We start from the raw sequence: 57671 nt of genomic DNA, 5'->3' as shown, positions 1-57671 counted from the left end.
TTCACCACAGCTCCATATGGTTTTTGTCACCATCACCATCTTGCGGCGACTTCTGTAATATAGCACGATTCTATCTCCAGATGCAATAGTTTTTAAAAAAATAATGAAAGATTAATTTTTTCATAGATTTACCAACGAAAATCCGATAGAATTTTAGCTAGATATGCAGATTTTAGTAGATTGGTGGAGACGATGACATGAAAAAGACTTCGAGGCTACTCACCTTCCTCGCCCTCTTCACTCTGCTGCCTACTGCTGCCCATGCTTCCTCATCGGCATATGTGGTATCAGCAGGTGATACGCTGAGCAAGATCGCTCGTGAACATCAAGTAACGGTGGATCAACTCATTCAATGGAACCAACTGAATGACGATAGATTGTCAATTGGACAAACTCTATCTATTCACGGTGAAAACACTTCTGGCTCCATTGCGACTGACACTCCTTCCGATGTAGCTGTCAATCAGAATGATAACGCTACCACTGAGTCTAAAGAACTAACTGCTGGTGAAAAAGCCCGTGTCACTGGTGACGTGCTGAATGTGCGTAAAAAGCCTTCGACTGACGCAAAAGTGTTAGGCAAGCTAAGTTTCGGTTCCATTGTAGAAGTCGTAGAAACGGGTAATGAATGGACGAAAATCGAATTCGAAGATCGTGAAGCATACGTTGCTACAGAGTTCCTTAGTCCAAACCTCACTTCTACCGTTTCGCTGCCTGCCGAGGTAAATGCAGAAGATCTGGGTCGAATGAAGGAAATTTTTGAGCCATTGCTCAATACACCATACGTCTTAGGCGGAACTACTCCGAATGGCTTTGATTGTAGTGGCTTTACTTCATACGTTTTTGAACAGCTTGGGGTTACACTTCCGCGCACTTCTGAAGATCAATTCCGTGGCGGTCAAGAAGTATCACTAGATCAAGCACAGCCTGGTGACCTCTTGTTCTACGATTCGCTTGGAAAAGGACGCGTGTCCCACGTAGCGATCTATTTGGGTAATGGAGCAATCGTGCATGCGAATGGCGAAGATGTTCGCTATGGCAAAGTCGAATACATGCATAAGCTCTACCCGTTTTATGGAGTGAAGCGATACGCTAACTTCCAGTAAGCTTTCTACACATAAAAGCAAACAAACAGCCCTATCTGCCTTTGCAGCAGTTCGAGGGCTGTTTGTCTTTCTGTGCTTAATGTATTTCGGTATTATGGGCCTGCTGATGTTGTTGCTGCTGCCCTCCGATTTCGATTTTGCCCAATGCTTGTTTCATTTTGTCGAGCTGAAGTTGATAATCACGAACGACTACGGTAAGAACACTGACAGACTCCTTGAAATCCGGCTCGCTGCTTACTCTGTCGATGGCTCTATGTAAATGCAGCATCTTGTTCTCCGTTTCCCGCAATAGGTCGAGTAACTGCAATCCGTTTACCACGTAATCACCTCATCTGTTTTTTCTTACTTTCTCCTTCCGCTCTGTTCCCTATGCGCACAAAAACGCTTTGCAACATGAATAAAAAACGTCCGCTAATGACATAGCGGACGTTCTTCCTATTTAGTTTAGGCGTGCAGACGCGAGCTCTACGAATTTGTCGATATCTTTTGCAACCAAAGAGAGTGAATTCCGCCAGAAATCGACGGAGCGTACATCAACATCCATGATAGCTGCTACATCTGCAACGCTCATTTTGCCCGTAACAGATAAGAGCTTGTCGTACTGCTCAACAAAAGCTTCCCCGCGCTTGAGATACTCTGCGTACAGGCCTTTCGCGAACAGAAGTCCAAAAGCATACGGGAAGTTGTAGAAATTGTAATCCGCGCTATAATAGTGCGGTTTACATACCCACATGTACGGGTGTAGAGCTGCCGGATCCAAACCATCTCCGTAAGCGTCCTTTTGCGCTTGTAGCATCAGTTCGTTCAGAGTGGAAACAGACAAGGCACCTTCTGTTCTGCGCTCAAATACAGCAGTCTCGAACAAGTAACGGCTATAAATATCGACGATCACCTGACTTGCTCCGCTGATATCATTTTCCAAAATCGCAAATGCTTCCTCGGAGGTCGCTTGTTCAAGTGCTGCATTGGCAATGATGGTTTCGCACAAAATGGACGCTGTTTCGGCGATTGGCATTGGGTATTCGCTATTCAAGAATGCTTCGTTTACGAGACATTCTCCGTGATAGCCATGACCCAATTCATGTGCCATTGTGCTCACATCGCTGTAGCTGCCTGTGTAGTTGGACATAATTCTGCTCTCCCCTACGATGTGCAGGTTGTAGCAGAATGCCCCTCCACGCTTGCCTTCACGAATCTCAGCATCAATCCACTGATTGTCATAAGCTCGTGCTGCATAGTTGGCGAGCTTTTCGCTAAAGCTACCAAAGTGCTTCACAATGAAGTCGCGGGATTCCTCATACGAGAACCGCATGTCTGCCTCGCCCACTGGCGCAAACAGATCATAAAACGGCAACTGAGCGCTCTCATGGCCGAGTAGCTTCGCCTTTGTACGGAAGTATTGATGGAAGGATGGCAGGCTCTCACGCATCGCCTGAAGCATCGCTTCGAGCGTCTCGCGGTCCATACGGGAGTCTTGCAACGTCTTATCCAGCGGCGATTCATAGCCTCTTAGCTTCGCTACGGTAATAACCTCGCCTTTAATTCCATTCAAGCTGGCAGCAGCAGCTCCATCGATTTTTTTGTAAGCGGCAAGTTCCGCCTCGTAGGCCGTTTTGCGAAGCTGCGGATCTTTTTCGTTCGCCATGTTCCGCACCACTGGCAATGGAAGCTGTTTGTGCTCCCCATCGACTGTAATGTCTACCAGTAAAGTGGAAGTCAGCATTTCATGGAGCTTTGTCCATGCATTTGACCCTGTATTTTTCATTTTTGCTAGGACGATTTCTTCTTTTTCGCTCAGCATGTATTTGCTCTTGTCGGACATTTCTGTCAACATAAAGCGATGTGTCTCTAACAGCTCCGATTGGTTAATCAACTCGTCCAGGTTGCTCAACGATCCTAGCCATTTTTGGAATTGTACGCCTGGTTCAACCAATTCCACAGCCTGATTCTGTACTTTTTCAATTGCAAGCAGTGCTACTTCATTCTTGGCATCCACGCTGGCAGTCAGCTCTCCGTGGGCGTACAAGCGGAAATGCGTTTGCAAGACAGAGGTCATCATCGTTATGTATGTCTCCATCTTCGCTACTGCATCTTCTGAAGATTGAAAGTTTTGCGCTGCCCAGCTTTTGATCTCTTCTGTTTCACGTACAAACTTCTCCCAATCTTGTTTCCATTCTGGTGCATCAAATGAGGAATACAAGACGTCCAAATTCCAGCGCATATTCATGGGCACGCGCCTCCTTTTCTCTTATGTAACAAGCCTATTGTAAAAAAATTTAGATGGATTCTGCAAGTTTTTGCTAAGAAAACTTCTTTTGCGAGAATAAAAAGACTCTGCCGCTAGCGTAAGCAGAGTTCTTTTGTAAGTGATCAAGCTCGTACTGGCTGCGTCAAAAACGTTAATGCAGACAAGGCAAACAGCTGGGTGGATTCCACCAATTGGTCAATAGCTACGTACTCATCTGCATGATGAGGGATGTGGCGATCACCTGCGCCTGTCGTCAAAATAGGAATGCCGGCCTTGTGCAGGAAGGTTCCATCTGTCGCACCCGGGACGCCATTATATACCGGCTCTTTTTTTGTGATTTCCCGATAGGCGTTCGCAACGGAAGTCACAACTTCTTCATGCATGCCAGTCAACGTCCAAGGGCGCTCTTCGATTACTTCCAGAGTAGCCTTGAACTTGTCATCCTCTTTGCCTAGTTCCTCTAATATGACACTGATCTCTTTATACAGCTCTTGGTGGTCCTGCCCGGGAACCGTGCGAATATCAAGTGTTGTCATGCATTGATCGGGTACGACGTTGATTTGGGCGTCTCCTTTGACCGGTGCCTGCAAAATCGTCGGAGTGATACTCGGCCACCCCAACATTGGATGCTCTCCCAGACGAGCCATTTCCTTTCGTTCCAGCTCTTCTAACGCCACGATGGCGCGTGCCATCCTGGTGTTCGGATTGATGCCCGTCAGTGGCATAGCTCCATGCGCCATCTTGCCAAACGTACGAAGAATTGCTCGCATGGCTCCTTTTTGCGTGATGCAGAGCTGATTTTCTTCCGGTTCGCAGATAATCGCCGCATCGACGTTATTGGCCCAACCGCGACGAATGAAATCTTTGATCCCGATCATCATGCTCTCCTCATCGCAAGGGATGCACAGGAGGATTTTGCCTGTAAAAGACTGTTTGGATCGTTGGATAGCTTTGACGGCACATATCGCGGCGGCCAGATTACCTTTTGTGTCACAAGAGCCACGCCCGTAGATACGCCCACCAGATATTGTTCCACCAAAAGGGTCGTAGCTCCAAGCATCCCGATCCCCTTCTGTTACGACATCTGTATGGGCTTCGAATAAAAGCGTTTTGCCAGGCTTGCCCGAATCGTAAAAGGCGATGACATTCGGTCTGCCTGGAACAACCTCTTCATAGAAGACCTGCAAACCCATGTTACGAAGATAATCGGCGACAAATAGCGCTACCCGCTCTTCATTCGCTCCTGTCTGATCGGGACGAAACACACTTGGAATTCTAACTAGCTCCTGCGTTAGGCGTACAACTTCCTGCTCGTCAACAAAGGATATCACCTGATTCATCCGCCAATCCTCTCCTCTGCATCCAAATATGTTACACCTACCCCTGGAAGTAACTGCGATAAGATGGCAGTCCCCCTGCTTCCTCTGCGTGCTTAACCGCTTGAATGACGGCTTCTGCCAGCACATCTGCGGACAACGCGCCCACCAAGTCTACACTCGCCTCTACTTCGCCTGTTGCTACAGCAAAGATCGTGTCGCCATCGTACATGGTGTGAATCGGACGGATTGTACGGGCAAGCCCGTCATGAGCCATTTGCGCTACTTTGTTTGCTTCTGCTTTGGACAAGTGAGCATTGCTGGCGACTACGGCAATCGTCGTGTTCGTACTTGGAGGGATCGGAGCAAAAGCTTGCTGGCGCAGTATCTCCATGCTATCCCGAATGGTTCCCTGTTCATCTCTCGGCCCGGCTATGATCGTCCCTGACTGCGGATCTACGACATGACCGACCGCATTTACAGCGACGATTGCACCTATGACGAGTCCATTGGGTAAAATCACCGAAGCTGTGCCTAACCCGCTCTTCATCGCATTCCCAAATCCATTTAGCTTGCCTACTGTCGCACCTGTACCTGCACCTACGTTTCCTTGTGCTACTTTCTCATGGCTTGCTGCCTGTGCTGCCTCATAGCCCATTGGACGATCGGGACGAACCCGATAGTCGCCTACTGCCAGGTCGAACAAAACTGCTGCTGGAACGATAGGAACGACGCCATAGCCAACATCCAGTCCGATGCCATGTTCCTCCAAATACTGCATGACACCTGTAGCAGCATCCAAACCGTATGCACTGCCACCCGAAAGGCAAATCGCATGGACGACACTCACCAGATTGACAGGGTCCAAGAGGTCCGTCTCGCGGGTGCCCGGGGCGGAGCCCCGGACATCCACGCCGCAAACAGACGGCTTTTCTAGCATAATTACACTGCATCCCGTTAATGTTTCTTCGTTTTGTGCATGCCCGACGAGAACGCCGGGTACGTCAACAATCGTTCCGGTCATTATAAGTCTCCTGAAATTTTTGATTTTTGCCTACCTGCTGAGCCCAATTTCTTCCAAGCCGCAACGACAGCCAATGTAACAATGACCGAAACAATTGCTTCTGGCAAGCCGTTCGTGATTGCAACTGTGGTCGCTACGCCGAGGGTCATGTATCCTCGAATGACGGCCATGCCCAGTACCAGGATCGTGTTTGTCATCGCCCCAATAAAGCCAGCGGCACCAATCGCCAAGTACTGATTGACGTTTTTCAAACCAACATAGGTCAAGTAAGCAGTCACACCGATGAACAAACGTGGCAGGATGGCTACAAGAGGGTCTTTAAAAAGCGGAACGGTGGCATTTAAGAAAGAAGAGACTCCAAATATAAGGCCAATGATCATACCAACGCCCCAGCCCTCCATTATGCCCCCGATCACAGCCGGGATGTGCATAATAGTGGCATTGCCCGCTGCTGTCGGAACCGGAATGTAGCCGAGACGTGTCACCCCGAGCAAAATCGCTATCGCGCCCAAAACGCCTGCAATGACAATCTTGCGAACGGTCAAGCCTTTTTCCATGCATACTCCTCCTTTTACGAGTTTTATGTGGAATGCCCTACTCGGGCGAATTCCCGCTAGTCTCCCTTACCAAGGTATGGCGAGCATGACGGCTGAAATGACAATACTCACGATCAGCGCGACGTAATCTTTGCCTACAGCCTTGTATTGGGTGTATCTGGTCCGTGCAGCACCTGGTGTGTAGCATCTGGCTTCCATTGCCAAAATCAAATCTTCTGCTCTGGAGAGCGCCACATTAAACAGCGGGATGATGATGGGAAACATGTCTTTTGTTCGCTGAATGATCCGCCACCATTCTCCTGTACCGAAATCTGCACCACGGGATGCTTGTGCTTTCATCATTTTTTCCATTTCCATCGCGAAGGTAGGTACAAAGCGCACAGCAATCGTGATGATCAAAGCAAAGGCATGAACCGGAAACTTTACTTTTTCTAATGGCCCCAGCAATCGCTCCATTCCGTGTGTAAGTTCCGTCGTCGAAGTGCTGAGCGTGAGGACACTCGATAAGAAGATTACTTCTACAAAGCGTATGGCAGACACGATGACGAGGCGTACACTCTCACTCGTGATCGTGATGAAGCCGTATTTCAAATAATCGGTTCCGCCATTGACAACCTCCCCGTAAAATAGCAGCTGCATGATCGCCAAAATCATGATAAAGGGGATAGCGGGCTTGATCCCGGATATACCGTAATGCAGGGGGATTTTCGAGATTTGAAACATCCAGATACAAATGGCTAAAGCAAACAGATTCCCCACGTATGTATCGCAGATGGCAATCGCTAAGATGAGGATGACAAAAGCACCCAGCTTGAAACGAGGATCGAGACGATGAACGACCGAAGCAGTGGGTAAATATTGACCGATGGTAATATTGCGCGTCAATTCAAATTCTGCTGACATGTGGACCCCCTCCTTAGCGGTTCATCAGTTTCAAAATTTCCATCGCTGTCTCTTCGGGTAAAAAAGCGCTAGGATCGATGCTGTAGCCCTGCTCACGAAGTCTGTATAAAATATCTACCGATTCCGGTGTGCCGATATGATGCTGCCGCAGCAATTCCTGATTGCCAAAAATTTGTCTTGGTGTCCCTTCACAGACTGATTTGCCGTTTGCCATGACGTAGACACGATCAGCAAGCTTGGCGACCTCTTCCATATTGTGTGAGACGAAAATAACCGTTAGCTTTTCTTCCCGATTGAGACGGCGGATGCGCTCCAATAGCTCATGACGAGAGCGCGGGTCCAGTCCTGCTGTTGGCTCGTCAAGTACGAGAACCTTGGGTTGCAAGGAAAGGACGCCAGCTAATGCCACCTTGCGTTTCTGCCCGCCACTTAAGGCAAAAGTCGGACGGTCTTTCATCTCCTGGAACGAGAGGCCAACTAAGTCCATCGCCCACTGTACACGTCGCCGCACTTCCTCTAGAGGGAGCCCCATCCGAAAAGGTCCGTAGGCTACGTCATCACCGACCAGTTTTTCGAAAAGTTGATCCTCCGGGTTTTGAAAAACCAGTCCTACTTGTCTACGCAACGTACGAATATCGATCTTGGGTGAAGATACGTCCATTCCATTGATGATGACCGTACCGGATTGCGGGCGAATCAGGCCGTTAAAATGCTGGATTAACGTCGATTTTCCCGATCCAGTATGACCGATAATGGCCAAGCATTCGCCTTCTGCCACCTGGATGCTTACCTGGTCGAGGGCCCGATGTTCGAGAGGCGTTCCGTGCATGTAGACATGAGATAGATTTTCCACGTTTACGATCGGTTGCGTCATGAACCACTCGCCTCCGCTTGTCTGACGTATAAACGATTAACCTCCGCGACAACTTCCTCATTGTGGATGAGATCAGGTGTAAATTCGTGATATTCGGAGTGAACGAGATGAGCAATTCGGCTCGCGTCTGGAACATCCAGATGAAGCTCGCGAAGTCTTTCCTGATGGGAAAATACTTCACGTGGAGTACCCTCCAATACGATCTTGCCGCCCTCCATTACGATGACGCGATCTGCTTCTGCTACCTCTGACATGTGATGGGTCACGGTGACGATCGTCATTCCTTCGCGATGCAGCTTGCGAACGACTGCTAGTATATCCTGTCTACCGTAGCTGTCCAGCATACTCGTCGCTTCGTCCATGACGAGGCATTGTGGCTTCATCGCCAATATCCCCGCAATGGCGATCCGTTGCTTTTGTCCACCAGACAAATGATGAGGCGGTCGATGGCGAAAGGCACTCATTCCTACTGCCTCTAGGGCAAAATCCACTCGTGTTTTCATCTCTTCTGCAGATGTCCCTATGTTCTCCAATCCGAAGGCCACATCATCCTCTACAATCGTCGCGACAATCTGATTGTCCGGATGCTGAAAAACCATCCCGACACGGCTCCTCACTTCATGAATTCGCTGTTTTTCACGCGTGTTGATTCCATTAACGATGACATCGCCATCGTTTGGAGTCAAAATTCCATTGAGATGCTTAGACAGCGTTGACTTACCGGACCCATTATGACCGATGATGGCGACATACTCTCCTGGAAACACTTCTAGGGAGACATTTTGCAGAACAGGAATTTGTTGATCTTGGTTAACCTGATAGGCAAACGAGACATTTTCTACACGAATAATCGGTTGTGGTGTCATGCTCTCCCCTCGCCTTTTCGTAAAAGTCGTAAGCGTTGTGTCCTCCATAAATAAGCAACTACCATGCCAAATGAATATGTTTTTAATTTTCTGTAAATTAAACAAGTAACGGAGCCACTCTGTTGCAAACATGCATCGCTGATGTTGCAATTGCATCAATTTCTACAATCTTTCGTAGCGCTTCATTTTTCTCCACAGCGTAGACCGATCCATTCCCAAAATTTTCGCCGCTTCTCCCTTGTTTCCCTTCGTCTCCGCCAAAACCTTTCGGATGACTTCTGCTTCTCTCTCTTCTTGATCTCGGTAAGATTGCCGCTGATACAGCTTCTTGGCAAAAAAAGCAGTGTCCTCCTTGCCAAGCGCGTCATTCTTACAAAGCAAGACCATTCTTTCCACCACGTTGCGCAGCTCTCGTACGTTACCTGGCCAGTCGTATTGTTTGAGAACGCGGAAAACGGCCTCTTCTACTTTCAGATGCCTTTTATTTTCCCGTTCCTTGATCTCTCCAATGATCGATGCCACCAATAGCGGAATATCTTCAATTCGCTCTCGTAAAGCAGGCAGCTCTAACGTCAGCACATTCAATCGGAAGTACAAGTCTGAGCGAAACTGCTTTTCCTCTACCAGTCGTTCCAAATCCCGATTCGTTGCCGCGATAATTCTCACGTCGACAGGGACGATGCGCTCCCCGCTGATTCTGCGGACTTTTTTCTCCTGCAAGATACGCAAGAGCAACGCTTGGATCGGGATCGACATCTCTCCGATTTCATCGAGGAACAGCGTGCCTCCGTGTGCCAATTCAAACAGCCCTGGCTTTCCGCCTTTTCGCGCGCCAGTAAAAGCGCCCTCCTCGTATCCGAACAACTCGCTCTCCAATAAATTGCCAGGGAGCGCCGCACAGTTAACCGGGATGAAGGGCCCAGTTGCACGCTGGCTGCTCAAATGAATTCCTTGGGCAAACAACTCCTTGCCAGTTCCAGTCTCCCCCTGAATGAGAACCGTCGCATCTGTCCGTGCAAATGTTTCCGCCCATACCTTCGCTTCGCGGATCGCAGATGATTCTCCCACGATATCCTCCAGGCGGAATTTGGCTTCCAAGCCACTCTCCATGCTCTGCTTGCGAATGCGCATCTCCATTTTTTGAATGTCGGTGATCTCTTTAAAAGTGGACACCGCTCCCACGATTTCACCCTTTACGACAATCGGCAAACGGTTGATGATAATTTGCCGATTCAGGATCGTCGCGATATCCCCTCTCTCTTTTTTTCCCGTTGCCAAAATTCTCAACATATCTGAATTGGGAATATAACGGGTAATTTTTTGTCCCACGATATTGCCTGGCAGACCGAGTATTTCCATCGCGTTTTTATTGACCCCGATAATAATGGAATCCCGATCGACCGCGATGATGCCGTCATGGGAAGCGTCCAGAATCGCCTGCATGTGGATGTCATGGATCATTTGCCTGGCTCTCCTTCCTCGGCATTCTCAAGCATGACTGCTACTTCTGGTGCTGGCCTTCTTGCCCGTCGCTTTTTTCGTTTCTTTTTCCGTAAAATGAAAATGGACAGGAGCATCAGCGCGAGGATGGCGAGCTCGATTGGTTGTGCCAGCTTAGCAGAAGTCCAGCCACTCATGCCCAGCAAGTGAAAGATGACGGCTATGTAAAGGAAGATCGATGCTAGATTTTGAGCATTCACCTGTTTCACCTCTGTATTTTCTCGTTAGTGAAAGAATGCGGCAATCACTTTATCGTTGATCCCACTCTTGGAGTAATAATGAACCGGCTTTCCTTGTTCTTTTGCATACGCAATTTCCTTGCTTGTACTGCTTCCAATATAGCCCTCTACATCGATGACAAAAATCTCGTCGGACAAATCGATTTTTCGAAAGTGAATGTCAGTGAGTAGATCTGCTTGCTCCTGTGATATCTCAAAGCCCTCGCTCTGTTCAAAAAAAGCTACGCTCATCACGATGTTTCCTTGGAGAGTCAAATACGTATTCGCCTGCTCAAATTCTTTTTTGAATTTTGTAGACCCGCATAGCGTGATGATTTTCATTTTGAATCCCTCTTCCTATGGCTTGCATTTTTCGTAATAATCTGACTGGGCTACTACGAAAAACTCCCATGGAGCCGTGACCATAGCTCCACAGGAGAGTTGGTTCTTGTTGTCTTGCGATTAGATAGGAAGCAGTTCTACAGACTCTTTGCTCTCCAAGTCTTTCACCATGTCGAGCCATGCTTGTGGCTTTTGTGGAAGCACGGCGTAATAACGCTTCAAGAACGTGACGATCAGATCCGCTTCGAGGGTTGTTTGCTCTTCGTTTGTCGGCATGAAGCCCAGATCAAGTCCAGATACCGCTTCCCCGTCATTTTGCCAGGACGGATGTACATAGGTAAAGCTCGTACGTTTGTAGCCGAGATGGGAGAGCACTTCACGGCGTACAAATGGGTCCATTGGCTTGATCCCGCCAAAGCTGTGTTCTTCCACACGGTACGGGTCGTAGATTTCTGCAAACATCCCGTACAGCTCCTTGCCGTTTTCAGCAGCCAGAGCGAGCAGGTCCTTTTGACGCTCTCTGGCGAGGAATCGGCCCACTCCGAGACCTTCTTGACCAATGATCGTGAAGTCTGTCATGGCTACGTTCATGTCTGTGTAATAACGGTATTCGGTAGCGCCCACAACTTCTCCTTCGTGTACAGCTACAAATACACGAATACCCGGATCTTCCAGCGGTTCTTTCCACAGATCGTACTCCAATACTTCCTCAGGCGGGAAAACCTCTTGCATCAAACGGTGCATCTTCGCAAACAGCGGATTGTCAATATGTTGAATACGTACGAATTCCATCAGTCATATCCCCTCTCGATCGATTATGTCGGATAAACGCCCTACAGATGCTGCTGAAATGGATTTTTCCATTCCATGAGTGTCGCGTAGTTGCGAGATTCCTCATCTTCCAAATAATTCGCCACGACCTGAACAGGAGTACGACCGCAGCGCATGAGAAATGTAATCACCGGGTCTCTTACTTCCCCTGTTAGAACACGCTCCAAATACTGCTCAGGTGTCCATTGGTCTGCATAACGTCCATATCCTGGCATGCGACCTCCGCCGAGCAATCTGCGCAGTCCTTTTTGTACTACCAGCTCATACATCGCTTGCATCATCTGTTGACCCAATCCCAGCTTGCGGAAGCTCGGACGAATGCAAATATCTACGATGTACAGCGTGTCCCCTTGCGGATCGTGATTACGGATATAACCGCTATCCGTGACATCCTCCCACTTATGCTCGGGGTGAGCCGGATCAAACCTCACGAGCAACCCTGTCATCGAACCCGCCAAAATCCCGTCTACTTCTACACAAATAGCACCTTCTGGGAACAGCGTAATATGGTTCATCAGCTGCTCCTGGTTCCACCATAACTCAGACGGGAACGGCGGGGGAAAGCTCTCCGCCTGGATTTGGATCAATTCGAAGAAGTCTGCATGATTGTAGTTGCGTATGACGGCTTTGCGTGGCTTGTTCCCTTCAAATACATACAGCTCTTTTCTGTACATATTCATCCTCCTGCTGTCCTGATCACGATGGAATGCTTTACTTCCAGTCTGTATACAAATCGGTACGGCGGTCGCGCCACGTTGTGACGGAGCCTTTTTCCCGCACGTCGTATAGCAATTGGATATCCAGGTCAGCGGTTACCATCATGTCGTGGTTGATTTCCCCTTCAGCAAGAATGCCTCGCGGAGGGAACGGAACATCGTTTGGCGTCAAGATCGCCGCTTGTCCAAAGTTCGCTCGCATGAAATCAACTGTCGGCAGCGAGCCTACGGTTCCAGTCAATACGACATACACCTGGTTTTCAATCGTCCGGGCATGACTGGTATAACGTACGCGGTGGAAAGCGTGGCGATCATCCGTGCAAGATGGGCAGAAAATGACGTCTGCGCCCCGTGCTTTGGCGATGCGCACCCACTCAGGGAACTCGATGTCGTAGCAAATAATCATCGCGACTTTCCCTTTATCGGTCTCAAAGATTTGCAACGAGTCGCCAGCCCCCATGTTCCAGCCTTTTACTTCCCATGGCGTGATATGGATTTTTTTCTGCTGGCCTACACGTCCATCCGGGTAAAACAGAAAAGCCGTATTGTAAAGCTTGCCGTTTTCCTCGATGATGTGCGTTCCACCAATCAGATACATCTCGTATTTGGCAGCGAGGGAACGAAACAGCTCGACATATCGGTCCGTGAATGATGGCAATGCCGTAATCGGCAGCGCATTGCCCTGCTCGTCTCCAATCGACATGAGTTGAGTCGTAAACAGCTCCGGGAAAAGGAGAAATTCTGTGTCGTACTCTTGTGCGTTTTTCACGTAGTGCTCAACTTGATTGGCGAAGTCTTCAAAGCTATGTATGGTATGCAGATGATACTGCACAGCGGAAACACGCATTTTCATGCCATTCTTCCTTCCTCAAACGTGATAAGAATCTCTAAGAATAAAATATATCAAAAACAGCCTGTAAAGTCTCGTCATTGGCTGTATGAAAAAAGTCGCCTATCCACTTAGACGGGCGACTCTCTCTCTTATTGGTTGGTGCTCATCCGCAAAACGGTTTTGTAGAGCAGCTCTGTTCCCAGTGCTACGTCTTCATAGGCTGCATATTCTTGCGGATTATGACTGATACCGTCCTTGCAGCGGACAAAAATCATCCCGTAATCACAAACGTAGGAGAGTGCCAAAGCGTCATGGAAAGGACCACTCATCAGCTCGCGCACAGAGGCACCAAGCCTGCTGCTCTCCTCGTGCATGATTGCCTTAATCCAATCGGCACAGTAACGCGGGTCACTATTCGTATCTTCCGTAATGGTATATTGCAATCCACCTTCTACAGCGGCTAGCTCAATCGCCTCGCGCAACGCTTGTTCGCGCTCATCGCGACGCTTCAAATCGATATCCCGCAAATCAATCGAAAAACGCACCCGCTCTGGAATGATGTTGCGCGAATCCGGGAAAACCTCCAAGTGACCGACTGTACCGACTGTTGGCGCTTGTGGATCGAGCTTTGCCAGCTCGTTCACAGCCAAAATTACTTTTGCTGCTCCGACAAGGGCATCCTTTCTCATCGGCATCGGTACAGAACCAGCGTGCCCGGCAAAGCCAGTCAGCTCGACCGTCCACCACAAAGGCCCTGATATCGCAGACACGATTCCAATCGCTTCTTTCGCATCATCGAGAATCGGCCCCTGCTCAATATGCAGCTCCAGATAAGCACCGATGCTGTCTTTTGGATAAATAGACGCTTCCAGACGATCAGGGTCGCATCCAAAATCACTCAGTGCTTGCCTGCGTGTGATCCCGTTTTTATCCGTCCGCTCCAAGTCCGTCGGATCCAGCATGCCGAGAATGCCTTTGGAACCAAACAGTCCTTTTTGAAATCGGCATCCTTCTTCGTCACAAAACGCAACGACTTCAATAGGCTGTGCAGGCATGAGCCCTTGTTCACTCAACGTCTGGACAACCTCCAGCCCGCCCAATACCCCGATCACACCATCGTACTGACCGCCGTACGGCTGCGAATCGATATGAGAGCCAATCATCAAGATCGGAGCTTGATCATCCTTCCCCGTCATCCGACCAATCAAATTGCCGAAGTCATCGATCCGCGTCTGAAGACCTGCTTCTTCCATCCAGCTACGCACCAACTCTACGCCTGCCCGATCTTCAGCAGACAAAGCGAGTCGACATACACCCGTTTCACCTATTTTCCCGATTTGCGCCAATTGCTCGATTCGTTTTTGCAGTCGTTCTTCATTGATCGCTAGCTTTCTCGCCTTTACGTTCATGCTTGTAAAACCTCCTCATCTTGGCGTTGATAGACGAACTCCCCATCGATCATCGTTTTGTCTACGCGCAGCTCTTTGATACGATCTACCCGCGTTGCCAAAATATCGCCGTCCAGCACCACGAGATCAGCCAGCTTCCCAACTTCAATACTCCCTTTGATCCCCTCCTCAAAACTGGCGTACGCTCCGTTCCAAGTAAACATGCGAATCGCCTCCATGATGCTGACCCTTTGATTTGTCCCCACATCCTGACCTGTTTTACTCACTCGATTAACGGCAGTATGAATCCCAATCAGCGGGTTGAAATCAGTCACGGGACTATCCGACGCTCCTGCCGTAACGATCCCCGCGTCGAACTGATCCCTCGCCGGAAACATATGTCCGACACGCTCTCCGATGTTGGTCACATACGAATCACCGTAATCGTAGATAAAAGCAGGATTCGGGATGGGTACGACGCCTAGCCGAGCCATTCTTGCCAGCAGATCAGGCGCAGATACACCAGCATGTTCAATTCGATGTCGGTGGTTCTCGCGCGGATGCGCTTCTAGTGCCGATTCAAAGCATGTCAGCAGCATGTCAATCGCTCGATCTCCCTGGGCATGAGCGGTAATTTGAAAACCTTTTGCATGTGCCTCTCCCAAAATGGTATTCAACTCGTCCTGTTCATAGTAGAGAATTCCATAATCATCTGGTCGGCTGGTGAACGGTTCACGCATGGCCATCGTGGGCGCAATGCTTGCCCCATCTGTAAAAACTTTCGCGGGTCCGATACGGAACCGAGCATTCCCCGTACCCGTTACCATCCCTGCATCGACCATCTTTCGGACAAAATCATCGGATTGATTCAGCGCACAAATCATTGCGTAGATGCGAACTTTCACGTCACCTTTCTGTACCGCTTTTTGCATCGCCCGATAGTTCTCTGGACCATATCCTCCCGCATCGTGGATGCTCGTAATCCCCGCAGCAACAAAGTCTTTCGAAGCTAATCGCAAACCTTCGATATACTCTACTTCTGTAAAAGCCGCTTTTTCAAATAGGTTCATATGTGCCGTTTCGATGAGGAATCCCGTTAGCTCACCATCTGCATCACGATCAATACGTCCACCTTGGGGATCGGCTGTCTCTCTGTCGTAACCCGCTAAGGCAAGCGCTCTGCTGTTTACGACAGAGTGATGAGCGCACGTCCTCATGACAAAAACAGGATGCGCTGTCGTCACTTCATCCAGCTCGGCGATTGTCGGATAGCGTTGCTCGATCATGAGATTTTCATCGAAACCACATGCTCTCACCCATTCTCCTGCTGGTGTTTTTGCCGCTTGTTCTTTCAGTGCGGTGAGCAGATCATCAATCGACCTGATCCCTCTCGCTTTGCAATCGACTCCCAGTTTGTTCGTACCGTAAATCGTAATATGCAGATGGGCATCGATGAAGCCGGGCAATAGACTCCTCCCTTGCAAATCAATGACGTTTGTATGTGATTGAATCAACTGTTTCACATCTTCACTAGACCCGACAGCAAGAATGCGATTCCCTCTGACAGCCACTGCTTCTGCCACCCGATTCTCATGATCTATCGTGATCACCTGTCCATTGAGAAAAACCATATCTGCCATATAACTGCCCCCTTTAGGAAATGAGTATTAAAGAGTGGGTGTCCCTTCTGTGTTTGCCGCATGACGATTGAGTGCAAAAAGATTCTTCGTCAAAAACGTCACAGTAAACATCACGACGAGATTGACTAGCAATGCCACGACACCAATGTTCAAGTCTTTGACAACGGCTGGCCAATTCGGGAGCATAGTCGCTATCGTCACTTGGAAAATCGTCACATACGCAACAGTTGACACCCCACATAAAATCCCGGCAAACGCACCGTATTTATTTACCCACGGCTTGGCAGGAAGACTAAAAAGCAATGCCGGGAATAACTGTGTGACCAAGCTGTAGCCCATTAATAACAGCGTTACGAGCGTATCTCCCCCACTCATTGCAAAATACAGCGAGATCAACGAGATGACAGGCACTAACCATTTGGCAATGCGGGCGATTTGTGCGTCAGATGTGTGCGGAGCCATGACTTTGTACACATTTTTCGCCAAGAGCGTTGCCCCTGTCATCAATAGCATGGAGCCTGGTACGAGCGCAGTTAACAAGCCTGCTGCTCCAATGATCCCGACTACCCACGGATCGAATGTTTGCAACGACAGACGGAGCAAGGACAAATCACCGTCCGCCCCTTTTAATCCGGGCACTTGCAGAATCGCCGTAAAGCCGACAAAGAGCACAAACAACAGCATCAAGGTATAGAGCGGCAGCATGATTGTATTTTTGCGGAACACATTTGCATTTTTCGCTGAAAACACGGAACCGAACGTATGCGGCCACATGTAAAATCCGAACACCGTGACCAGCACCGTTGAAATATACCAGGAAATACTTAATCCCTCCTTAGGGAACGTCAAGAAACCAGGATTGGAAGCTTGTACGGCTTCAAACATCGGTTGGATACCCCCGTAATAATGAAACGGAAGGTAAAGCCCGAGGAAAACGACGACAAAGAAAATCATGATGTCCTTGATCGCAGCCGTCCAAGCCGAACCGTGAATTCCTGAGATCATGACGTAAATGGTCACAGCAATGACTCCGATCCATATCGCAGCAGCAGGCGAAATCGAGCCATAGGATGCTTCCGACACGATGATCCCCAAGCCTTTGAATTGGAGGACGAGATACGGAATAATCGCAATGACTCCGACCGCTGCGACCAAAATGCCGAGTATCGGACTATTGTATTTGCTTACAAAAAAATCGGATTGGGAGACGAGCTTGTGCTCTTTGGCATACCGCCAAATAGGCGGCAAGAGCCAGTAGGAAATGACATAGGCGAGGGAAATGTAAGAGAGAACGTAATAAGAAGGTGCCCCTTTGGAGTACGCCCAACCACTGCCTCCCAAAAAGGTGAATGTCGTATAAATCTCGCCTGCTACCAGCAAGAAAATAAAGATCGAACCGAATCCTCTGCCGCCAACGGTCCATTGTTCCATATTCATGTCTTTCCCTCGTTGCGCACGAATACCGGAGTAGAAGGACAGCAATAAAAAGGCAAAAATAATGATCAAGGCAATATTCATTGGCCGTCCTCCTTCGTAGCAGGGTCGATTTTGTTGAGGAATGCCATGATGACGGAAGTTAAGACAACCCAGAGAACGATCCAAAATAGGACAAACGGCATGCCTAATACGTAAGGCTCTACCCGATTCACAAACGGAATTCCTCCTAGCATCCCAATGAACGGCAGTACTCCTAGCCAATCCCTCGCTTTCATACGACTCCCCCCAGTTTGCTCGATTTGTCCCATTGCCTGTACACATCCTGGACATGTACATTATTATTATCTAAAAATTCAAATACTTCCTTTGTTCACATGACTAGAAAATGGAACGGTGTTTTGTACAAGTAGCTAAAAGATGATGAAAGCATGGTGAGCGTAATGATTACTGTCCGTGAGCTCATACTAGTTGGTGGCTTTGATGAATCGTCAGTGCTTGCAGGCGCGGACTCTTTAGAGAATGAACTGCTGGGCGTCACCTCGTTTGATTCTCCCGATGGCCACAGGTGGCTGCGTGCTGGTGAATTCGTTCTGACGACAGGTTTTCCATTTCTCTCTCAGCAAAAAACATGTACGAAACGGCTGATAACACTCATCGATGAGCTAGTCACCATCGGCACCCCCGGGCTTGCCATCAAATTAGGTCGGTACATCGAGGACCTTCCTGAAGCTGTTCTCTCCCACGCTACGAAAAAGGCATTTCCCATCCTGTCCTTTCCGATGAATAAAGCTTGGTCGGATGTCATCGTGCCAGTCGTTCAATACATCAATGACAAACAGCGCATCGAGCTGGACAGAACCCATGCCATTTATGAACGGTTTCATCACTATTTAACGGGAGGAGCTCCGATTTCTACTTTGACAGATTTACTGTCCGATACCCTTGATGCTCCTGTATCCATCCATGTCCCCCAGCATAAATGGAAATGGGATTCCTCGCTTGGTTCGTTCCCAGGCGATGATTCATTGGACAAGCTATACGGTCAACGCGCCCCAATTCGACTAACGCAAGAGCCTCTTAGCAGACTAAAAGAAGGCATCCATGTCCGGTGGCTTCTCCACGACCAAATCGTGCAGGGAACCATCATCATTAGACAGCGGGAGCGTGATCTTTACGCGTGGGAAAAAGTCGCCATCGAGCAAAGTGCTGCCCTCTTGTCACTTGAAATGCAGCGACAACGAGCCATCCAGGAAACATTCCAGCGTTTTCGCAATGATTTTTTGCAACAACTCGTCAGTGGCCAGATCGTCTCACATGAAATGCTCATGCGAAAGGCGGATGAAGTTGGCTGGGAGTTGTCCGATCACTATATCGCGATGATCGTAAGCTCCTCCCCTCATGACAAAACCGGCATGGAACTTTGGCAAGAAAACCATCATCTTCTGAACGCGTTGCACAGCTTTTTTTCCTCAAATGAGGCGATTCTGTATGGTTTGGATCAGGAAAATCGTGTCCTCTTGCTCGTACCTATGCCTATTCATGCCCCCACTGAACCGCTCTCGCAATGGCTGCAGGAACAGTGCTTAAAGACGGTCACCAAGCAATTGGATCAACCCGTCTTTGCAGGAATTGGGCGATATCATCCTGAGCGAGAAGGCATCGTTCGTAGTTATCGGGAAGCGCTGATCAGCTTGCGAACTGCTCTCCATTCTACAACCCCAGCCAACGTCTCTTCTCTTCACATCAAAAGCTACCACGACTTAGGACTTGAGCGAATCATGTATGCAAACGATCCAGCGACAGAAGCCCAAACGTTTGCAGAAGAATGTCTGGGCAAAATTCAAAGCTATGATCGAGAAAAGAACGGACAGCTCTTGCAAACCTTGCAAGTGTTTTTGCAAGCGGATGGGAATTACGCGGAAGCCGCGCGTCGTTTGTATGTCCATAAAAATACAATCAAATACCGCATCCAGCTCATCCGAGAGTGGACTGGATTGAATGCGGAAAACGGGCACGATCAAATGCTTCTGCGCATCGCCATAACTGCACATGTCATTGGGCATCGCCTTTAATCTTGGTATAATGAATGGGAAAGCCAGGTAGGAGGAACAACAGATGAATGAATGGTTGAATAAACCCGTGAAGACGATACAGAGACCAAAGAAACGAGGCACGGTAGAATACATAGATGACCAGTATATCGTGGTGTTCTTTACTTCCCCCCGAAAAGAGCGCGTTGTTTTCTCTAGCAAGGAAGCCTTCCTTACTAAAATCGAATTCGTGGAAGACCCCGTAACATGAGAAAAAGCCCCTGACTTCTGCACGATTTGTGCGAAGCCAAGGGCTTTTTATATGTGCGTAGGCAGCTTACGCGTAATGCTCATCACGCAGGCGTTTGATTTCATCGCTCTCCAGATACTCGTCATATGTCATCATTTTATCAATGACACCCTTCGGCGTGAACTCAATGACCCGGTTCGCAATGGTTTGAACGAACTGGTGGTCATGAGATACGAACAGAAGTGTACCGTCGAATTCAATCAAGCCGTTATTCAATGCAGTAATGGATTCCAAATCCAAGTGGTTCGTCGGTTCGTCCATGATCAATACGTTGGCACTCGCCAGCATCATCTTGGACAGCATGCAACGAACTTTTTCTCCCCCGGACAATACGTTTGACTTTTTCAGCGCTTCATCTCCAGAGAACAACATGCGACCGAGGAATCCACGAATGAATGTCTCGTCTTGATCTTTGGAGTATTGGCGCAGCCAGTCAACCAGGCTCAAATCGGAGCTAAAGTACTCCGCATTGTCTTTTGGGAAGTACGCTTGGGAAGTCGTAACGCCCCATTCGAAAGAACCGCTATCAGGCTGAACTTCGCCCATCAAAATTTGGAAGAAGGTTGTTTTCGCCAGCTCATTTGGTCCGACAAAAGCAACTTTGTCCCCTTTGTTGATGGTGAGGTGAAGGTTTTCAAACAGTTTTTCGCCTTCAATCGTCTTGCTCAAGCCCTCGATGGCTACGAGGTTTTTACCCGCTTCACGCTCTGGCTTGAAGTTGATGAACGGATACTTACGGCTGGAAGGACGAATGTCTTCCAACGTAATTTTCTCCAACAGCTTTTTACGCGAAGTCGCCTGCTTGGACTTGGAAGCATTCGCAGAGAAACGCGCAATAAACTCTTGCAGTTCCTTCATTTTTTCTTCTTTCTTCTTATTCTGGTCACGAACCATTTTCAGTGCCAATTGGCTGGATTCGTACCAGAAGTCGTAGTTACCCACGTACATTTGGATTTTGCCAAAGTCAATATCCGCAATGTGCGTACACACCTTGTTCAGGAAGTGACGGTCATGGGATACAACGATGACGGTGTTTTCATAATCCGCCAGGAAGTTTTCCAACCAACGAATCGACTCGATGTCCAAGTGGTTCGTAGGCTCATCGAGAAGCAGGATGTGTGGATTACCAAATAGGGCTTGCGCCAACAGAACACGTACCTTCTCCGTACTAGAGAGGTCTTTCATCTGCTTGTCGTGCAAGTCAGTCGGGATACCAAGACCGATCAGCAAGCTAGCTGCATCTGCTTCGGCCATCCAGCCGTTCAGCTCTTCGAATTCTCCCTCCAATTGGGACGCGCGATTGCCGTCTTCCTCAGAGAAATCTTCTTTCATGTAGAGAGCGGTCTTCTCTTCCATGATCTCGAACAGGCGCTTGTGGCCCATAATTACCGTTTTCAACACTTCGTACTCGTCGAATTCAAAGTGGTTCTGCTTTAATACAGCGATACGCTCGCCCGGTGTCACCGAAACGTGACCACTCGTCGGATCGATCTCTCCGGAGAGGATCTTCACGAAGGTAGACTTCCCTGCACCGTTCGCACCGATGAGGCCGTAACAGTTACCTGGGGTAAACTTAATGGATACATCTTCAAACAGTGCGCGCTTACCGTAGCGCAGCGTCACGTTCTGAGTGCTTATCATCGTCGCAATACCTGCCTTTTTTGAATCGTTCAAACACTTATCTTACCAGAGATGACCTCATTTTGCAAAAGGTAAACGATTTCGCACACAGCAAAAATCACTTGATTCATGAAAATCCTTTTCACAGGGAAAACTACCATGGCAATCCAATGGGAAGGAGGCAAAGAAATGTCCAAGCAAAACGGTGTCAAAAATGAGATGGGAAAGAAAGAAAACCCTTCGCAAACCCGTAGATCGAACACAATTAGCAAAGAACAGACACGCTCCAAGCAACGTGGCGAGTAGAGAGTGCCTCCAGCAAAAACCGGCCTGCGGCAAATGCAGACCGGTTTATTTGCAATCAATCGGATCAAACACTGGCCTGCAACGGAACGAGTGAAGGGCGATGTGTCTGTAGAGGCTGTGAATCCACATAGATCGATACATTGTGCAACGTCACATACACAATGCTCTCCTCTTCTACGTTCAACTCCATAAAACGCTGCCTGCTCATCTCTGCCTCAAAAACTTCATCCGTGTCCAAACGTTTCAGGTCCAGGCGAACGATCGGACCCAAGAGCGAAATATGGTTAATTTCGGCCTGAACAGATCTGGCAGACTTCCCCTCTGGCGGTCGCAACGATATCTCTACATCATGTGGTCGCATGTATCCAACAGCGGGAGCCTCCACCGCTTTATCCTTCCAATCTGTCTCGAACTCTGCTTCGCCGAGCTTGATTTTGCCATTTTGGATTCGTCCGTGAAACAAATTGACCCGCCCCAGAAAGCTGTACACAAACGGATTCGCCGGATGGTGATAAATTTCTTCGGGCGATCCTACCTGCTCCACTCGCCCTTCATTCATCACAACTACCTGATCCGCCAATTCCATCGCTTCCTCCTGATCGTGCGTGACGAACAGAATCGTCAGCCCGAGCTTCCCGTGCAGATGACGGAGCCAGCGACGCAGCTCCTGTCTCACTTTCGTATCCAAAGCGCCAAACGGTTCATCCAGCAGCAAAAATTTTGGTTCCACTGCCAATGCCCTCGCCAATGCGACACGTTGGCGCTGACCACCGGATAGCTGTGAGGGATAGCGATGTGCGAGACCTTCTAGCTGAACGAGCTTTAACAGCGAATGAACCTTTTCACTGATTTCCTCCTTGCTCGGTCGTGTTTTGCGGGAGCGAACGGACAACCCAAACGCAATGTTGTCAAAAATGTTCATATGCCGAAACAAGGCGTAATGCTGAAAAACAAATCCAACCTGCCGCTCGCGCACGTCGCGATTCGTATTATCCTCTCCGTGAAAAAGGATGCTTCCCTCCTGCGGTTGTTCCAGTCCAGCGATGAGACGCAAAAGCGTCGTCTTTCCCGATCCGGAAGGCCCGAGAAGTGCTACGAGTTCGCCTTCCGGGATATGCAGATTCACATTTTTCAACGCCGTAAAGCTTTTATATGACTTCGTAATGTTCACTACCTCGATACTCATCCGGCTCTCTCTCCTGTCACGTCGTAGTGTTGTTCCTCATCCAGCTTTGCTTGCCGCTCGGTTTTCCACTCGATCAAGCTTTTCAGAATAAGCGTCACCAAGGCTAAGGCAGCAAGCAAGGTGGCTACCGCAAAGGCAGCAGCGAATTGATATTCGTTGTAGAGAATCTCCACATGCAACGGGAGCGTATTGGTCATGCCACGGATATGACCGGAAACGACGGATACTGCCCCGAATTCACCCATGGCGCGGGCATTACACAAAATGACCCCGTACAGGAGTCCCCATTTTACGTTTGGCAGCGTGACGCGTAAAAATGTTTTCCAGCCGCTTGCTCCGAGCGAGACTGCTGCTTCCTCCTCGTCTCTTCCCTGTGCTTCCATGACCGGAATCAGTTCACGAGCGACGAACGGGAAGGTAACAAAGGTGGTCGCCAGCACGATACCGGGAACTGCGAAAATGATTTGTAAGTCCCATGCCGCAAGCAAGGGCGCCGCCACACCTTGACTCCCAAACAAGAGGACAAAGATTAGACCCGCAATGACTGGAGACACGGCAAATGGCAAGTCTATCAACGTAAGCAACACATTTTTTCCCGGGAACGAAAACTTGGCTATTGCCCATGCTGCAGCGATCCCGAACGTCACATTCAGCGGTACACTAATGGCAGCGACAAGCAAGGTGAGCTTGACAGCGGATAACGTTTCCTCCTCTGTAATGGACGCCACGAACACCTCCGCCCCTTGCCGAAACGCTTCTGTAAAAACAGCTACTAGCGGTAGGATCAAAAACAAGCCGAGGAAGAGCAAGGCCACGATAATCAGTGTCCATCGGATATAGGCCGGCTCCGTCAAATGCTTCATACGTGATACCTCCTAACGGGCCGCATCGAATTTATTGATTTTCCATTGCAAGTAGTTGATGACCAACAGCATGACAAAGGAAATCACTAGCATGACCGTTGCAATTGCCGTAGCGCCCGCATAGTCAAACTGTTCCAGCTTGGTCATAATCAAGAGGGGCACAATTTCTGTTTTCAACGGCATGTTCCCGGAGATGAAAACAACGGAGCCATACTCACCCAGTGCTCTAGCAAAGGCGAGCGCAAAACCCGTAATGATCGCCGGTAACAGATGCGGCAAAACCACCCGCCAAAATGTGTTCCATCGAGTAGCACCCAACGTAGCTGCCGCTTCCTCCATTTGCAAATCCCAATCCTGCAACACAGGCTGGACCGTTCTGACGACAAAAGGAAGACCGATGAATGTCAGTGCAACCCATATACCGATGGGAGTGTACGCTACCTTGATCCCCCACTCCGCCAGGTACTGCCCGATCCAGCCATTTTCAGCGTAAATAGAAGTCAGGGCAATCCCGCCTACCGCGGTAGGTAAAGCAAATGGCAGATCAACTATGCCGTCAATGATCCGCTTCCCCGCAAACTGATAGCGTACCAACACCCATGCTACCAAGACACCAAACACCGCATTGAGACAAGCCGCGAAAAGAGAAGTCATAATACTCACACGAATAGAGGCAAGGACCCTCGTATCCATAATCGTCCCTATGAATTGCTCCCAACTCATCGCCGAAGCTTTTAAAAACAAGACAGACAGAGGGATCAGCACCAGAAGACTCAAGTAGATGATTGTATAGCCCATGGTCATGCCAAAGCCTGGCAAAAACCCTCTGTTGCGGAATGATTTTCTCATGAAGGTAACTCCTCTGAGGAAAGTGTACGTCTATGGTTTATAAAGTTGATCGAAGACGCCTTGATCTGCAAAATGAGTCTTTTGTGCTTTCGTCCAACCACCAAATAACTCATCGATGGTAAACAATTGGATGTCAGGGAATGCCGGTGTATGTGCTTGGAGCACTTCCTGCGAACGAGGGCGGTAGTAATGCTTGGCTGCGAGCTCTTGGCCTTTTTTGGTATACAGGAACTGGAGGTATGCTTCTGCTACTTCTTTTGTCTTGTGCTTGTCAGCGTATTTGTCAACGATGGTTACAGGTGGTTCAGCCAAAATGCTCAAGGACGGATTCACAATCTCAAACTTGTCTTTCCCTAGTTCATTGACAGCGAGATACGCTTCGTTTTCCCACGCAATTAGCACATCCCCAATGCCACGCTCGACAAACGTAGTGGTCGAACCACGTGCCCCAGAATCGAGGACGGGTACATTTTTAAACAATTGTGCAACGAATTCTTGTGCCTTCGCTTCATCCCCACCATTTGTCTTCAAGGCATAACCCCAGGCAGCCAAGTAATTCCATCTGGCTCCCCCAGACGTTTTCGGATTCGGTGTGATCACGGATATACCAGGCTTGATCAAATCATCCCAATCTTTGATTTGCTTCGGATTGCCTTTCCGCACGAGAAACACAATCGTGGAGGTGTAAGGCGAGCTGTTGTCCGAGAGTTTCTTTTGCCAATCGGCAGGAATCAGACCGCGTTCGGCAATCGCGTCAATATCATAAGCGAGGGCAAGGGTGACTACATCTGCTTCCAAACCATCGATGACGGAGCGGGATTGCTTGCCTGAACCGCCATGTGATTGCTTGATCGTCACGGTTTGACCAGTCTTTTGTTGCCACTCTGAGGCAAACTCCTTGTTGATATCTTGGTAAAACTCTCGCGTCGGATCGTAGGAAACATTGAGCAGCTCTACCGTAGAGTTGCTGCCCACCGCTCCATTACCTGTTTCTGCTGGTGCAGCAGCCGAGCAGCCTGCCAAAGCAGCTGCCATAGCAACCATTCCTACGCGTTGCAGGATCGTCTGGACCTTGCCTTTCGTGGTTTTCATACAGCTCACCTTCACTCCTCTTCTAATCTATAGTATTTTACTCGGAATACTCTGTTATTGAAGATTATACCTGCCTTTTTACTCCTGTCAACGATATTTCCATCTACCCTATGCTAGGCAGGTAGGCCACGTTCAAATGTTACTTGCCCATCCAACAAATTTGGGCCCGCCCGTTCTGACATTTTCAAAAAAATAAGCCTTCCCGTTGAATGGGAAAGCTTTTTCGATCAGACTGTGACACTGGGATATTTTATCCGGTCAAAAGCAAAAAGATCGGCGTCCGAATGACTTCCTTTGGTAATCAGATCACTGATAATTTGCGCGCCGATAGTCGAATAGACGGTTCCATTCCCACCGTAGCCTAGTGTGAACAAGCAATGCGGATAGCCTTCCTGCTCCCCAAAAAGCGGGAGTCCGTCATGGGTATCGACAAAAGTCGCTCCCCAATAATATTCGGCTCGCATTGGAATCTCTGGAAATAACTCTTGAATCTTTGCGAGCAAATGATCCCGCTTTTTCAGACTGGAAGCCTCCTTCTTTTGTAAGTCGTTCAACGGCTCATCCAGTCCTCCGACAATGATTCTCCCTTCCGAACAAGTACGGATATACAAATAGGGACGGGCTGTTTCCCAGATTAAACATGCTTGCGGCCAACCTGGAAATGCATCGACTTGATTGGTCACGATGGAAAACGAGCTGGAAATCACAGCGTTGGCGTTGCGCTTCATGGATTGTGCCTCGTAGCCAGTGGCAAACACGGCACGCCTGCACTTGATTGTGTACCCATTATTGGTGTAGACCAAAAGCCCTCCGTCCTGCACTTTTTGATGCACGACTTCCGTGTTTTCGTAAACACGCATCCCTTTTTTCACAGAGTGGGCGATCACACCGTTGGCAAATTTGTACGGATTGAGCTCCGCATCTCCCTTGGAATAAATAGCCCCTGCCCTCGAAAAAGAGAATCGCTTCTCTATATCCGGTCGCTCCAAATAGGTGACTGGAAAGCCAAACTTCCTCAATAACTGGTACTCTGTCCTCAAGCTCTCTGCATCAGCTGGTTCACTGGCATAATACAAGCTGTCACGTCTTATGTAATCTGGAGATTGATCTAGCTGCCCAGAGATGTTTTCCAATTCATCAACCGCCTGCCGCGTCAGTTCGTAAAAACGAACTCCTTTTTGCTCACCGAACGAATGGATACAGGCTGTTAACGTTTTATCGTTGCATATTTGCAACAAACCGGTGTTAGCGCTGCTGCTGCCCCCACTCACCCGCCGTTTATCCACGAGGATGACATCCACATCATGCTGCTTCAAATAATAGGAAACGAGTGCTCCTGCCTCACCGCCGCCAATGACCAGAACGTCACACTTCACGTCCTCGGTCAGTGCGGGATATAGGGGTGGCGCTGGCAATGTTTCTGGCCAATACAGTTTTCCGGTCACGAATATCATCAGCAAGTCCCCTCAGGCTGAAAGTATCAATACGGACGTTACTTCAATTCTCAACCATAGGATAACCAACACGCCAACAGGCATCCGCTCCCCTATCGCACAATTCATTGGTGATACGTTATGATGGGTGTCAGAAGGAGTGATTGCGCTTGACTACGGTATACGTAAAGCTTCCGCATGAAAATGCAGTTGTTCGAGAAATCGCTGGGACGGATGAACTACAGGATCTGGTGGATGGTGATTATGAGGTAGTGGAAGATGATCATCTAGAGGGTATCTCTCTCGTTGTGAATGAAGATGCCCGCGGGGTACAAGCGAACAATTTCCCCATCACATCAGATGGTTTTTTAGACTGGGTCTATGGACCTTGCGTATTCGTCAAAGCAAATGGACGTTCGCTGACAGCTGACGATCTTTCGAGAATCGACCAGTTTTTATCCGCCAAAGGATGAGGATTTGATCAAAACAATGACCCCTGACGGATCAGCTTACGTCCATTTACACGGCTGATGATCAGGGGTCTTGTATTTTTACTCGATAGAACTAGCTCTTGATACCGCTGCTGCCGAAGCCGCCCGCTCCTCTTTCTGTTTCATCCAGCTCATCGACTACTTCGAACTGTGCGACTGGAACGATTGCAATGACGCCCTGTGCAATCCGGTCGCCTTTTTTGATCAAGTAGCTATGTGCATCGACTTCTTGTTCAACGGTTACTTCGTTTTCGCTAGCGCCCAGACATACCTTGCCACTTTTTCCGGATGCGATTCGAATGTTATCGATCAGGACACATACTTCACCGCGATAGCCTGCATCAACAGTCCCTGGTGCATTGGACAAGCGCAGCTTTGTTTTTGCACTGATCCCGGAGCGAGGGCGCACTTGCAATTCAAATCCTTCTGGAAGCGCGAACGCCAAGCCAGTTGGAACTTTTGCAGATTGGCCAGGGGCAATCAATGTATCCTCTACCGCGACCAGATCAAAGCCCGCGTCCATTGCTCTCGCGTACGCTGGGATCACGGCGTCTTGGTGGAGCTTTTTAATTTTCACCTGTGTAACCAGGCGCTCATTTGTCATGTTCATGTAATGGTCTCTCCTCTATAGCGTTTCAGCTGATTACCATTCATAGTGTACAGGATGCGTCCACTTCCAGCAAGAAGCACCGATTTTCATAAAAACCTCACAAATCCCTTTCTTTTTCAGCGCTTTTAACAATGGAATGTGATATAATCACCGTTGCATCTAAAATCACAATTGAAAAGAAAGGTGGAATTGTACCTTGCAAGTACAAAAACCATATCGCATTTTGTTGTATTACAAGTATACTCCTATTGAAAATTATGAGGAGTACGCAGCCGAGCACTTGCAATTTTGCAAGGATAACGGGCTGAAAGGGCGAATTATCGTAGCTCCGGAGGGCATTAATGGAACCGTATCCGGCACGATTGAACAAACCGACGCCTACATGGAATATGTGCGAAAAGATCCACGTTTTAGTGATATGTGGTTTAAAATAGATGAGTCGGAAGAGCATGCATTCAAAAAAATGTTTGTGCGCCCGAAACAGGAGCTCGTAACCTGGCGTTTGGAGGAAGATGTTAATCCGAATGAACTAGTCGGCACCTATCTGAACCCAAAAGAATGGCACGAAATGATGCAGGAAGAAGACGTCGTGATCCTTGACGGTCGCAACTATTACGAATACGATTTGGGACATTTCCGTGGTGCGATTCGCCCAGAAGTGGATTCATCCCGAGAGTTCCCTGAGTGGATTCGTGAAAACATGAGCCAGTTCAAGGATAAAAAAGTCCTCACCTACTGCACAGGCGGTATTCGTTGCGAAAAGCTGACAGGTGTCTTGCTGCAACAAGGTTTTGAAAATGTTTACCACCTTGAGGGCGGAATTGTCACGTATGGAAAAGATCCAGAAGTCCAAGGGCGTCTGTGGGATGGAAAATGCTACGTATTTGACGAGCGTATCTCTATTCCGATCAACCATACCGAAGAAGACGTCGTGATTGGACGCTGCCACTACTGCGGTACTGTGGAAGACCGCTATCTCAACTGCGCCAACCCATTCTGCAACAAGCAGCACTTCTGCTGCCCAGAATGTGAGACAAAATTCAAGCGTTCTTGCTCCGACGAATGCCGCGAGCACCCTCGCAACCGTTATGTAGAAGCAGAAGAAAAAGCAAAGCTAGAAACTGCTGGATCAAACGCTTAAACAGCATACACGACCGAACAAGCTGATTCTTACGTAGAGTCAGCTTGTTTTTTTATAGGCAAAAGGCTCACCCTTCTCTTCCTCCCTTTTCCATCCCTTCTCCCTTTTGCCTGAATTTGGTACTATAATAAAAATCAAATCATTCGAAAAAGGGGATAAATCATGTCATTGATTCATCAAACAAGCATTCTCGAATGGCAAGCTGCAATGACAGCTGGAACTACGACTTCGCGGGAACTGACTCTCGCCTTTTTACAGCGGATTGCCACCTACAACAAACAAGGCATCCGAATCAATGCCATTTGTGAACTGAATCCAGATGCACTGGCGATCGCAGAGTCACTGGATCGGGAACGAGCGGTGTCTGGCAGTCGCGGGCCGCTTCACGGAATCCCTGTGCTGATCAAGGATAACATTGCGACATCTGACAAGATGCACACGACAGCTGGAGCTCTAGCTTTGGCTGATTCATTTGCCTCTGCGGACGCATTTGTTGTGACTAGGCTCCGAGAGGCGGGCGCCGTCCTTTTAGGGAAAACCAATCTGACGGAATGGGCTAACTTTGTCTCCAATAACATGCCGGATGGCTACAGCTCGCGTGGTGGACAAGTGTTGAACCCATACGGTCCTGGTGTACTCGATGTCGGCGGGTCTAGCTCGGGTTCAGCTGCTGGTATTGCCGCAGGTTTTGCCGTTGTGGCAGTCGGTACTGAGACTTCCGGGTCGATTCTCCACCCAGCCGAGCAGAATTCACTCGTGGGAATCAAACCTACTGTTGGCTTAATCAGCCGTTCCGGTATCATCCCGATTTCCCATAGCCAAGACACAGCCGGACCGATAGCGAGAACCGTGACAGATGCAGCTATTTTGCTTGGTGCGCTTACTGGTATAGATGCAAATGATCCGGTGACTGGAAAAAGCGAGGGTCTCGCGTATACCGATTACCTCACCTTCCTCGATGCAGATGGATTGCGGGGCGCACGCATCGGCGTTGTACGCTCAAGCTTTTTGGCTGAGTGTGTAGCCGACGAAATCGCCTTGTATGAAGCAGCTATTGAAAAACTCAAAGAAGCTGGCGCAACTGTCATAGATGCGGTCACCATTCCGACAGAAAATGCCGAATGGGACATACATGTGCTCGTGCATGAATTCAAGGTTGGGGTAAATGCGTACTTAAAAACCTTACCAGCCTCCTCCCCGATCCGCTCCTTACAGGATGTTATTGCTTTTAATCGGGCACATGAGGAACAAGCCCTGCTTTACGGGCAAGAGCTGCTGGAAGAATCCGAGCAAACAAGTGGTACACTGACTGAGCCGGAGTATCTGGCTAATCGCCTATTCGATTTGGAAATGTCACAGAAACAAGGCCTTGATGCTGTTATGAAGGAGCACGAACTCGATGCCCTCTTGTACCCCGGCAGTACGGGTTATGCTATCCCTGCCAAAGCTGGTTACCCTTCGATTACGGTTCCAGCTGGCTATACTTCCGCGGGCAAGCCATTTGGCATCATGCTGACCGGATTGGCATTCCAGGAACCTACTCTACTTCGCCTGGCCTACGCTTACGAGCAAGCAACTCGACTACGTGTAGCTCCGAATATGACGAAAGCGTAAAGGAAGCACAGAATGAACCGATATTACGGACTTTTTATTGGCACAGCAATCCCTTTCAAACACCTGAAGAAAATCATTCGCAAATTCAACTATGATTACTATGACAAAACCAGTCCTGAACGAAAGCAGCAATTTATCCAAATTATCCCAAAATTCCACATCAGCCACTCTCATGATCCACACCATTGGCTAGCGTGTATCATGGTGGAACCAGCGTTTTTGAACAGATTTTTAGAAATCATAAACAACCTAGATTTCACTTTCATCCTTTGTCAATATCGGCACGGTCATTTTCAAACGATGATGAATGAAAGCGAGTATAGCGTTACTAGCTTTCGCTCCTTGGAAGATGTCGTGTATTTAGTATTAGAAGATGAAGATGATATCGATAGGAGATTCGCTAAAAAACTGCTCACGCTCCCACTCGAAAAACAATTTGCCTCAGCTCCCGGAATCAAAACGAGCGAAGATTATCAGCATCTGCTAGATACATGGGTAAAGGAAGTACTCGCCTATCCAACAAAAAACGCATGAGGCCTTTTGGCCCATGCGTTTTTCAATCTCTACATCGTTTTGCTTTCTTGCTCCGCTTTACCGAGTCGATCCTGGAACAGCTTGCTCAATTGACCGATATTTACTTCCCATTCCTCATCCTTGTAATAAACAGTCGCTTTGGATTCGCCTTTTTTGCCTACGATACGAATACTCGTTGTCTTCACTTCATAGGTACCATCTTCCTTGAAGGAAATATCGGCATCCTTAAGCTCTTTGTCCAAGACGGGTGTAATCGTCTTATCGACGACTTCCTGTGTAGCTACGGCTGCTTGACGTCCCATTTGGATCACTTCTTCAGGACTGAATTGGAAAAACAACACGAGCACAACACCAATAATAGCAGCCAGCGAAATAATTCGAATGATACTTCGCACCACCCATTGGGCAGCCATGATAATGATTATGATACCTAGCGCAATCGGCCAGTAATCTTTGATCAGTTGAAGTATTTGGTCCACATTTATCCCTCCTTCGATTTCAGTCTCGCCAAAAAATATCGAAACCTAATCTTCTTACAGAAAAAAACCGTCTCAACAAAGCGGACGGAATCGCAAAAAATGGGTTCTCTCTCACTAATTCTCGTAAAAAAAGCAAACTCCTGCTCTCATTTTCAATCGTTTTAAACGAATAATTGACATCTTCTTCATCTTTTATCCATAATAGGAATCCGAGAAAAAATGAAAACGGGTGAAAAGGGATGAAACAAAATCTGTATGATCAACTGGATTTTTATCAGGACTATCAAAAGCTCCGTCTGTCCGGTCAATCGGAGAATGATTTGATCGAACAGCCTGCCTTTCGGGGTTGTCTCCCCTCCCTAAAAGGATTGCGTGTACTCGACCTCGGATGTGGTGGCGGACAGTTTGCCAAGTACTGTGTGGAGCAAGGAGCACGAGAAGTGATCGGTGTTGATCTTTCCCACAACATGTTAGAGTATGCCCGGACGAATAACAGCCATGAGAACATTCAATATCTACAAAGCTCCCTGGAGGACATTGAGCTTGCCGATCATGACTACGATCTCATTACGAGCTCTCTCGTCATGGACTATGTTCGTGACTATGAGCAAGTGATCAACAAAGTAAGCCGCGCCTTGCGCAACGGAGGACATTTCGTTTACTCTACACTCCATCCGCATATTACTGCTCGCAAAAAGGTCGAGGGCTGGGTACGCGACGAAGAAGGACAGAAGCATTTCTGGCCCTTGGACAACTACCTGGAAGATGGAGAACGTGAAATGCAAATGATGAACGGCAGAAAGGCCCTTTTTTACCACCGCTCCATGTCCACTGCTGTCAATACGTTAATCCAAGCGGGGCTTACCCTGCAAAAGATCATCGAGCCAACCTGCACGCCAGAAGGACTCTGCTTGCAGCCGCATCAGATTTCCGAAGTAAGAAGACCGACATTTATTATTTTCAAGACACAAAAGACTTTGAAATGAATGAACAAAAGCCCGGAGGAATGATCCGGGCTTTCATAAACATTATGGTTTTCTTATTTCGATTTCATTTTCATCCAGACCTTTCGCATAGTACTCATCCTGGATATGCTCCGGCACCATACTCCCACCCGTCGCCCATACGATGTGAGTCGCCTTTTTCATTTTTTCCGTTAGACCTTGCTTCGCCAAATAGTGACGCCCTATCTCCTGCTGAAACAATCTAACAGGTCCTGGCATGCCAGCCAATGCAGACGGCTCCAATCGAATGGATTCGTGATCGCGCAACGCACGTAACAAAGCGTATAGCTCCTCGTCGTCCACTGTAAACAAGCCACTCAGTAGGTTCTCCATCATTTTTCCTACCAATCGGGAAGGTCGACCAACTGCCAGACCATCCGCCTCTGTCTTGTTGTCTATCCCGAAATCTTGAACGGAGACTTTGTCATGCAGGCCTGTCATTAACCCTAGCAGCATGCAGGGAGAATGAGTTGGTTCCGCAAAAAAGCAATGAACATGATCACCATAAATGAGCTTTAACCCGTACGCTACACCACCAGGACCACCACCAACTCCACACGGAAGGTAGACGAACAGCGGATGATCACGATCTACTTTTATTTGTTGTTCCTCTAGTTGCCTTTTCAATCGTTTTGCCGCTACTGCATAGCCGAGGAATAATCGCTTGGAGTTCTCATCATCGATGAAATAGCAGTTCGGATCGGCTTCTGCCTGCTTCCTGCCCTCTTCCACCGCTTTTCCGTAATCGGATGCGTACTCCACAACCTGGACTCCTTTTGCCCGCAGCAATTCCTTTTTCCATGCTTTAGCGTCCGCTGACATGTGTACGGTGACTTGAAAACCAAGCTTCGCACTGATAATCCCGATGCTCAAACCGAGATTTCCTGTCGAGCCTACCGCAATGGAATAACGGGAAAACAGTTCCCGCAACGCATCCGAAGCCAAAATGGCATAATCATGGTCCGGTTGCAGCATCTGATGCTTTTGTGCCAATTCTTCTGCATGTGCCAGCACCTCGTAGATGCCGCCACGCGCTTTGATGGAACCGGCAATAGGCAAATGGCTGTCGCATTTTAACCAGAGATTCCCCTGAATATCCGACGCAAAGCGAGACTCTAGGTGCTTTTTCATCTCTTTTATCGGTACGAGTGGGGACTCGATCAGTCCACCAGCTTCTCTCGTCTCGGGAAAAGCCACTTGAATGAACGAGCCAAAGCGTCGCAAGCGTTCTTCTGCATCCTGGACTTCCTCTGGTGTAACAGAGAGAGTTGCTTTTGCGATCTCATCATAGCTAGGGTTCGTCCAGAAAACTTCATCCGTCTCCATCATGTTAGGAAGAAGCGGATATTTCTTTTTCCACTCCTCCATTGTTAGTCCTTCCACCTTTTCATTGTTTCCCATCTTGAACGAGCCCCCTATTCTTCCTTCCACTCATCTTTGTTATTATATCGAAATAGTGCGAAACTTCTTTAGGAAAACCAAATAAAAATTACTGATGAATCCACTCATTTGATACAATGGTCGTTAAAGAAGTTGACTGTAACAAAAAGGAAAGTGATAACATGTATCGCTATACCATATGCTTTCTCAAACATAGAAATGGAATCCTCATGCTGAATCGCAACAAATCACCGTTGATGGGGCTATGGAATGGCGTAGGCGGTAAACTAGAGCACGATGAGACTCCAATGGACAGTGTTCTTCGCGAGGTTCGGGAAGAGACGGGCATTTTGCTAGAAAAAGCTTGCTACAAAGGAATTGTCTCTTGGCTCGTCGATGGAATGGAAACGGGTGGTATGTATGCATTTCTCGCTCATCTTCCAGAAGACTACGAGCGCTCTCAAACCCCACAGGTAGTGGATGAAGGCATACTTGACTGGAAAGAGCTAGCGTGGATCTTGGACCCCGACAATGCTGGCGTCCCAGAAAACCTTCCCATGTTTTTACCATACATGTTGGAAGAAGCTGACCCTTGTCAGCATTCCTTTACGTACGAAAATAACCAGGTTATCAACTATGAAACAGCTCCATTGCCAAAGCCGGTAACAACTTGAATCGGAGGAGAAACACAGATGGAAATTCGCAAGCTTGCCACACAGGAACAACCACCAATGGATTTACTCTTATTGGCTGACCCCTCTGTCAGATTGGTGAAAGATTATTTACAAAGAGGTCACTGCTATGTCACTGTTCTGGAGAATAGCATCGTAGGTGTCTACGTCTTGATTCCAACCAGACCGGATACGATTGAACTCGTGAATGTTGCCGTCGATGAGGCCTATCAAGGCAAGGGCATTGGCAAAAAGCTCGTTCTTCATTCCATTGAAGTAGCCAAATCTCTCGGTTATAAGACGATCGAGGTCGGAACAGGGAATTCTAGCGTGGGTCAGCTCGCCCTTTATCAAAAGTGTGGCTTTCGGATGAATTGGATCGATCGAGACTTTTTCTTGCGGCATTATGAGGAAGAGATTTACGAAAACGGGATTCAAGTGGTAGATATGGTTCGCCTCTCTCAAGATATTTGAGAAGATTGTCTAGAAACAGTGTGAACCAAATGAGTATACATAATTTATATTATGTTATCTTTTTATAGGAAAAGGTGATGCCAGGTGATCACGCATTTTTCTAAATTAACCTTAAAAACTGTGTCCATCCAAGGGGTACACCAGGTTTACGCAGACCGTCTCGGCTTTCCGATTTCATCTCAATCAGACAAACAGATTACGTTTCAAGTCACACCCGATTTTCGTTTAACCTTTGAAGAAGTGTATGAACCGATTTCCCCCGCCCATATTGCTTTTCAAGTGCCTTATTCCCTATTTCATGAATCAGCGAAAAAGATCAAAGAATCTGGTCTTTTGCTTGTTCGATGGGAGGATGGGCATGACATTGATCAAGAAAAAGGACGGATGAACCTGTATTTTCGCGATGGAGACGGGAATCTTCTTGAGATTATTGCCCACGAGTATGTGTCAGAAGAGGTCGTCCTGCCATCCACTCCCCTACACATTCTATATTTACGAGAAGTGGGCTGTCCTGTGGAAAGTGTGCCTGTTTTTACGCAATGGCTTAAATCGAATATAAGCCTGAAAACCTATGAGGATGGCGAAATTTTTAACTTCGTCATCGGAGGTACGGCGCATATTGTAGCCACATGGAAAAACAGGCCCTGGATTCCCATTGCAATGAAAGCGTTGCCACCGAAAATGCACGTCACTTTTGGAACACCTGACCAAGCGTTTCTGCAAAAAGTGCGGAGACGCTTTGAAAAAAGTAATGTCCTCTTCCATTCGGATGCTCATGAGCTTACGTTCGTCCGGGAAGGATACTCGTTTTCTGTTATCCATACACCCGATTACGCCCCCGACATCCCGAGTAAATTGCAATTACCACTTTCTATCTCCACCTAACAAATACAGCGGCAGTCAAGGACTTCAAATGTTGTCCCTGACTACCGCTGTTCTGCTCTCACACTATCCTCTGGCGACCTTTCTCTTCAAAAGTGGCTCGCGACCTTCGCGTCCTTGTGTTTTTGCAAGGTAGATGGCGTATTCAAGCGGGCGAGTAATGGCATTCTTGTACTGCCCCGTTGCCCCCATCTCCCGGAAAATTTCCCGAGCTGGTTTGGGATTCACTTCGATCAGCCAAGCGCGACCATCTACATCGATGCCAATATCCAGTCCAAATTCAACCATCCGTCCAAAATGATCCTCGAGTGTTTCCGCTGTTTGAAAAGCGAGCTGTTCGCAATCATGCACGATCTGTGCAGTGCGCTCCTCCCCAAACTTCGGTCGGAGAAATACCGAAACAGGGATAGCTTTTCCCCCGCCATGCAGATTAGAGGTGGCACTGCGTTCTGGACCCACGCGAATTCCATGACCTGTAATGCTCCATTCACCCTGCCCATTCTTTTGAATCAAGAGGCGCATGTCTACTGCACGCAAAGGAACCAGTTGCAAACGAAGTCCTTGCTGAACGATGTATTTTTCCTGTCTCGTCCATCGCTCTACCCATCTCTGGGCAGCGGCTTTGTCTCTTACTACTGTGGATACTTTCGCCCTTTGCTTGTTCCGTCCGAGCAGTCGAAGTTCGTCGCCACGCTTTTCAATGGACAAGATGTTTCGTCCTCCTGTTCCATTGAGTGGCTTTACGTAGAGCAATGGATGCTTGCCTAGCATGTTGACTAGGCTTTGTCGGTTGTAGAGGTGTGTCTCCGGAAGCCAGCGATGCATTCTGGGGTCCCGATGCAGCACCTCATGTACACGCCATTTGTTTGCCAAGCGATTGTTTGCGTACAAAAAATTACTCGTCCGCCGAAAGGCCACATAGTTCTTAAACGCTTGTGACGGTGTATAGCGGTATCGGTCGAAAACAGCGTCTGGACGGTCAAAAATCCTTGCTTGCCAACCGCCATTACTCCCCGGGACATACCCTCTCACCTGCTTCCCTGCTCCAAGCACATCGTTTGGTGAAAACAAGAAAACGGTACAGCCTAGTTCTTGTCCAGCCTTGAGTAGTCGCCGAAAATAGGTTGGCTCTGCAAAGCGCTTGCCTTCCCGCCAAGTCAAGATGCCGATTATGGGTCGTTTCAAAAGACCACCCTCTCTCGTTTCCTCCTTGGCAGTTTATTCAGTCCGTAGTCAAATGGCGATTATCTCAGCTTCTTTTCCAAGTGAAACAGATCGAGTGGCAACGGAGCCGTGACTTCGATGACTTCTCCCCCGAATGGATGCACAAATTTGAGCACTGCTGCGTGCAGCGCTTGTCGCTTAATGAGTTCGCGCTTGCCACCATACAGTTCATCCCCTAAAAGCGGGTGCCCAATATGACTGAAGTGAACGCGAATTTGATGGGTTCTCCCTGTCTCCAATTGACATTCTACTTTCGTAGCTGTTTGAAAGCGTTCCTTCACCTGATAATGGGTAATCGCTGGATCGCCGTTAGGTGTAACCCTTCTGCGCGTCCCATGATTCCGGTCTTTTCCAATGGGCTCATTGATTTTCCCGCGCTCTTTGGACATTTGTCCCGAAACATACGCGACATAGGTACGCTTGATTGTGCGCTCACGCAGCATTTCATCTAATAGTGCAGAGGCCCACGCATGCTTCGCGTACAGAACGACGCCTGACGTATCCTGATCCAGCCGATGGACATGGCGAACTTTTGCTTCCAAACCTGTACGGAAAAAGTGCCCCGACACGAGATGATCCAACGTCACATGATGATATCGTTCGGTTGGATGTAACAGAAGGCCAACCGGCTTATTCACGATGAGCAAATGATCATCCTCGTACAAAATCTCGGGAACTTCACTAGCCGGATCAAGCCCCAATGGCTCAGGCTTGCACATCCGCAGGCGAATTTCCTGACCTGCTTTTCCTGCAACATGCTGAGCAACAGGTGCGCCATCCAGTAGGATTTCTTTGTATTGGAATAAAAGATGGACCTGCTTGCGAGGCAGCTTCCACTCTTCGCGCAGCAGGTTCCCAATCGGGATAGCATCGTCTTTGTCTCGTAAATGAGCAACGAGCCATTCCCCTTCTTTTTTCATGAATAACATTTCTGTCTATCTCCCTGTTCTATGTTGATGCAATTACGCTTGCTCGAGTCCTTTACTGACTTGAATAGCACGGTCCAGGAAATGCTCGATCTCCTCACGACTTTTTCCGAGCTTGCTAACAAAGCGAACCAGTTCTTTTCCATTATGGAACGCAATAAAGCTCGGAATTCCGAAGACATCGTACTTTTGGGACAAGTCCGGGAGCGTGTCACGGTTGACTTCAATCATGTCCAGCTGTTCTTTGTATTTTTCTTCCACGGCAGGCATAAATGGATCAATGCGATGGCAATCTGGGCACCAATCCGTGAAGAATTTGACAATGACTGGCTTGGTTGCTGCGATTACTTGCTCGAACTCAGCTTCTGTCTTAATTTCTCTCATGTTATCTTCCTCCCAGAATGATTTGGAAATAGTGTACCACAGGCACGGGCTGTTTGGGACGTTTAGGAGAAACAATTGCCAGCACTAACAAATCAACAAACGGAAATCCTATCTGTTGTAACCCCAAAAAATTTAAGGTAGGTGCTACTCATGAAGAAATTCGCTGCTCTGTTGATGGTTGCATGCTTGGTAACTACTGCAATTCCTGTATCTGCTGCGACACATGACGGTCACAAAAAACACCACAAGGTACAAACAAAAGCGCATCATATGAAGACCAAAGCTCACCATATGAAAACCAAAGCACATAAAGGCAAAGTGCATATCAAGGCTTTGCCGAAAACGGGTATGGGTGGGGCTAGCAATTAAAGGGGGATCTTCCCCCTTTTCTTTGCGACCTATGAAAAAACTGCTCGGGTCCCTTCTATTCATTAGTTTGGTTACAATCGGTTGCGGCCATACAGCTAAACAACCTGTCGAAGCTCCCAAAATCGTAAATACCATGCAAAAACCAGCAGGGCCCATCCATATCAAACAAACGGTTACCGTTTATGGTCCTTCGCTGCCACCTCAACCGACGTTCCTTCCTGCCCCTCCTCTTCCAGACGGAATCATGCCGACACTTCTACATATTCCAAAACTGAACCTGCAAGCTCGTGTAGAACCGGTCGGCGTTTTACCGAATGGGCAAATGGGCGTCCCAAAGGCTTTTGATCGCGTGGGTATTTTGGCGCCATGGACGAAGCCCGGGATGAAGGGAAATGCAGTGATCGCCGGTCATTTTGATCATTATACGGGTCCAGCTGTTTTTTACCATCTGAAAAAACTAAAGCCTGGCGACAAAATCACGGTGCGTGAAGCAAAAGGAAGAACGCTAACCTTCCAGGTTCGCAGAGTAGAAAGCTTCCAGACAGCCGAAGCCCCCATCGATCAGATTTTCGGAAATGCAGAGAGCTCACATCTGAATTTGATTACCTGCTCCGGCAAATTTAACAAGAAAACACAGGAGCATGCTCGTAGGCTCGTCGTCTTTTCCGAACTTGTTCAAGATACAATACCGCAAGATGAAAAACCCAGTGTTCGCAAATGATTGCGGCGACTGGGTTTCTTGTTTGCCTTTATATTTTGCCACCCTGCTCGATGAGACATTGAACAAATGCCTCTGCCGGACGAGACAAGGGCTTGTCTTTTCGATATGCCACTACAAGAGTCCGAGATGGCTTGGTTTTTATGCGCACATAAGTTGGTGGTTCAATTGTTCCAGGTGCGAGCGTAATCATTTTCGGCGCAAACGACAACCCCATACCTGCTGCAACAAGTGACTGAGCTGTCTGGATGTTCGAGCTCTCAAACACGATTCGCGGTCGGAATCCCGCCTGCTCACAGAGCCGGAGCGAAATCGTGCGGAAGCCTTGTCCTTCTTTTAACAGGATAAAAGGCTGATCAGCTACCTCTGCGAGATCGACTTCTTTTCGTTTCGCGAGCGGATGATTGGCCGGTACCGCTAAAAAGATTTCTTCATTGATCGCGGGGATGATTTCCAGAGACGGATCACTGATGGGCATCGTTAGTAGGCTTACATCAATTTTCCCCCGCACAAGTAGCTGCTCCAAATGACTCGACGTTTCCTCCATCAATTGCAGCTCGACACCGGGAAATTGCTGTGTAAACGTAGGCAACACCCTTGGCAGCACGTACGCCCCTGTAATCGGTAGACTTCCTACTAGCAATTTGCCGCTTTCTCCTATGGCATAAGCTCGCATTTCCCTCTCTAGACCCTCTGACATGTCGACGAGCGTTTGCGCCACCTGTATGAAGCGCTGGCCCGCATCAGTCAGTTCTACGTGTTGCGGCAAGCGATGGAACAAGCTGACACCGAGTATTTTCTCCAGCTTTGCAATTTGCTGGCTCAACGAAGGTTGGGCCAAATGTAATCGATTGGCTGCCCGAGAAAAACTGCGTTCTTCCGCAACAGCGAGTACATAACGAATTTGTCGTAACTCCATATAGACCTCCCGATAGGCAAAAACTATCCTTCTTATAATTATTATATCTTTGAACTATTCTCTTTGCCATGTTACAACCTTGTTAAGAGTTTTTTGATCGAAGGAGGAAAACATGATGACAGCCCGTACGATGTTTGAAAAGATTTGGGATAATCACGTTATTCACGAAGAGGCAGGCAAGCCGAGCCTTTTGTATATCGACCTGCACCTGGTTCACGAGGTGACTTCGCCGCAAGCTTTTGAAGGACTCCGCTTGGCTGGCCGCAAAGTCCGCCGTCCAGAGCTTACCTTCGCAACCATGGACCACAACGTACCGACTGCTGACCGTTTCAATGTCAAAGACCCGATTTCTCGTCAACAAATGGAAACCTTGACGGCGAACTGTGAGGAATTCGGGATTACACTTGCGGATCTGAACAGCCCAGATCAAGGGATCGTCCACGTCATTGGTCCTGAGCTCGGGCTCACGCATCCAGGCAAAACAATCGTCTGCGGTGACAGCCACACCTCCACTCACGGAGCATTCGGTGCCCTCGCCTTCGGTATTGGTACCAGTGAAGTGGAGCATGTACTCGCAACGCAATGCTTGCAGCAATCCAAACCAAAAACGATGGAAGTACGCGTAAATGGCGACCTGCCATTCGGTGTCAGTGCAAAAGATTTAATTTTGGCGATTATCGCAAAATACGGAACTGATTTTGCAACTGGTTACGTCGTAGAATACACAGGCGCTGCGATCCGCAACCTAACCATGGAAGAACGCATGACTGTGTGCAACATGACGATTGAGGGTGGCGCTCGTGCTGGCTTAATCGCTCCTGACCAGACTACTTTTGACTACTTGAAAGGCAAACGTTACGTTCCACAAGGGGAAGACTTCCTTTCAGCTGTCGAGGCTTGGAAAGAGCTGTGCACGGACGAAGGCGCTGCGTTTGATGCCTGTGTAGAAATCGAGGCAGCCGAGATCGCACCGCAAGTTACCTGGGGAACGAGCCCTGGTATGGGTACGAACATTACAAACACCGTTCCAAACCCTGAGTCATTCGAGACAGTCGCACAGCGCAAAGCGGCACAAGATGCTCTGGCGTACATGGACCTTGCACCTGGCACTCCTATGAGCGAAATCAAAATCGATCGCGTGTTTATCGGCTCCTGTACAAACGGTCGGATCGAGGACTTGCGCAAAGCAGCCGAGGTGGCAAAAGGACGCAAGGTCTCCCCTTCCGTACACGCGATGGTCGTTCCTGGCTCTCAGGCAGTTAAACAGCTCGCTGAGCAAGAAGGCTTGCACCTCATTTTCCAAGAAGCTGGCTTTGACTGGCGCGAATCTGGTTGTTCCATGTGTCTGGCGATGAATCCAGATATCCTTTCCGAGGGTGAGCGTTGTGCTTCTACCTCCAACCGGAACTTCGAAGGACGTCAAGGACGCGGCGGAAGAACGCATCTGGTTAGCCCAGAAATGGCAGCAGCAGCAGCTATCGCAGGCCACTTCGTCGACGTACGTGAATGGAAAAGCGAGAACGCTAGCAAGGAGGTATTCCAATGAATCCATTTGTCATCCACACCGGAGCGGTAGCCCCACTCGATCGTGTAAACGTAGATACCGACGCAATTATCCCTAAGCAGTTCTTGAAGCGCATTGAGCGTTGCGGTTTTGGTCAATTCCTGTTCTACGAATGGCGCTTTACTGTCGATGGTGCGCCAATCGATACGTTCATTCTGAATACGCCTGCGTACAAGGAGTCTACAGTCCTTCTTGCCCGCAACAATTTTGGCTGCGGCTCCTCTCGTGAGCATGCCCCATGGGCTCTCCTTGATTATGGCTTCCGCTGTGTGATTGCTCCATCCTTTGCGGACATTTTTTACAACAACTGCTTCAAAAACGGCATCCTGCCGATCAAGTTGAGTGAAGAGCAAGTCGATGAGCTGTTCAATCGTGCTCAAAACAAGCCGAACTACCAGCTGACCATCGATCTGCAAGAACAAGTCGTTCGTGACAGTGAAGGTCTCTCCTATCCGTTCGAGGTAGACTCCTATCGTCGTTACTGCCTGCTGAATGGTCTCGACGATATTGGAATCACGTTGCAGTATCAAGATAAGATCACTGCATACGAAGCAAGTCGTTAATTTATCATCCATAGCGTAGCGCATAGAAAAAGCGAAGGCATCCACTATTGTGTCCCTTCGCTTTTCTATGTTTTTCCTATAGATGAGTATACATGTGGTTCTCATCAAAGTATTGATCGCCGATTTTCAGTGCCCGCTTCTCTAAACCGTATGGGAGAAAACCCATTTTTTCATAGAGACGAATGGCACCCGGATTGGTCGTGACGACAGCGAGCTGTACCGTATCAATATCTCCCCGCTTCTTCAAATACGCGAGCTCGGTCTGCAAGAGTGCTTGCGCGACACCCGTCCCCCGATACGCTTCACGCACGTACATGGAGACGATAGATGCTTTGTGTCTTGCTTTCATCCCTCGGTGGCGGAAAAAACCGATGATGCCAGCCAGATGTCCTTCCACAAAAGCTCCAAAATAGCCGCTATCCCCCGCCTCTCCTTGCGAAAGTCTTCTCAGCCACTCTTCCCCAGGCATTTGAATTTCCTCTTCATAGGTAGAGCCGAATGCATCTGGATCAGTTTGTAGCCCTTCCAGTCTAATTTTAATGAGCTCATCTGCATCATCTGGTACCAAAAAGCGAACTTCCATTCTAAGCTGCACCTCTCCCATTTTTAATTTCCACTTATCTTAGTCAAGAGTTGCTAGAAAGTAAAGAACTATCTAAAAAAACAGACCAGGAGCGTCTCCCTGGCCTATGAACCTCTTCCTATGCAGTTCCCGTCTGATTGGGGTTGCTTTGCCCAAACAGCTCCAGTGCTTGCTCCCGCAGCTTGAACTTTTGAATTTTACCGGAAGCGGTCATCGGATATTCGTCTACAAACTGTATGTAGCGAGGGATTTTGTAATGAGCGATCTTCCCTTCGCAATAGTCCCGTACCTCATCCTCCGTCAACGTTTCGTGAGGCTTTACCCGAATGCACGCCAATACCTGCTCGCCGTATTTAGCATCAGGTACACCTACAATCTGGACATCCAGCACTTTTGGATGTGTATAGAGGAATTCTTCCACTTCACGAGGATAAATATTTTCCCCTCCGCGAATGATCATATCCTTGAGCCTGCCTGTAATCCGATAGTAGCCTTCTTCATCGACGGTTGCCAAGTCTCCGGTATGTAGCCAGCCTTCCTGATCGATCGCTTTCACTGTCTCCTCTGGCATGTTGTAATAGCCTTTCATGACCAAATATCCCCGGGTGCACAGCTCGCCTTGTACACCTGGCGGCAAAATGTCACCTGTCGCCGGATCGATGATTTTTGCTTCTACCTCTGCATGGAGACGACCGACAGTGGATACTTTTCGCTCGAGGGAATCCTCTGGCACAGTCTGTGTGATGACGGGAGAAGCTTCGGTTTGTCCGTACGCAATCGTAATGTCACGGATTCCCATTTGATCGACGACCTTCTTCATAACCTCAATCGGGCATAAAGAACCAGCCATGATGCCTGTTCGCAGCGAGCTCAGGTCACGCTCGGCAAACGTCGGATGGTTCAGCTCGGCAATAAACATGGTGGGTACACCGTACAGTGTTGTGCAGCGTTCAGCCTCCACAACCGCAAGTACCACACCGGGATCAAAGGCGATGACAGGAACCATCGTCGCACCAGTTGCTACACATGCCAAGGTCCCCATCACACAGCCAAAGCAGTGGAAAAACGGAACAGGAATGCACACCTTATCCTCTGACCCGAGCCGCTGACATTCCGCTACCTTGACCGCATTGTTGACGATATTGACATGTGACAGCATGACTCCCTTTGGAAAACCAGTCGTCCCCGATGTGTACTGCATATTGATGACATCATCAGGGGAGAGCGTCGCCTGACGCGCGATCCGCTCTTCTTCCGTGACCAATACAGCACGTTCGAGTAAATCACTCCACAAAAACATTCCGGGTTGTCGCTCATTCCCTAGATAGATCACATTTTTTAAATGCGGAAGCCTTTTAGATTGTAGCGCTCCTGGATCACACGTCTGTAACTCTGGGCAAATCTCTTGAATCATGGCGAGATAATTCGCATCGCGATAAGAATCCATTAAGAGAAGCGTCGTCGACTCGGATTGACGCAACAAATATTCCAGTTCATGTACCCGGTAGCTCGTATTGACCGTTACCAGTACACCGCCCATTTTCGCCGTAGCAAACTGGGAAATCACCCATTCTGGAACATTAGTTGCCCAAATCGCGATATTGTCCCCTTTTTGAATGCCAAGAGACATAAATCCCCGCGCTGCCTGATTGCATATCGCTTGAAATTCCCCAAACGTATAACGGAGCCCTCGTTCGTGATAAACCAGCGCTTCCTTTTCCTGATATTTACTGGTTGTGTCGTCTAACATATTGCCGATTGTGGTCATATGAATCATACAAGCACCCCCAAAACATTCAGACTATTCTGTATGATTCTTCTTTTACGCCACAATCCCTTCTTTTTCCATTATCGTCCTATACCCATTCGTTCTTGTGTTCCTTGATAAAGGCAATGTCCTCTTGATAGTGAAGAATATGACCTTCTTCGACCATCTTTTGAAAAGCAGCATCGCCTTCACTGGCTTTTCTGGCAATGGTTTTGCATAGTCCTTCTAAACGAAGCAAGACCATTTCTAGCGTACCTTCCTTCATTTCCATCCCGTACGATTCAAAAAACATGGCCACTCGCTGTTTTCGCTGATTGGCATGCAGCAGTGGTTGGTAATGGATTTTTTCTCCAGATTCCGTTAAAGAAAATCTACTCAAAGGCACGCAGGTATAGAGCGTATAGGCGATATCCCAAAGTCTTGGACCCGGAGCCGCTAAATCAAAATCGATAATGCCAATCGGTACTTCTTGATGGAAAATGATATTGTACATAGCAAAGTCGTTATGACAGATGATCTCACGCGGGCCAGGAGTGTGATCCAACGAATGCCACTGATCATCGAAAGGAAAATCACTCACAGAATCATGATAAAGCCGAAGCATTTTCGCAATTTCTTGTAACGCTTCGTTTGCATGCATATATTCCTTCCAAGGATAATGACCTGCCTCTCCTTCAATAAAGGACAGGATTTCTCTCCCCTTTTCATCCATGCCTAAAAATTTCGGCGCATTCGGATATCCTTTTCTTTCCAAGTGCTTCAATAAATCATGGATGTTCTTGCTTCCTGGCTTTACTTCCCTTCTAACTGTATGGCCAGAACGGTAAACGTTCGTGACGTTTCCGCCCGCTAATAATTCTTCTTTCGACGATGACGATTTTGACATTGCATGAACGCTCCTTTCTTTTGACGAAAAAAGAAAGCGTCCCTGTTGTGGAACGCCATCTACTTTACTGCACGACGATTTTTTTCGTAACCTCTACCTTGTATGGCAGGTGGTTGCTGTAGTTGAGCTCTACCCGAATTTCATGCTCTCCCTTGGGCAACTTTTTCAGTAAAAATTCTGGTTGATAAATCATCCCTTTTGGCTCGCCATTCAGGTATAAATGTGCGTGCCCCTCACCAAAGACTGGTGCCTCTGCCAATTCTCCATTGTCCTGAACAAACGTGAAGTTCTCCGTAAGCAAGGATACTTCTGCCGTCGTCCCATCCATCTTGACCTCCATATTCAGCGCTGGCTTTTCTGACCCTGCTGGCTGGTTCATGGGTGCCGTCGCTGTAACAGAAGTAGTTGGATCTGACGGTCGATAAGAGTCAGAGACGCTCAGAGGGTCTTTGACCAAAAGTACGATTCCCGCCACTAGTACTACAAGAAAAACGATTCCGCCCAAAATGAGATTGCGCATACTGATAATAAAGACCTTCATGTCTCTACTCTCCCTTTCGCAAGTGCTTGTCACTTATTTGTACATGCATATGCGAGAGTGAAGAGAGTTAGAAGCAAAAACTTTTCTAGTAGTTAACGATAGTTAATAAATTGTACTTCCAATGGCAGATCAGCCTTGCGAATTGCGTTAATGATTTGCTGTAATTCATCTTTGCTTTTTCCCGTCACGCGAATCTGATCGTCTTGAATCTGGGTTTTTACTTTGACCCCTGTATCTTTGATGATGCTGTTGATCTTTTTCGCATTGTCTTTGTCGATCCCCTGCACTAGCTTGACACGCTGACGGACAGTACCACCCGCTGCCGGTTCAATTTTGCCGTAGTCGAGGTTTTTGATCGGGACATCCCGTTTGACAAGCTTCCCAAGTAAAATGTCTTTTACCTGACTGAGCTTGAAATCGTCATCGGAGACGAGAACGAGCTCTTCCTTTTCCAAGGAGATGCTGCTCTTGCTCCCTTTGAAGTCAAAGCGATTTTCTATTTCTTTTAATGCGGTCTGAATCGCATTGTTCACTTCGGACAACTCTACTTTGGACACGATATCAAATGAGCTCTCTTTACTCAAAGAAATTCTCCTCTCTTTTATTAGATCGCACGGATCAAGCCACCATCGACGAGGAAGGATTGACCTGTCACGTAGCTGTTTGCTGGCGAAGCCAAGAACGTCACCATGCGAGCAAACTCGTCAGGCTGACCGTATCTGCCCAATGGGATTTGCTTCTCCCAATTTTCTCTTACTTCATCTGCACTGATGCGCTTCGCCTCTGCGGTAAGCCCATCCAATTGTGCCACACGATCCGTCGCAATTCTGCCAGGCCCGATGGTATTAATCAGAATCCCATCTGGTCCGAGTTCTGAGGAAAGCGTCTTGGATAGGCCCAATACCCCTGTACGAAACGTATTGGACAAGAGCAAATTCTCAATCGGCTGTTTAAAGGACGAAGAAGCGAAGTTGATGATTCTTCCAAATTGGTTCGCTCGCATATGCGGCAAAACAGCACGAATGGCTCGTACATAGCTGAGCAAATTTAACTGGAAGGCTTGCATCCACTGTTCGTCGGTGAGCTGATCGAATCTGCCTGTCGCTGGCCCTCCTGAATTGTTGATTAAAATATCGACGCTGCCAAAATGCTTGACCGTTGCTTCGACAACTCGCTTTATGTCTTCTTCCTTTGTCACATCCACTGTTACGGCTAGAGGTGATTTTCCAGTAGCCTGTTCGATCTCAGCACGAACGATTTCCAGAGCAGCTTCATCTCTACCACATATCGTGACATTCGCTCCTTCTTGGGCGAGGCACTGCGCTGTTGCCTTCCCCAATCCTTTTGATGAGGCGAGTACTAGAGCCGTTTTTCCTTGCAAATATAGATCCATGTGCATGCTCCTTTCATGGTTCACTTTTGTATGTATCTTGATCTCTTTATTCTACAGAACTTTCAGACGAAGGAAAAGCAAAAGAGAAGGGGTACAGCACATACTCCCCTTCTCTTGCGAATCGCTATACCTCTGTCGGAGGTACGTTCTTATCTTTATTTTGTTTTGCTTCTCGTTTCGCTTCGCGCTTCGCCTGGCGAGCCTCTTTGCGCTCCAGTCTTCTTGCCTTCGCCCCCTCAAACAGGGAGTACAGAACTGGAACGAGCACCAGTGTCACGATTGTGTGGAAAATCAAGCCGGAGATTACGGCTGTTGCGAGTGGAGCTTCCAAATCAGAGCCTTCCGCCATTGCAAGACCCATCGGTAGCATCCCGAGAATCGCCGTCAACTTCGTCATGATAACGGGACGAATACGTTCTTTCGTTCCTTGGATGATCGCCTCTGCGGTTTCCATTCCACGTTTACGCAACAGGTTGATCCTGTCGATCAAGAGGATCGCATTGGATACGACGATACCGACAAGCATGATAATCCCGATCATCGCCATTTCACCGAATGTCCGTTGCGTAAGGACGAATCCAAGCACAACACCGACCAAGGCCATTGGAATCGTCAGCATGATGATAAACGGTTGGGACATCCGCCCGAACTGGGCAACCATAATGACGTAAATCAGAGCCAGAACCCCCAAGAATACGAAGATCCCCTGGTTTATATTCGTGCTTTGCTCTTTTAGCTTACCGGCAATTTCCACCTTATATCCTGCTGGTACAATCACGTTTGGCAATTTCTCATTAATCTCACGGCCTACTGGGCCTAAATCACTTCCCAGCATCTCAGCAGAAACCGACACGATACGTTCGCCTTCTTTACGCTCAATCGTGATCGGAGACTTACTGTACTCCATATCTACCAGATCTGCCAAAGGCACTGCTGCCCCGTCTTTCGATGTCACCATAATCGTTTTGAGCTGATCCGGGTGCTTCAGCCAGTTGTCCGGCATCTTCGCAACGACGTCTATTTCGATTCCATCTTGTGTGATGGACGTAATTGGTTGGCTGCCAATTAACACGCTCAGTTGTTGCAAAAGGGAACGGTGATCTACATTCAGTCTGGTAAGCGCTTCTTGTTTTGGCAGCAACGTAACTTTTTCTTTTCCTTCTTTAAAATCGTTGCGAATGTTGGTGAGCCCGTTGATCGTGCCAAGCATCACTTCTAGATCGGTTGCGATCTTCCGCATGACTTCCATGTCATCCCCGTAAACATCCAGTTGGATCGGGCCGCTTCCCCCTTGTTGTCCGAAAGACATGGAGACGGAATCGATTCCTGGGGTCGCATTCAGGCGCTTGTTAATATCTTCATTCAAAGCGTCCTTTTCACGTGTTCTCTCCGTCTTCGGAATTAAGGAAATGAACAATGTTGCTTCTTCCTTGGAAGTAAAGAAGAATACATCTTTGATTTCCGGGATCTCCCGCATAGATGTTTCCGCGGTGATGGCTGCTTTTTGGGCTGTTTCCAACGTAGTACCGATTGGCATTTTCATAGTGACAAAGACGATATTTTCATTTGGGTTAATTCCTTGACCCATTTTCATAAAAGGTGTGAGGAAAGCAGAACCAACCAGCAATGCTAATGCGAGTAAAATTGTTTTCATTCGATGTCTAATCGCTACATGTAAAATACCGCTGAATACACGAATGATAAAGTGTTCCTTGCCTTCTCCTTCTAGTGAAACGTGCTTATCCTTCTGCAAGAAGCGATTGGAAAACACGGGAACGAAGAAGAAAGCAGCGATCGTTGATGCAATAATGGCAGCGGATACTGTAAAAGCGATTGTGGCTAAAACCGGTTTCAGCCAATCTTCAAAATCGGCAAAGACAAGTGGCAAAAAGACGATGATGATCGTGAGCTGCGAGGTGAACACAGGTGTCAAAACTTCTCTCGTTCCTTTAATAATTGCCTGCTTCAGCTCTTCGCCCTTTTCCCTGTAGTGATAGATACTTTCCAATACGACGATGGCGGCATCGACGATCAAGCCGACTGACAAGCTAAGTGACAGCAAGCTGATCATATCGATGTTGTAGCCTGCGAGTTTCATCGCGATGAACGTCATCAACGCAGAGAGCGGCAGCGTCGTAGCGATAACGAGTGTGACCCTCCAGTTGCGAAGGAAGACGAACAAGATGATGATCGCAAGCGCCCCACCAATCATGACATCCCGGCTGAGGTTGCTCACGGCATGCTCGACAAAGGAAGCTCCTTCGAACATGACTTTGATGTTGTATTTGCCGTTTGCTTCTGTGTTAATTTTGCGAACGACTTCTTCTACATTCTTTTGTGTCGTGATCAAGTCATAACCGTCTGCCCGCGTCACGCTGAGTTGAATAAACACAGAACCGTTTGTCAGGGCGACGAAGTCTTTTACTTTTCCACGCAAATCTTCAATTTGTGCCAGTTGATTCAGAGAAACGGTTCCTCTCGGTGTATCAATTGGCAGAGCCTCTATTTCCTGTGGAGTCTGATAAGTATTGTCAATCATGACAACCGTATCAAATCCCGTGTTCTCCAGTGTACCAATCCCTTGCTTCCAGTTTGTATCCTGAAGCTGTGAAATGATAGCCGCTGGCGTTGTTTGATAGGCATTCAATCGCTGTGGCAAAAAGGAAATGGTAATTTTATTCTCGAAGCTTTTCTCTTCTACGATTACTTCCTTGACGCCCTCGACTTCTTCAATGCGATCCTTGATTGAGGTTTTTGCCAAACTCAGCATGGTCTTTGGTTCTGCTCCCACGACGGCAAAATCAATCATTTGATCGCTACCCATATTGCTCTGGAAGATATCTACAGAGTCAACGGCTTTCGGAAAACCGTTTCGGAGACGGTTAACGGCATTTTGTACATCTTGCTTAACCTGCTCGCCTTTGCCTTCATTTGCAGAAACATTGATTCTGACAAAACCTGCACTTGTTGAAGAAGAGTATTTTTTAATATCATTAATCGATTTTAGTTCTTGCTCTACTTTCTTCGTTACTTTTTCTTCCATCTCTTCTGGTGGCAGTGCACCACCGGAAATTCTTACGTTAATATCAGGGAAGTTCGTCTTTGGAACGAGTTCGATATTAAAGCTGAATAAGGACCCCAAGCCTGCAATGACGAGCAAAAATGTAAACAAGTAGACGATTAGCTGTCTTTTCAGCAAAAAGAGAATCATCTTGTTCATGCAACTATTCTCCCTTCGCCTCTACTTTTTGCCCTTCGACGTAGAATGTAATTCCACTGCGCAGGAGCTGGTCGCCTTCTTTCACTCCAGATACGATTTCGATGGAGTCTCCGACCAATTGACCGGTCTTCACTGGTTTTTTTACTGTCAGTCCATTCTCTACTGCCATCACGTAATGGTCGGTTTGACTCACGCCGACACTTTCCAGCGGCACGAGGAAGCCATTCACTTGGCGCGGCACCTCAATTGTTGCGGCCATTCCTCCACGCCAGTAACCATCTGCATTCGGAATCGTGATCTCGACGCGGTACTTCCCTGTATCCTTGTTCACAACTGGAGAGATAAATGCAATGGTTCCTTCACTTTTCTTACCATCGTCCGCCAAAGCCTGTACCTTCGTTTTCTCACGGAATTGGCTGATCAATTCATTGGAGACATCCAAGGTTACTTTAACTTCAGACAAGTCGACAATACGAATAATTTCTTGACTTGGAGAAGCCTGCTCTCCGATTTGCAGCTTTACATCCACGACTGTTCCTGCGAATGGCGACTGAATTTTCGCATCATCCAAGCTCTTCTTCGCACGGTCTACACCGCCGGCAGCGGCTTTAATCGATGCATTGGCGACCATGACATCTTCTGGTTCCGCTCCTTTTTGCAGCTCATTCAGAGACAGCTGAGCGTCACGCAGGGTAATCTCTGCTTGCGTAACAGCCCGTTTACTTGCATTTATTTCGTTTTGCGAAATGGCTCCGCCAGCAAACAGCTTCTCACTTGTTGCGAGGTCCTGCTTTGCTTTATCCAAACTGTCTTGCGCACTTTTTACCTGCAAACGCTTCTGCTCAAGTGCTTCTGCTGTCGCGCCCTTTAACGTCTTGATTTTCCGCGCTGCTGCTTCCTCTACTTGCCCCTGTGCTGCTGCAATTTCTTTTTGGGTGTAACGCGTATCCAATGTGGCCAATAACTGACCTTGCGCGATTTTTGCTCCTTTGGTCGCGGAGATCGCTGAGATCGTTCCGCCTGTACCAAACGACAGTACCGCTTCCCGCTTAGCTTCCACCATCCCTGTGACCGCGAGCATCACTGGCTTTGTTGCTTTTTGTACCTTTACAACCTCTACTACCTTCGCCTTTGCCTCTGTCTGCTGCGGTGCCTCTGGTGCTGGTGCTGAACAACCTGCTGCGACCAACATTACCGAAGCCAGAATAATCGATGCCCGTTTTTTCACAAGAATTCCTCCAAATTTTCACAATCATTCCTCATGGCGTAATTGTGCCAGTTTTTACCTCTGCTGCAAAACAGTCAGCGGGTGGAAATTCATATCCGCCCCGAGACGGAGACCAGCACCTCCCAGCGCATAAATAAATACGCAAGAAAACTGGGAAAGTTACCTTTTATTGGACGATTTTATAGAAAAATTTACAAAAAAAGCAGCCAAGTCATAGACTTGAACTGCCTTTTGGATTTGATCCCTGTTATTGTTCGATCAGTTGTTCCAGTTCTTCGAGCAATTCCTTGAATACACTTAATGCTTCTGCAATCGGTGTTGGCGACGTCATGTCTACGCCTGCGCCCTTAAGCAGATTGAGCGGATAATCTGAGCTACCGCCCTTGAGGAACTGCAAATAACGATCCACGGCTGGCTGGCCTTCCTCCAATATCTGCTTGGAAAGAGACGTCGCGGCAGAGAAGCCAGTCGCGTACTTATACACATAGAAGCCTCGATAGAAATGAGGAATCCGCGCCCATTCCAAATCTACCTCGCTGTCTACGACCATATCCGGGCCGTGATAGGCAACATTGAGCTCACGATAAATGGTACTGAGAGATTCCGCTGTCAGCGGCTCTCCCTGCTCTTCTTTTGCGTGCACAATTTTCTCAAACTCAGCAAACATGGTTTGACGGAATACCGTTCCACGGAACTGCTCCAGGTAATGATTAATCAAGTACATGCGCTGTTTCTTGTCAGTCGTCGTCTCGAGCAAATGATTCATCAGAAGTGCTTCGTTCAATGTGGAAGCCACTTCTGCTACGAAAATCTTGTAATCGGCATACGTGTAAGGCTGTGCGTGATTGGAATAGTAGCTATGCAAGGCATGCCCCATCTCATGCGCCAACGTAAACATGTTGTTGACATTGTCATGGTAGTTCATGAGCACAAATGGATGTGACGTAAAGGCGCCCCATGAATAGGCTCCGCTTGTCTTCCCTTCGTTTTCATGCACATCGATCCAACCGTTGGAAAAACCTTCTTCCAAAATGCGACCGTACTCCTCACCCAGAGGATGAAGGGCTTCTTTAATCGTTGAGACAGCCTGATCATACGGGATTTTCATGTCCGTCTCAGGTACGACTGGCACGTACAAATCGTACATGTGCAATTCATCTACGCCCAATAATTTTTTGCGCAAAGCAATGTATCTGTGCATGAGCGGAAGATGCTCATGGATCGTTGCAATCAGGTTATCATAAACAGGGAGCTCCACATTATCGGCAAACAAGGCTGCGTACAGGGCAGACGGATATTTTCTCGTTCGTGCGTAGAAAACATCCCCTTTGATGGCAGATGTCAACGAAGCTGCGATTGTATTGCGGAACTTGCCATACGTGCTGTACAACGCCTCGAATGCTTCTTTGCGCACGCGTCGATCTTTGCTTTCCATGAACTGCGTATAGCGTCCCTTGGTCAGCTCGACTTCTTCGCCATTTTCATCCGTGATCATCGGAAATTTCATGTCAGCGTTGTTGAGCATCCCAAAAATTTTGGAAGGAGAAGACACAAGTTCGCTCATATTTGCCAGCAATGCTTCTTCCTCGGCGGACAGCGTATGTGGCTTGAAGCGAGTTATCTCTTCCAACAAAATGCGGTAGTGCTCAAGACCTTCTACTTCTTTGATCCACGTTTGCAAGTCTTCCGTGGAAATCGCCAAAATCTCTGGCTGTATGTACGAAATGGAACCATATACTTGCGTGCTGAGGCTGGTCGCCCTGTCAGTCAGCCCTTGATACTTGCTGTTCGCATTGTCTTCGTCTCGACGCATACGTGCATAGACGTACACTTGATCAAGCGTCTTCAATAATTCATCTTGCAGAGTCAACACGGCCAGCAACTGTTTACCGGAAGTAGCTAGAGAGCCTTTCATTGCTGCGATTTTTTCTGTGAGCTGTTTTACTTTTTGTACGTCCGCTTCCCAATCATTATCAGTGGGATACATGTCCTCAAGACGCCATTTGTATTCAGCGGGGACGTCACTGCGTTTCGGCAGTGTTTTGCTTTTATTCACCGTGATCACTCCCTCGTTATTCATGTAAGATGAATTGGTCAAATCATCCATATGTGTATCCTATCGCATTATGCCTACAGGTTCAAATCAATCAGGCGCTTTCACGTTTTCCACAGAAAAAAAGCCGAGCTTTCCCGTGATGGAAAAGTCAGCTTCTCCCTACTCCAATATAGTGAAAGCCTGCTTCCTTTACCTCCTGGTTCGGCCAAGCATTTCGTCCGTCTACCAAGAGCGGCCGCACCATGCTTTGATGAACCTGTTTCCAATCCAGTTGGACACACTGTTCCCATTCTGTGACCAAAAGAGCCGCGTGTGCTCCCTCGCATGCTTCTGCCGCGGATTGCGTGTACGTGATCTGTGGAAACTGCTTGCTGACACCAGGTGCTCCAATCGGATCGAACGCCTTCACGGAAGCGCCTTTTTGCAGAAGTGATTCTATCAATTTGAGCGAAGGCGCTTCGCGGATGTCATCCGTATCCGGTTTAAACGTCAACCCCAAAACGGCAATTTGTTTGCCTTTCAGATCAGGGAGTTGCAAGCATAACTGCTCCAAAAACCAGCCAGGTTGTGTAGCATTCACCTCTCGCACTTTATCCAAAATGCTTAAGTGAATATTGTGCTCTGCTGCGAGCTGCAATAACGCAATCGTATCCTTCGGAAAACAGGAACCGCCATAGCCTACTCCTGCCCGTAAAAATTGGGGACCGATTCGGCTGTCCAGTCCCATACCTCGCGCAATCGTCACAATATCCGTCCCGAGCGCGGTACTCAACCGTGCTAGCTCATTCATGAAGGAGATTCGGGTTGCCAAAAATGCATTCGAAGCGTATTTGATCAGCTCCGCGTTTGCTCTGGTGGTGATTACTCGCGGTGCCTTCACGCCATTGTACAGCTCCTCCATGCGAGCCGCTGCCTGAGGACTATCTACACCAATGACGATTCGCGAAGGCTCCAATGCGTCCAATAATGCACTCCCTTCCCGTAAAAACTCCGGGTTGGATGCAACAGATACACCTTGACAGCCAGCCAGCATCCCCGCTACTTTTTCGCCAGTTCCGACTGGTACGGTACTCTTGATTACCACGATGCGTTCTTTCGGCGCGAGCGAATGGACCTTTTCCATGTCAGAAACAGACCCAAGTACATACGTTAAATCGGCTGTGCCGTCTGCTGCTTCAGGTGTCCCCACACAAATGAAAAAAATCTCTGCGTCCTTCGCCTCTGTCAGATCCGTATAAAAAGCTAGCGCGCCATCATCCAATACTTTTTTCAATGCCTCTTCTAAGCCTGGCTCGTAAATCGGCGAGATCCCTTGCCGCAATTTTTCTACTTTGGACGCAACGAGGTCAATACCGATCACCTGATGACCGTTTATGGCAAGGGAGACAGCAGTCGTCAAACCTACGTAGCCGGTCCCAATAACTGCAACTTTCATTCCTTCACCTCATCATTTTTTCGACACACGCAAATAGAGCTCTTCTAGCCTCATCCGTTGCTTATGGATATCGTGGTTTTTTTCTACTTTCAGTCGAGCCTCCGTCGTGACCTGTGCCCACTCGTGACTATCTGTTAGTACACGATTTATCATTTTCCCGAGTGCAGTCGGTGATTTCTCTGGAACCAGATATCCGGTCACTTTGTTCTCGACCAGCTCCGGAATCCCCGCGTGATAGGTGGAAATGACAGGGCGTCCGCTAGCCATCGCTTCCATGATGACATTAGGAATCCCCTCTTGGTTGCCATTTCTCGCTGTCTTACATGCGATGATGAACAAATGGCACTTAGCCAGTTCACGCTGGACTTCACGATGTGGCAGAGCTCCTTTGAGCACGACTTGTGTGCCTAACCTGTTTTTCTTGATCAGTCGTTTGAGCTTCTTTTTTTCTTCTCCATCGCCGACGATGATTAGCTTCGCCTTGGGATGTTTTTTTTGCACGTGGGTAAACGCCTTGATTAACGTATCCATACCCTTTTTTTCAGTCAGTCTCCCTACGCTTAGCAATCGGTACTCCCCATTCTCCACAGGCTGTGGCGGCAGCATGGGAAATTTGCGTAAATCAATTCCTGAGCGGATAAGGGTAATTTTGGATGGGGGACAGCCCAGATGAATCAATCTCTTTCTCATGTGATTGCTCACGACTGTAAACGCATGGCCCTTTCGAAAGAGACGCGTGAGGGACCTTCTGTACAATGGATTTTCTTTGACGCGCTTGGTGGCATCAAAACCGTGAAAGGAAGTGATCAGAGGGAGCTTGCTTTTTTGTGCATGAGGAAGTAATTCTAATCCAGCAGGACCAAAACGGGCATGCAGGCACTTAAATTTTTTTCGTCGCAGCCAAGTGGAGAGGCCGGCCATATGCTTGCGCACATAGACCGGCGAATAAGGAAATTGTTTTCGGTTAAAGGCTCGCTGTCGGGTTAACACCACGGGTTTGACCACTTGATGTCCAAGCAATTGCTCGTAAATGAACGTTTCACTCTTGGGAAGAAACTTTCTGCGATAAACGAGGACCCGATGCATGCAACTGGCCTCCTTGATGACGGGTATTACCCCTTCGATTG

General features: G+C 48.1%; 58 protein-coding genes and 1 tRNA gene (2 of these 59 running past the window's edge). 15 read left to right on the top strand and 44 right to left on the bottom strand.

The features are described 5' to 3' along the window. Positions 1-14: transfer RNA gene (locus HP398_RS01845), tRNA-Asp, on the bottom strand (it extends 63 nt beyond the left edge of the window). A 183-nt stretch (positions 15-197) separates the two neighbouring features. On the opposite strand from HP398_RS01845, the gene HP398_RS01840 reads away from it, so the two are divergent. Then, complete coding sequence (locus tag HP398_RS01840) at positions 198-1106, top strand: C40 family peptidase (RefSeq protein ID WP_017248217.1); 909 nt, start codon at positions 198-200, stop codon at positions 1104-1106. A gap of 76 nt (positions 1107-1182) precedes the next feature. Here HP398_RS01840 and HP398_RS01835 read toward each other — a convergent pair whose 3' ends face one another. The 18 genes from HP398_RS01835 to HP398_RS01750 form a co-directional block, all read right to left on the bottom strand. After that, entirely contained in the window at positions 1183-1425 is a 243-nt protein-coding gene (locus HP398_RS01835) for a hypothetical protein (RefSeq protein WP_017248216.1), read from the bottom strand. Between the two features lie 120 nt (positions 1426-1545). Then, positions 1546-3333, bottom strand: coding sequence for a M3 family oligoendopeptidase (locus HP398_RS01830; RefSeq protein ID WP_173621644.1), 1788 nt, complete (start codon positions 3331-3333; stop codon positions 1546-1548). A 143-nt stretch (positions 3334-3476) separates the two neighbouring features. After that, positions 3477-4694, bottom strand: coding sequence for a M20 family metallopeptidase (locus tag HP398_RS01825; protein ID WP_017248214.1), 1218 nt, complete (start codon positions 4692-4694; stop codon positions 3477-3479). Between the two features lie 37 nt (positions 4695-4731). Next, positions 4732-5694 carry a P1 family peptidase gene (locus tag HP398_RS01820; RefSeq protein WP_173621643.1) on the bottom strand — a complete coding sequence of 321 codons (963 nt, stop codon included), beginning with the start codon at positions 5692-5694 and terminating at the stop codon, positions 4732-4734. Continuing rightward, positions 5694-6251, bottom strand: a complete 558-nt coding sequence (locus tag HP398_RS01815; RefSeq protein ID WP_017248213.1) for an ECF transporter S component — start codon at positions 6249-6251, stop codon at positions 5694-5696. The genes HP398_RS01820 and HP398_RS01815 overlap by 1 nt, the downstream gene beginning before the upstream one ends. Before the next feature lie 66 nt (positions 6252-6317). Then, entirely contained in the window at positions 6318-7154 is an 837-nt protein-coding gene (locus tag HP398_RS01810; protein ID WP_173621642.1) for an energy-coupling factor transporter transmembrane component T family protein, read from the bottom strand. 13 nt (positions 7155-7167) lie between these two features. Beyond that, complete coding sequence (locus tag HP398_RS01805; protein WP_173621641.1) at positions 7168-8028, bottom strand: energy-coupling factor transporter ATPase; 861 nt, start codon at positions 8026-8028, stop codon at positions 7168-7170. After that, on the bottom strand, positions 8025-8894 hold the full coding sequence (locus tag HP398_RS01800; protein ID WP_017248210.1) for an energy-coupling factor transporter ATPase: 870 nt from the start codon (positions 8892-8894) through the stop codon (positions 8025-8027). The genes HP398_RS01805 and HP398_RS01800 overlap by 4 nt, the downstream gene beginning before the upstream one ends. 162 nt (positions 8895-9056) lie before the next feature. After that, positions 9057-10355: a sigma-54 interaction domain-containing protein gene (locus HP398_RS01795; RefSeq protein ID WP_017248209.1), complete on the bottom strand. Its 1299-nt coding sequence runs from the start codon at positions 10353-10355 to the stop codon at positions 9057-9059. Beyond that, a complete protein-coding gene (locus tag HP398_RS01790) occupies positions 10352-10594 on the bottom strand; it encodes a hypothetical protein (protein WP_017248208.1) in 243 nt (80 codons plus the stop codon). The genes HP398_RS01795 and HP398_RS01790 overlap by 4 nt, the downstream gene beginning before the upstream one ends. Positions 10595-10618: 24 nt before the next feature. Continuing rightward, complete coding sequence (locus HP398_RS01785) at positions 10619-10954, bottom strand: DUF4406 domain-containing protein (RefSeq protein WP_106835931.1); 336 nt, start codon at positions 10952-10954, stop codon at positions 10619-10621. A gap of 120 nt (positions 10955-11074) precedes the next feature. Next, entirely contained in the window at positions 11075-11746 is a 672-nt protein-coding gene (locus tag HP398_RS01780) for a GNAT family N-acetyltransferase (protein ID WP_017248206.1), read from the bottom strand. A 41-nt stretch (positions 11747-11787) separates the two neighbouring features. After that, a complete protein-coding gene (locus HP398_RS01775; RefSeq protein ID WP_026043051.1) occupies positions 11788-12459 on the bottom strand; it encodes a GNAT family N-acetyltransferase in 672 nt (223 codons plus the stop codon). A gap of 37 nt (positions 12460-12496) precedes the next feature. Beyond that, positions 12497-13354, bottom strand: a complete 858-nt coding sequence (locus HP398_RS01770) for a carbon-nitrogen hydrolase family protein (RefSeq protein WP_017248204.1) — start codon at positions 13352-13354, stop codon at positions 12497-12499. Positions 13355-13482: 128 nt separating this feature from the next. Then, positions 13483-14742 (bottom strand): M20 family metallo-hydrolase, encoded by a 1260-nt coding sequence (locus HP398_RS01765; protein WP_173621640.1) that lies wholly within the window; start codon positions 14740-14742, stop codon positions 13483-13485. Next, complete coding sequence (locus HP398_RS01760) at positions 14739-16361, bottom strand: amidohydrolase (RefSeq protein ID WP_173621639.1); 1623 nt, start codon at positions 16359-16361, stop codon at positions 14739-14741. The genes HP398_RS01765 and HP398_RS01760 overlap by 4 nt, the downstream gene beginning before the upstream one ends. 27 nt (positions 16362-16388) lie before the next feature. Then, entirely contained in the window at positions 16389-17879 is a 1491-nt protein-coding gene (locus tag HP398_RS01755; RefSeq protein ID WP_173621638.1) for a sodium:solute symporter family protein, read from the bottom strand. Then, entirely contained in the window at positions 17876-18073 is a 198-nt protein-coding gene (locus HP398_RS01750; protein ID WP_026043050.1) for a DUF3311 domain-containing protein, read from the bottom strand. The genes HP398_RS01755 and HP398_RS01750 overlap by 4 nt, the downstream gene beginning before the upstream one ends. Before the next feature lie 153 nt (positions 18074-18226). On the opposite strand from HP398_RS01750, the gene HP398_RS01745 reads away from it, so the two are divergent. Further along, entirely contained in the window at positions 18227-19870 is a 1644-nt protein-coding gene (locus HP398_RS01745; RefSeq protein WP_254475777.1) for a PucR family transcriptional regulator, read from the top strand. 43 nt (positions 19871-19913) lie between these two features. Next, the gene (locus HP398_RS01740) at positions 19914-20099 is read left to right on the top strand and encodes a hypothetical protein (protein WP_173621637.1); all 186 of its coding nucleotides are present in this window, start codon (positions 19914-19916) and stop codon (positions 20097-20099) included. Between the two features lie 66 nt (positions 20100-20165). On the opposite strand, the gene HP398_RS01735 is transcribed toward HP398_RS01740, so the two are convergent. From HP398_RS01735 to HP398_RS01710, 6 genes are all read right to left on the bottom strand, one after another. Further along, entirely contained in the window at positions 20166-21779 is a 1614-nt protein-coding gene (locus tag HP398_RS01735) for an ABC-F family ATP-binding cassette domain-containing protein (protein ID WP_069845498.1), read from the bottom strand. 349 nt (positions 21780-22128) lie between these two features. Then, the gene (locus HP398_RS01730; RefSeq protein ID WP_017248196.1) at positions 22129-23250 is read right to left on the bottom strand and encodes a sulfate/molybdate ABC transporter ATP-binding protein; all 1122 of its coding nucleotides are present in this window, start codon (positions 23248-23250) and stop codon (positions 22129-22131) included. Continuing rightward, a complete protein-coding gene (gene cysW / locus HP398_RS01725) occupies positions 23247-24113 on the bottom strand; it encodes a sulfate ABC transporter permease subunit CysW (RefSeq protein ID WP_017248195.1) in 867 nt (288 codons plus the stop codon). The genes HP398_RS01730 and cysW overlap by 4 nt, the downstream gene beginning before the upstream one ends. Before the next feature lie 12 nt (positions 24114-24125). Next, positions 24126-24962 carry a sulfate ABC transporter permease subunit CysT gene (cysT, locus tag HP398_RS01720; RefSeq protein ID WP_173621636.1) on the bottom strand — a complete coding sequence of 279 codons (837 nt, stop codon included), beginning with the start codon at positions 24960-24962 and terminating at the stop codon, positions 24126-24128. A gap of 30 nt (positions 24963-24992) precedes the next feature. Next, complete coding sequence (locus HP398_RS01715; RefSeq protein WP_371736710.1) at positions 24993-26006, bottom strand: sulfate ABC transporter substrate-binding protein; 1014 nt, start codon at positions 26004-26006, stop codon at positions 24993-24995. A 275-nt stretch (positions 26007-26281) separates the two neighbouring features. Then, positions 26282-27508: an NAD(P)/FAD-dependent oxidoreductase gene (locus HP398_RS01710; RefSeq protein ID WP_173621634.1), complete on the bottom strand. Its 1227-nt coding sequence runs from the start codon at positions 27506-27508 to the stop codon at positions 26282-26284. Between the two features lie 149 nt (positions 27509-27657). On the opposite strand from HP398_RS01710, the gene HP398_RS01705 reads away from it, so the two are divergent. Continuing rightward, complete coding sequence (locus HP398_RS01705; protein ID WP_017248191.1) at positions 27658-27960, top strand: DUF3846 domain-containing protein; 303 nt, start codon at positions 27658-27660, stop codon at positions 27958-27960. Between the two features lie 91 nt (positions 27961-28051). Here HP398_RS01705 and dut read toward each other — a convergent pair whose 3' ends face one another. Continuing rightward, positions 28052-28588, bottom strand: coding sequence for a dUTP diphosphatase (gene dut / locus HP398_RS01700; protein ID WP_017248190.1), 537 nt, complete (start codon positions 28586-28588; stop codon positions 28052-28054). 196 nt (positions 28589-28784) lie between these two features. On the opposite strand from dut, the gene trhO reads away from it, so the two are divergent. The 3 genes from trhO to HP398_RS01685 all read left to right on the top strand — a co-directional run bounded on the left by trhO (position 28785) and on the right by HP398_RS01685 (position 31877). After that, positions 28785-29729, top strand: coding sequence for an oxygen-dependent tRNA uridine(34) hydroxylase TrhO (gene trhO / locus HP398_RS01695; protein WP_173621633.1), 945 nt, complete (start codon positions 28785-28787; stop codon positions 29727-29729). 162 nt (positions 29730-29891) lie between these two features. Then, complete coding sequence (locus tag HP398_RS01690) at positions 29892-31343, top strand: amidase family protein (protein ID WP_017248188.1); 1452 nt, start codon at positions 29892-29894, stop codon at positions 31341-31343. 12 nt (positions 31344-31355) lie between these two features. Then, positions 31356-31877: a hypothetical protein gene (locus tag HP398_RS01685; protein WP_173621632.1), complete on the top strand. Its 522-nt coding sequence runs from the start codon at positions 31356-31358 to the stop codon at positions 31875-31877. A gap of 29 nt (positions 31878-31906) precedes the next feature. On the opposite strand, the gene HP398_RS01680 is transcribed toward HP398_RS01685, so the two are convergent. Beyond that, positions 31907-32356, bottom strand: a complete 450-nt coding sequence (locus HP398_RS01680; protein WP_017248186.1) for a hypothetical protein — start codon at positions 32354-32356, stop codon at positions 31907-31909. Positions 32357-32595: 239 nt separating this feature from the next. On the opposite strand from HP398_RS01680, the gene HP398_RS01675 reads away from it, so the two are divergent. Then, entirely contained in the window at positions 32596-33342 is a 747-nt protein-coding gene (locus HP398_RS01675; RefSeq protein WP_173621631.1) for a class I SAM-dependent methyltransferase, read from the top strand. A 42-nt stretch (positions 33343-33384) separates the two neighbouring features. Here HP398_RS01675 and HP398_RS01670 read toward each other — a convergent pair whose 3' ends face one another. Further along, positions 33385-34761 (bottom strand): D-serine ammonia-lyase, encoded by a 1377-nt coding sequence (locus HP398_RS01670; RefSeq protein WP_173621630.1) that lies wholly within the window; start codon positions 34759-34761, stop codon positions 33385-33387. A 161-nt stretch (positions 34762-34922) separates the two neighbouring features. Between HP398_RS01670 and HP398_RS01665 the strand changes: the two genes are divergently transcribed. The 3 genes from HP398_RS01665 to HP398_RS01655 all read left to right on the top strand — a co-directional run bounded on the left by HP398_RS01665 (position 34923) and on the right by HP398_RS01655 (position 36770). Next, positions 34923-35414, top strand: coding sequence for an NUDIX hydrolase (locus HP398_RS01665; RefSeq protein WP_173621629.1), 492 nt, complete (start codon positions 34923-34925; stop codon positions 35412-35414). Positions 35415-35432: 18 nt separating this feature from the next. Beyond that, positions 35433-35885, top strand: coding sequence for a GNAT family N-acetyltransferase (locus HP398_RS01660; RefSeq protein WP_173621628.1), 453 nt, complete (start codon positions 35433-35435; stop codon positions 35883-35885). A gap of 84 nt (positions 35886-35969) precedes the next feature. Then, a complete protein-coding gene (locus HP398_RS01655) occupies positions 35970-36770 on the top strand; it encodes a VOC family protein (protein ID WP_017248181.1) in 801 nt (266 codons plus the stop codon). Between the two features lie 63 nt (positions 36771-36833). On the opposite strand, the gene HP398_RS01650 is transcribed toward HP398_RS01655, so the two are convergent. From HP398_RS01650 to HP398_RS01640, 3 genes are read right to left on the bottom strand one after another with little or no spacing between them, the layout of a single operon-like run. After that, the gene (locus HP398_RS01650) at positions 36834-37952 is read right to left on the bottom strand and encodes a YheC/YheD family endospore coat-associated protein (RefSeq protein WP_173621627.1); all 1119 of its coding nucleotides are present in this window, start codon (positions 37950-37952) and stop codon (positions 36834-36836) included. A 59-nt stretch (positions 37953-38011) separates the two neighbouring features. Next, positions 38012-38920, bottom strand: a complete 909-nt coding sequence (locus tag HP398_RS01645; RefSeq protein ID WP_173621626.1) for an RluA family pseudouridine synthase — start codon at positions 38918-38920, stop codon at positions 38012-38014. A gap of 33 nt (positions 38921-38953) precedes the next feature. Then, positions 38954-39301: a thioredoxin family protein gene (locus HP398_RS01640; protein WP_017248178.1), complete on the bottom strand. Its 348-nt coding sequence runs from the start codon at positions 39299-39301 to the stop codon at positions 38954-38956. Positions 39302-39451: 150 nt separating this feature from the next. On the opposite strand from HP398_RS01640, the gene HP398_RS01635 reads away from it, so the two are divergent. Beyond that, positions 39452-39670 (top strand): hypothetical protein, encoded by a 219-nt coding sequence (locus tag HP398_RS01635; RefSeq protein WP_017248177.1) that lies wholly within the window; start codon positions 39452-39454, stop codon positions 39668-39670. A 31-nt stretch (positions 39671-39701) separates the two neighbouring features. Beyond that, positions 39702-40391 carry a class F sortase gene (locus HP398_RS01630; RefSeq protein ID WP_017248176.1) on the top strand — a complete coding sequence of 230 codons (690 nt, stop codon included), beginning with the start codon at positions 39702-39704 and terminating at the stop codon, positions 40389-40391. Positions 40392-40419: 28 nt separating this feature from the next. Here the strand turns inward: HP398_RS01630 and HP398_RS01625 are convergent, their stop codons facing one another. Next, on the bottom strand, positions 40420-41307 hold the full coding sequence (locus tag HP398_RS01625) for a LysR family transcriptional regulator (RefSeq protein ID WP_017248175.1): 888 nt from the start codon (positions 41305-41307) through the stop codon (positions 40420-40422). Between the two features lie 115 nt (positions 41308-41422). On the opposite strand from HP398_RS01625, the gene leuC reads away from it, so the two are divergent. Continuing rightward, positions 41423-42853, top strand: a complete 1431-nt coding sequence (gene leuC, locus HP398_RS01620; RefSeq protein ID WP_017248174.1) for a 3-isopropylmalate dehydratase large subunit — start codon at positions 41423-41425, stop codon at positions 42851-42853. After that, positions 42850-43434, top strand: a complete 585-nt coding sequence (gene leuD / locus HP398_RS01615) for a 3-isopropylmalate dehydratase small subunit (RefSeq protein WP_173621625.1) — start codon at positions 42850-42852, stop codon at positions 43432-43434. The genes leuC and leuD overlap by 4 nt, the downstream gene beginning before the upstream one ends. A 76-nt stretch (positions 43435-43510) precedes the next feature. Here the strand turns inward: leuD and HP398_RS01610 are convergent, their stop codons facing one another. The 12 genes from HP398_RS01610 to HP398_RS01555 all read right to left on the bottom strand — a co-directional run. Beyond that, positions 43511-44017 carry a GNAT family N-acetyltransferase gene (locus HP398_RS01610; protein ID WP_173621624.1) on the bottom strand — a complete coding sequence of 169 codons (507 nt, stop codon included), beginning with the start codon at positions 44015-44017 and terminating at the stop codon, positions 43511-43513. Positions 44018-44135: 118 nt separating this feature from the next. Beyond that, positions 44136-45794 (bottom strand): AMP-binding protein, encoded by a 1659-nt coding sequence (locus HP398_RS01605; RefSeq protein WP_173621623.1) that lies wholly within the window; start codon positions 45792-45794, stop codon positions 44136-44138. Positions 45795-45873: 79 nt separating this feature from the next. Continuing rightward, positions 45874-46671 carry a phosphotransferase gene (locus HP398_RS01600; RefSeq protein WP_017248170.1) on the bottom strand — a complete coding sequence of 266 codons (798 nt, stop codon included), beginning with the start codon at positions 46669-46671 and terminating at the stop codon, positions 45874-45876. 64 nt (positions 46672-46735) lie between these two features. Further along, entirely contained in the window at positions 46736-47212 is a 477-nt protein-coding gene (locus tag HP398_RS01595; RefSeq protein ID WP_017248169.1) for a hypothetical protein, read from the bottom strand. A 92-nt stretch (positions 47213-47304) separates the two neighbouring features. Further along, entirely contained in the window at positions 47305-47796 is a 492-nt protein-coding gene (locus HP398_RS01590) for a YajQ family cyclic di-GMP-binding protein (RefSeq protein ID WP_069845290.1), read from the bottom strand. Between the two features lie 20 nt (positions 47797-47816). Next, complete coding sequence (locus tag HP398_RS01585) at positions 47817-48605, bottom strand: SDR family oxidoreductase (RefSeq protein ID WP_173621622.1); 789 nt, start codon at positions 48603-48605, stop codon at positions 47817-47819. Positions 48606-48729: 124 nt separating this feature from the next. Beyond that, the gene (locus HP398_RS01580) at positions 48730-51825 is read right to left on the bottom strand and encodes an efflux RND transporter permease subunit (protein WP_173621621.1); all 3096 of its coding nucleotides are present in this window, start codon (positions 51823-51825) and stop codon (positions 48730-48732) included. Positions 51826-51829: 4 nt separating this feature from the next. Then, positions 51830-53053 (bottom strand): efflux RND transporter periplasmic adaptor subunit, encoded by a 1224-nt coding sequence (locus HP398_RS01575; protein ID WP_017248165.1) that lies wholly within the window; start codon positions 53051-53053, stop codon positions 51830-51832. Between the two features lie 247 nt (positions 53054-53300). Beyond that, positions 53301-55160 (bottom strand): oligoendopeptidase F, encoded by a 1860-nt coding sequence (gene pepF, locus HP398_RS01570; RefSeq protein WP_017248164.1) that lies wholly within the window; start codon positions 55158-55160, stop codon positions 53301-53303. A 97-nt stretch (positions 55161-55257) separates the two neighbouring features. After that, positions 55258-56544 (bottom strand): UDP-glucose dehydrogenase family protein, encoded by a 1287-nt coding sequence (locus HP398_RS01565; protein WP_017248163.1) that lies wholly within the window; start codon positions 56542-56544, stop codon positions 55258-55260. Positions 56545-56556: 12 nt separating this feature from the next. Next, positions 56557-57630, bottom strand: a complete 1074-nt coding sequence (locus HP398_RS01560; protein ID WP_017248162.1) for a glycosyltransferase — start codon at positions 57628-57630, stop codon at positions 56557-56559. 26 nt (positions 57631-57656) lie between these two features. Further along, on the bottom strand, positions 57657-57671 hold the 3' portion of the coding sequence (locus HP398_RS01555; protein ID WP_017248161.1) for an NAD-dependent epimerase/dehydratase family protein. Its footprint extends 936 nt past the window's final position; the window shows 15 of its 951 coding nt (coding positions 937-951); its start codon lies off the right edge, out of view — the gene reads right to left on this strand; it ends in the stop codon at positions 57657-57659.

It is taken from the genome of Brevibacillus sp. HB1.4B, assembly GCF_013284285.1.
In the GTDB taxonomy this organism is placed as follows: domain Bacteria; phylum Bacillota; class Bacilli; order Brevibacillales; family Brevibacillaceae; genus Brevibacillus; species Brevibacillus porteri.
The sequence above is the reverse complement of the archived record's forward strand: the minus strand, read 5'-3'. Positions and strand labels throughout refer to the sequence as shown.

Excerpts from the sequence above, each read along its gene's own strand:
- HP398_RS01710 (WP_173621634.1), bottom strand. The coding sequence starts at position 27,508 with ATGATATTCGTGACCGGAAAACTGTATTGGCCAGAAACATTGCCAGCG.
- HP398_RS01630 (WP_017248176.1), top strand. The coding sequence starts at position 39,702 with ATGAAAAAACTGCTCGGGTCCCTTCTATTCATTAGTTTGGTTACAATC.
- HP398_RS01765 (WP_173621640.1), bottom strand. The coding sequence starts at position 14,742 with ATGAACGTAAAGGCGAGAAAGCTAGCGATCAATGAAGAACGACTGCAA.
- HP398_RS01660 (WP_173621628.1), top strand. The coding sequence starts at position 35,433 with ATGGAAATTCGCAAGCTTGCCACACAGGAACAACCACCAATGGATTTA.
- HP398_RS01565 (WP_017248163.1), bottom strand. The coding sequence starts at position 56,544 with ATGAAAGTTGCAGTTATTGGGACCGGCTACGTAGGTTTGACGACTGCT.
- HP398_RS01740 (WP_173621637.1), top strand. The coding sequence starts at position 19,914 with ATGAATGAATGGTTGAATAAACCCGTGAAGACGATACAGAGACCAAAG.
- HP398_RS01640 (WP_017248178.1), bottom strand. The coding sequence starts at position 39,301 with ATGAGAGAAATTAAGACAGAAGCTGAGTTCGAGCAAGTAATCGCAGCA.
- HP398_RS01595 (WP_017248169.1), bottom strand. The coding sequence starts at position 47,212 with ATGAAGGTCTTTATTATCAGTATGCGCAATCTCATTTTGGGCGGAATC.
- HP398_RS01685 (WP_173621632.1), top strand. The coding sequence starts at position 31,356 with ATGAACCGATATTACGGACTTTTTATTGGCACAGCAATCCCTTTCAAA.
- HP398_RS01810 (WP_173621642.1), bottom strand. The coding sequence starts at position 7,154 with ATGTCAGCAGAATTTGAATTGACGCGCAATATTACCATCGGTCAATAT.
- HP398_RS01760 (WP_173621639.1), bottom strand. The coding sequence starts at position 16,361 with ATGGCAGATATGGTTTTTCTCAATGGACAGGTGATCACGATAGATCAT.
- HP398_RS01785 (WP_106835931.1), bottom strand. The coding sequence starts at position 10,954 with ATGAAAATCATCACGCTATGCGGGTCTACAAAATTCAAAAAAGAATTT.
- pepF (WP_017248164.1), bottom strand. The coding sequence starts at position 55,160 with ATGGATGATTTGACCAATTCATCTTACATGAATAACGAGGGAGTGATC.
- HP398_RS01715 (WP_371736710.1), bottom strand. The coding sequence starts at position 26,006 with ATGGTTGCTATGGCAGCTGCTTTGGCAGGCTGCTCGGCTGCTGCACCA.
- HP398_RS01585 (WP_173621622.1), bottom strand. The coding sequence starts at position 48,605 with ATGGATCTATATTTGCAAGGAAAAACGGCTCTAGTACTCGCCTCATCA.
- HP398_RS01745 (WP_254475777.1), top strand. The coding sequence starts at position 18,227 with ATGGTGAGCGTAATGATTACTGTCCGTGAGCTCATACTAGTTGGTGGC.
- HP398_RS01610 (WP_173621624.1), bottom strand. The coding sequence starts at position 44,017 with ATGGAAGTTCGCTTTTTGGTACCAGATGATGCAGATGAGCTCATTAAA.
- HP398_RS01605 (WP_173621623.1), bottom strand. The coding sequence starts at position 45,794 with ATGATTCATATGACCACAATCGGCAATATGTTAGACGACACAACCAGT.
- HP398_RS01805 (WP_173621641.1), bottom strand. The coding sequence starts at position 8,028 with ATGACGCAACCGATCGTAAACGTGGAAAATCTATCTCATGTCTACATG.
- HP398_RS01625 (WP_017248175.1), bottom strand. The coding sequence starts at position 41,307 with ATGGAGTTACGACAAATTCGTTATGTACTCGCTGTTGCGGAAGAACGC.
- HP398_RS01820 (WP_173621643.1), bottom strand. The coding sequence starts at position 5,694 with ATGACCGGAACGATTGTTGACGTACCCGGCGTTCTCGTCGGGCATGCA.
- HP398_RS01795 (WP_017248209.1), bottom strand. The coding sequence starts at position 10,355 with ATGATCCATGACATCCACATGCAGGCGATTCTGGACGCTTCCCATGAC.
- HP398_RS01670 (WP_173621630.1), bottom strand. The coding sequence starts at position 34,761 with ATGGGAAACAATGAAAAGGTGGAAGGACTAACAATGGAGGAGTGGAAA.
- HP398_RS01770 (WP_017248204.1), bottom strand. The coding sequence starts at position 13,354 with ATGAAAATGCGTGTTTCCGCTGTGCAGTATCATCTGCATACCATACAT.
- HP398_RS01775 (WP_026043051.1), bottom strand. The coding sequence starts at position 12,459 with ATGTACAGAAAAGAGCTGTATGTATTTGAAGGGAACAAGCCACGCAAA.
- HP398_RS01730 (WP_017248196.1), bottom strand. The coding sequence starts at position 23,250 with ATGAGTATCGAGGTAGTGAACATTACGAAGTCATATAAAAGCTTTACG.
- HP398_RS01750 (WP_026043050.1), bottom strand. The coding sequence starts at position 18,073 with ATGAAAGCGAGGGATTGGCTAGGAGTACTGCCGTTCATTGGGATGCTA.
- HP398_RS01780 (WP_017248206.1), bottom strand. The coding sequence starts at position 11,746 with ATGGAATTCGTACGTATTCAACATATTGACAATCCGCTGTTTGCGAAG.
- dut (WP_017248190.1), bottom strand. The coding sequence starts at position 28,588 with ATGAACATGACAAATGAGCGCCTGGTTACACAGGTGAAAATTAAAAAG.
- HP398_RS01815 (WP_017248213.1), bottom strand. The coding sequence starts at position 6,251 with ATGGAAAAAGGCTTGACCGTTCGCAAGATTGTCATTGCAGGCGTTTTG.
- HP398_RS01755 (WP_173621638.1), bottom strand. The coding sequence starts at position 17,879 with ATGAATATTGCCTTGATCATTATTTTTGCCTTTTTATTGCTGTCCTTC.
- HP398_RS01735 (WP_069845498.1), bottom strand. The coding sequence starts at position 21,779 with ATGATAAGCACTCAGAACGTGACGCTGCGCTACGGTAAGCGCGCACTG.
- HP398_RS01665 (WP_173621629.1), top strand. The coding sequence starts at position 34,923 with ATGTATCGCTATACCATATGCTTTCTCAAACATAGAAATGGAATCCTC.
- HP398_RS01635 (WP_017248177.1), top strand. The coding sequence starts at position 39,452 with ATGAAGAAATTCGCTGCTCTGTTGATGGTTGCATGCTTGGTAACTACT.
- HP398_RS01600 (WP_017248170.1), bottom strand. The coding sequence starts at position 46,671 with ATGTCAAAATCGTCATCGTCGAAAGAAGAATTATTAGCGGGCGGAAAC.
- HP398_RS01690 (WP_017248188.1), top strand. The coding sequence starts at position 29,892 with ATGTCATTGATTCATCAAACAAGCATTCTCGAATGGCAAGCTGCAATG.
- HP398_RS01800 (WP_017248210.1), bottom strand. The coding sequence starts at position 8,894 with ATGACACCACAACCGATTATTCGTGTAGAAAATGTCTCGTTTGCCTAT.
- cysT (WP_173621636.1), bottom strand. The coding sequence starts at position 24,962 with ATGAGAAAATCATTCCGCAACAGAGGGTTTTTGCCAGGCTTTGGCATG.
- leuD (WP_173621625.1), top strand. The coding sequence starts at position 42,850 with ATGAATCCATTTGTCATCCACACCGGAGCGGTAGCCCCACTCGATCGT.
- HP398_RS01645 (WP_173621626.1), bottom strand. The coding sequence starts at position 38,920 with ATGTTATTCATGAAAAAAGAAGGGGAATGGCTCGTTGCTCATTTACGA.
- HP398_RS01825 (WP_017248214.1), bottom strand. The coding sequence starts at position 4,694 with ATGAATCAGGTGATATCCTTTGTTGACGAGCAGGAAGTTGTACGCCTA.
- HP398_RS01675 (WP_173621631.1), top strand. The coding sequence starts at position 32,596 with ATGAAACAAAATCTGTATGATCAACTGGATTTTTATCAGGACTATCAA.
- HP398_RS01840 (WP_017248217.1), top strand. The coding sequence starts at position 198 with ATGAAAAAGACTTCGAGGCTACTCACCTTCCTCGCCCTCTTCACTCTG.
- leuC (WP_017248174.1), top strand. The coding sequence starts at position 41,423 with ATGACAGCCCGTACGATGTTTGAAAAGATTTGGGATAATCACGTTATT.
- HP398_RS01560 (WP_017248162.1), bottom strand. The coding sequence starts at position 57,630 with ATGCATCGGGTCCTCGTTTATCGCAGAAAGTTTCTTCCCAAGAGTGAA.
- HP398_RS01830 (WP_173621644.1), bottom strand. The coding sequence starts at position 3,333 with ATGAATATGCGCTGGAATTTGGACGTCTTGTATTCCTCATTTGATGCA.
- cysW (WP_017248195.1), bottom strand. The coding sequence starts at position 24,113 with ATGAAGCATTTGACGGAGCCGGCCTATATCCGATGGACACTGATTATC.
- HP398_RS01580 (WP_173621621.1), bottom strand. The coding sequence starts at position 51,825 with ATGAACAAGATGATTCTCTTTTTGCTGAAAAGACAGCTAATCGTCTAC.